We start from the raw sequence: 57,671 nt of genomic DNA on the forward strand, positions 1-57,671 counted from the left end.
AGGAGGAGTGCGAGATGTCTCCCCTCGCACTCGGCGATCTGCGACGCTTGGTGCGAGGGGAGCTCGGGAGTGATTAAAACTCCAGCAGACCCAGCCGCCGAGCCCAGTTACTGAGCTCGGCGGCATTGTGGGCATCAAGCTTGCGCATCAGGTTGAGGCGATGGGTCTCAACCGTCTTGAGACTGATGGAGAGTAGCTCGGCAATATCGCGGTTGCGTTTTCCTTCCGACACCAGCTTGAGGATCTGTCGCTCCCGCAGAGTCAGGGGCGTTTCTGCTCCGCTGCTCTCGGAGCTCTCCAGAGTTTCCAGCCTGAGTGCGGGATCGACGAAACGCTTGCCAATGGCGGCGTGTTGCAAGGCGGCGAGCAGGGTCTGTTGCGTGCTCTGCTTCAGCACGTACGCCAGAGCACCCGCGGCGAGCGCATCTCGTCCCCGACGCTCCTCGCTGGAGGCGGTGACAACCACAATCCGTAGCGCTTCCCAGCGGCGTCTGAGTTGATGGATCACGTCGATTCCGTCCATGCCGGGCAGGCCGAGATCCAGCAACACCATGTCAGGTGTCAGCTTTTGGCAGGCTTCATAGACCGCCAGCCCGTCGCTGACGGCACCGACGACATCGTAGCGGGGCTGGTTGGCCAACAGGTGACGGATGCCATCAATTAACAGTGCATGGTCTTCGACGATCAGGACTCTCAGGGGAGAGGTAGAAAGGCTCATGCTGACTCCCAATAATTCAACGGCTTTCAATTATATTCATCTGGCTTGTGCGAGGCTATCCGTCCCCTTCATATGGACATTACTCGCACTGGGTTGCACCGTGTGTCACCTGGCCATCGGTTGAGGTGGGGCAACGCTGATCGCCCGGAGGGCCACCCATGGGGACAGATCCCCTGGAGGATAGGCTGCCCATACACTAGGCACAGCTTACGGCTTGCTCCGGGAGTGGCGTCGTGAAGCGGCGCTGAATTCGGGTTGTGTTCAGTCAAGCCGGATGCGGCAGCAATGCATCGTCTTCCCAGCCGAGGGGCAGGGTCAGCAGCTCGTCGATAAGCTCGCGCCGCTCGGATTTCTCGAGGTAGGCGAGATAGAGAGGCCGACTGAGGGGTTGGCTCTCCTTGACGGAGTGGAGCTGACCGCGACTGATATAGTCGCTCACCATGCGCCTGGGCAGGTAGGCGGCACCGCCGTTGGCGAGCAAGAAATGGAGCGCCATGTTGGCAGAGCTGGAGTGCAGCACCGGTGTTTTTTGCAGGCTCTGTAGCCGGGTCGGCTGTGGCTCGAAGTTGCTCCCCCAGTCGAGGTGGATATGGGGGATCTGGGCCAGTCTGTCTTCCCCTACGTCAGGGTCACGGCTGACCAGCTCAAACACCAGCTCGCCGATGGGGTGCAGGGCAATCTCGTCGATCTTGGTCGGCTCGGAGAGCAGCGCTATGTCGAGGGAGCGCTCGAGCAGCTGGCGGCAGAGGTGCTCCCGCGAGGCGGTCTCGATTCGCACGGCCAGACCGGGTGCCATGCCATAGATATGGTGCAACCAGTCGTTGAAATCGAGCTCCCAGAAGACAGGAGGCGCACCGATGGCAAGCTGCTGGCTAAAGCCCGGGGAGAGGGCCACATCCTGCTTGGCCCGTCCCAGGGTGTGCAAGATGGCATCAGCATAGGGGAGCAGACGTTCGCCCGATGCGGTGAGGCGAATGTTATTGCGATGGCGGGCAAACAGGCTGACGCCCAGTTGCTGCTCCAGTTGGCGGATGCGAAAGCTGACCGCCGACTGGGTAAGATAGAGATTTTCAGCAGCCCGGCCGAAATGCCGGGTCTTGCTCACCTCGATAAAGGTCCGAAGCAGTTCGGTGTCCATTAGTCGAGGGACTCGTCGCCGCCGCCACCACCGCCGCCGCCACCGCTGCTCTCGAAGCCGCTGCTCTCTTCACTGCCACCGGCCACGGTGCAGAGTCGATGTACACGCTTGGGACCAATTACCTTGAGGTACTTGAACCAGACTTTGGCATGGGGATTGCCGCCGGCTTCACCGCTCTTGACCTGAGAGAGGAAGGCCGCCTCGACCTCATCACGGGGCTCCTGGGTACCCTGGTAGAGGGCCAGCATGGCGGTGCCATACTTCTCCAGTGCATCGGCCTCGGCAACGGTGAACTCACCGCTGCGGCGCAGGCCACGGGGAAAATGTTTGAAGTCGTTGAAACGCTTATCAGATTCGAAGCTCATAAGTGATCTTTTTCTGGTTATGGTTACCTTCGCGGGCAAGTATCATCAGGCTTGGAGAGAGTGCAAAATCAATTTACTGTCCATCTTAATGAAATTTTTTTATTGATGGGTGTCGCTACAGATTTATCGGCTCCCGTCCATGCAAAAAGGCCATAAATGACCCTTATTGCTGATTCTACAAGCATTTTCTAATCGGAAGCGGATTTAGGCGCTTCGCAAAATACCTTGCCGCTCTCTCTGTGCCAGGTCTGCCCCGCTCTTCTCTTGCAGCACAATCGCCTTCCTGTTCTTTGCTGAGAGGAAGCTTTGTCACTGGGCGCGAGCCTCAGGTGACCTGAGTCCTCCCTCATCAAGGTTAGGGTTTCTGACTGGGGGCAAGTGGGACGGCATGCGCGGCTACATATATAGCTGTGAGGATCGGGTCTAGTTTGCTGTCTGATACCAAGATCCAATTGGGCTTGCGTGGGGTAAACCTGTCAAACGCCTGACATATGAAAATTCCGAAACCAGGTTAACTGGTTTCGGAATGGTATGTCTTCGTGCATGGACTCTTAATACGCTGATCTGGATAGCGTTATATCAGTCAGCGCATTCAATGCCCAAGATCACTGAGTCGCGATGGTACTGCGGCTTACACGCAGACCCGAGGCGGTGCGTACAGCTACCTTGCCCGAGACGCTCGGCGCATTAGCCGCGTCGTAAGTCTGCCAACCGCCGCCATCGACGGAGTACTGGATGGTCAGACCCGGGAACGGGCTGTTGGCCTTGAGCACGCCGCCTTCGATGATCGCGCCCGGCACCGGCAGGTAGAAGTCAACACCGCGGGCCTCCAGCTTCGGCAATACACGCTGACCCAGCAGGTTGGCAAAGCGGTTGTAGTCGCTGCTGCGCGCCTGATTGTCAGCCGGCTTGCCAGCGTTGTCGTTGGCCTCCCAGCCTGCCTTATGCCAGGCCCGCTCGGCCAGGGCAAAGACCCGTGGGAAGAGCATCTCTTCGAACTGGTTGTCGGTGCGCACGGTTTCGGCCCAGAGCGAACCCTGCATCCCCAGCACGTTGGCCGGTTGCTCCAGGGTCTTGGCGGTGGCGCCATCGACCACCTCAGCCTTGGTGATCGGCTTGCCGGCACGAGTGTAATCGGCGTTGGCAAACAGATCGTCAGGCATGAAACCGAAGGTCTTGCGGGTATCGGTAAAGCGTGGGGCCCAATAGTAGCCACGCTCGGCCGGATCCGGCTCGTTGGGATGGTCGAAGTAGAGGTGAGTAGCCTGGTTGTAGATGACGCCATAACCGGCGTTAGCCAGCTTGTAGGCGCGATCGGCCACACCCCATTCCCAGATATTCTGCCAGGCATTGCCACTGACCAGTGCGTTGGCCAGGTTGCTGCGCGGATAGACCTTGTTGTCATGCATCAGGCCATCTTCCCAGCCTCCCATATTGAGGCCGTGGGCAGAGGTAATGCCGGAGACTCGCTCGACAAAATACTGGCTGAGCTGGGACGGATCCTTGATCCCTTGGCTGTTGTTGGCAAAGAACGCCTGACAGGCCGGTGACTGCTTCCAGGCGCCTGCGACTTCATCCCCACCGAAGTGGAAGGTCTTGAGCGGCTGGATACCCTGATGCAGGGCCACCAACTCACCCACGACGGTGTCGATGAAGCGGTAGGTAGACTCCATACAGACGTTCATGGCGTTGTCCTTGAACATCTGCACCGAGGTGTAGTCGGTACGATCATCCGGATCGGAAAGACGATACTCGGCGGCCTGCTGCGGCTGACCGGCTTCGTTCAGACGGGCACTGCGCGCATCCATCGCCTTGATGGCGGCGTGAGCGTGGCCAGGCATGTCGATCTCGGGGATAACCTCGATATTGAGCGCCTTGGCGTGACTCAGGATCTCGCGGTAATCGTCGGCACTGTAGAAACCGTCAGACTGTGCGGTACCGTTCGGACCGGCACCCAGGAAGGGCAGAATACAGGTGCGCTCGGCCGGATCGTGGCAACGACGAGCACCAACGTCGGTCAGTTCCGGCAAGGCACCGATGGCGATACGCCAACCCTCGTCATCGGCCAGACGCAGATGCAGCTTGTTAAGCTTGACGCTGGCCATCTGGTCGAGCAGGGCGAGCACGGCCTGTTTGCTGCGGAAGTTACGCGAAGCGTCGAGAGAGAGGCCGCGATAGGCAAAGCGCGGGGCGTCGGCGATGGTCACTGCAGGCACGACGTGCTGTTGCTCCAGTTGCAGCAGCGACTGGGCGGCATAGAGGGCGCCGGCGGCATCTGCGGCCGTGATCTGGATGGTTTGGCCCTTGCTGTCAACCTTGAGGCGATAGGCTTCTTCCCACTTGGCCTGCCCGTCTATCTGCACCTGCCCCCAACCCATGCGAATCACTTTGCTGGTGTTGGGTGACCAACTCTGTGCTGGCAGACCAAGGTTGGCCGCCAACCAACGAGCCTGCTCCTCATAGCCGTTATCAAACACGACAACCCAGTCTGCACCTAGGGTGACATTGCCGGTGGCCAGTTGCATCTCGGCGGGGGTGGGCACGACGCCGACCGGATGAGCCTGTACGGACAGATCGGCGTTACGGGCATAGCGCTCGGCGGCCGTGAATGGATTCCAGCGGTCGATATTGCTCGGGCCGTTATAGCGTTTCCACTGTTTGGGCGTGCTGAAATCACCCACAAACGGCAGCTCGGCCGAGGGCGCCGTCGGGACCACGCCGTGATGGGTATTACTGGTGCTGGCAAGCAGCGCAGTGATGGAGTTGCCCTTGGCATCTTGCGCGGCGAAGTACCAGTTGGGCATCACGTCACTCTTGGCAACCTGCCAGTTTCCACCATCAAAGGCGATCTCGATCGACTGACCGGCGGGCAGCCCCCGGAATTGAGCCGTTGGCTCCAGTTTGAAGATGTCGCCGTTGACATGGGTGACCTTGAATTGGTCAGTGTAGAGCTTGCTCACGTCACGAATATGGCTGAACCAGAGGCTCCAGCCCGTTGCTGGCAGAGGCTGGGCGGTGTTATTTCGCAGGGTGATACTCGCCCGGAAGCTGCTGCCATCCGTCAGGGTGTTATCGATGACTTGATACTTGAGGTCGACTCCCTGACCCATCCCGTCCAACTGGGATTGGGTCATGGCCATGGCGGCCGGAGCGGTCAGGGCCATGGCGAGCGCCATGCTGACCAGAGAACGTCTTACACGCATTGTTACCGTCCTTTTTGGTTGTTAATTTTCTTGGCGAATCAAGGGTAGCGCCGCGAGGGTGTTTTTTATACAGAAAAAGGGTGCCGCACGGAGCGTTTTGTATGTTTTGTGATGGCGATCCCTTTTGAGTCTCTTTTTTGGGTGGGGATGAAAGTGAGTCCGTATCTAGCTCGGTAAAGTTTAATTAATTGTTTTTGTTGTGTTTTTTTGGTGTCCCTCATCCCGCCCCAGAAATAAAAAGGCCCCAATCGGGGACGTTCTACTCCTCATGCCAATGTTGAACCCCAGTCACATTAGTAAAAATCATAATTTGCCTTGAGAATAAAGTGGGGGTATATGTATTGGCTGGATTCAATGAGGGCCTCATGATGATTGGGGAAAAAGTGCTTGATGCCGTGAGTGATGACATAAAGGAAAATATATCATTGACTCTTGTGGAGTCAGACATATTCACACATCAGTTTTTGAATAAAGGAAGCCCTATTTATAACTTGGGTTTTAGAAGTATATTGACAGGTAATGTTGACGTGGCGTTATTAGTCAAGGCCTATGTAAATACCGTCAGGTCATATAAAACACTATGCTTTGGATTTAACGTGGATGATAGTCATCCGTATAAGCATAGAGTCGAATTATTACAACCGATCTTTGATATAAGGCCCGGTTGGCCAGAGAAAGATGAATGGATAGAGTGGTTGAGAAAACCATTCGATTTGACAACACCGCCATTATTACGCTGTATCTTCTCCCCGGTGAACGACTCCGAATGTCATCTTTATTTTTCATTTCATCATTTGGCATTCGATGGCGCCGGATTTCAACGTTTTTACACGGATTTCATTTATCATTACTGTCATAGCTTGTCAAATGATGGCTATCATATTCCTAACCTTTATGAGCACTTCCTAGATGAAATATCCAATGACTTGGAATACATGGGAAGTCATCGTTGGGAGAAAGACAGGTTATATTGGCAGCAGCGTTTGACTGATGGCAGAAAGTCTATAACCCCGCTAGACGAAGCCAACGGGGATATGACCTATAGAATAGAGGAGTTGATGCCTGACAATGTCTGGCATGGTATAGAGAAATTTGCCAAAACCCTGTGCTGTTCGCCACACTATGTTGTGTTATTGGCTATTGAACTCTGTTGTCATGCATATGGGAACAAGTCAGTGACAATGGGATTGCCGACACATAGGAGATCTCATAGCGTCACCACATTTTGTGGGCTGACGACAGGGATTTCTCCCTTGGTGATAGATCTTGATGTAACTTTGTCGATGTCTGAGTCGATACAGAACCTATCGAGTTGTATTAAACGAGACTATAGACACTTACGATTTCCGATAAGTGAAATAAAGAAAAACATGGCTGGCCGGGATGCTCATCGCCCATTATATGACATCATGTTTTCTTATGAGCCCTTAGATTTCGATTTAAAAAATAGTGTCGTTGATAATCAGATATCAGCGCTGTGTCACCATGCGGAAATGACACCGATATGTATTTATCTTCGTCATTATCATCCTGCGGAATCACCGATATTAGATTGTCAGTTTAATCCTGGCTATTTTACGTTTAAGGATGGCGTCGTATGGGTTGATAGATTGATCAGCATTATAAGAAAAATGTTGCTCTCTCCAGACCTACCATTGAAAGAAGTTTGTCTTTTAACAGATGATGAAAAATTACTTTATCGTACGATCAATGATAACTATAAACCAAAATCCGCTTCCTTGATTAGCAATATTTATCATCACTCAATAACCAACCCATCCAAAATGGCTATCATTACTGAAGATGGTGATTCCCATACATATAATGAATTGTGGTGTTTGGTATTAGAGCGAGTGGGTGTGTTTAATCAGCTGGGCGTTAAAAACGGAGATAGCATCGTTCTGGCATTGCCAAGAGGTATCGAGTTCATAGTCAACCTGCTGGCGGCTAACTATCTTGGGGCAACATATGTGCCGATACAAGAAAACATTCCCCCGGTCAGGTTGTGTGCATTGCTGAAAAAAGTTAATGCAAATATGCTGGTGTCTGATCGTAAGTTAGACTTGGCTCCAGAGTTATCAATAAATGTATATACGCCTTCAGATCTGTGTTCAATCAATCCTGAATTGGTCAGTTTAAAAAAGATTGGAATAGAGAAAGGCAATTATATCGCTTATGTATTGTTTACATCCGGTTCGACTGGCGAACCCAAGGGTGTACTTATTAACTCAGCAGCGAGAGACAACTTCCTTGAAGGTTGTTGTAATACGGTTTCCCTAAGCAGGGAGTCTATTGTTATTGCAGCCACGGCACCTACGTTTGATATATCTGTACTTGAATTGCTTGGTCCACTTTATACCGGTGGTAGTTGTGTTATTGCTAATGAAATAACTAAGCGTCAAGGGCATCTTCTGGCAGCGCTGATAGCCAAGTATAACGTAACACATGTTCAAGGAACGCCTACAACTTGGAAGCTATTATTGCAAGCCGGATGGACACCGCCAAATAAAATCACGGCCTTGGTTGGAGGGGAGCCGTTGCCTCAAGATGTAGCCCTCTCACTTAGTAAGCGGTGTGGCTTGGTATTTAATATGTATGGTCCAACGGAAGCAACCGTGTGGGTGATGGCTAAGCCTGTGGCTGGTGAGGAGGCTGTTGAACCGATAGGCAATCTTCTTCAAAACTGTGAAGCATATGTTCTCGATAGTGAACTGCGTATCCTTCCACCGGGAGTCGAGGGTGAACTCGCTTTGGCTGGTTGCTGCTTGTCAGATGGTTATTGTGGTGCCACTGAATTAACCGCGTCCAGGTTTCCATACCATTCTATGGGGAAACGTATTTACCTGACCGGTGATCGAGTAAAACTTAATACAAACAGTCAATTTAAATTCATTGGGCGAACCGACAACCAAATAAAACGTCGTGGGTTTAGAATTGAGTTAGGAGATATTGAATCCAGTTGTACGATGCATCCCATGGTGCAACATGTCGCTGCAGCACTGGCAGTGGGTAATGAAGGTGAAGAGAAAAAGATAGTGTTGCTATATCAAGGTGATATATCAGAAGTGCAGTTTATGACTTGGATCAAAGAACAGCTCACTGACTATATGTATCCAGATTTCTTACAAATGTGTAATTCATGGCCAGTTAATGGAAGTGATAAAACCGATCGCACAAGGTTGACGAGGTTGATTGATCTGACTCTGGCGAAGCCTTGGGGTTGTATCGATCTCGAGAGCCATGTCCCTTCGTTGGAGAGTGTTGATCTAGAAGTAGTCGAGCGGCTACATACACTGTGGAAAAGCATACTAAAACGGGATGTGAACATAACGGCTAATTTTCTTGATTGTGGAGGTAACTCTCTGCAGGCTCAAATTCTATTGGATAAAATCCGCAGCAATTTTCCAAGTTCAATTCCAGATACATTTATTTTTATATGCCCTAGCATAACGGCGCAAGCTCAGTTCCTTACCAAGGATAAGCTGCCGGTTAAGGCCAGGACACAAGACGGAAGTAAAAATCACACTCGCAATAATTTGCTAGGCAAGCGTCGAGTGGTATTGGAGGTTAAATAAAATGAATGCTACTGGTCTTGAATGCGCTGTAATAGGGGTTTCTGGGGTTTTCCCTGGGGCTAAAAATGTGGAGCAATGGTGGTCCCAGTTATGTGAAGGCGTTATTGGTATCCGCTCACTGAGTCATGATGAATTGGAGGCTGAAGGGGGGGCGAATGGTGACATCATTAGAGGTGGTGTCGTTGAAAATCGCTATGACTTTGACCCGGAGTTTTTTGGTTATGATGCTCAGTCAGCAAATATAATGGATCCCCAGTTACGGCTTATGCACCGTGAGGTATGGCAGGCGCTAGAGCACGCAGGGTATCCACCTTATTCACCGCGACACTCAGAAGATACGGGGTTGTTTGTCAGTGCGGCATATAATCCATATTGGTATCAGAGAGTAATGCAAAGTACGCCGGACCATCTCACCGCAGTGTATCAAGCGAATACTCTACTTGAACCGGGATGTTTTGCTACACGAGTTGCATACACATTAAATTTGAAAGGTCCTGCAATCTATAGCAATACAGCATGCTCCAGTTCACTGGTTTGTGTTCATCAGGCCGTCAACGCTCTACTCTCCGGTGACTGTAATATGGCGGTAGCTGGTGCTGCTTATGTAGTGCCAGACAGAAGAGGCTATGTTCATCAACCTGGAATGATCTTATCACCCGATGGCTTTTGTCGGCCATTTGACCAATCGGCTCAGGGGACTGTGTGGGGTGAGGGTGCTGGTTTTGTTGTTCTAAAACGATTGGAAGATGCGTTGTCAGATCATGATCATATATATGCAGTAATTAATGGTAGTGCCATTAATAACGATGGGCGAGAAAAGGCAGGATACACAGCTCCGGGATTAGATGGACAAGTCATGGCGTTGAGTCGTGCATTGTTGTCATCCCAGTTAAGTGCGGATGAGATTGACTTTGTTGAAACACATGGCACCGGTACTCGTCTCGGTGACCCGATTGAAATGCAAGCTCTTCTCAGTGTATATGAGCGAGAGCGACCACTTCCTATTGGTGCGGTAAAAGCGAATATTGGTCATCTCGATGCTGCTGCTGGCATGGCGGGTTTGATCAAAGCTATTTTCTCACTACATAATAGATACCTTCCGCCACATCCGGCTTTTGATAAACTATCCGATTCACTACAGCAATACGCCAAAAAAATCATCATTCCTAGAAAGGGAATAGAGCTGCCAGAAAATAAAATATTAGCGGCTGGTGTTAGCTCTTTTGGTATAGGTGGAACAAATGCACATATCATTCTCACCAGCTATCACCAACCCCTGGATGCAGGGACTGACAATGCCAGAGTGGAAGTGTTTGCGAGTGAGGTATTGAGAGAAAGTACGCTATCGGAAACACAGGAATTGATTGAGGATGCTATAAGGGGCTCTATTCATCGTAACATGAGTTCGGTGCTTGCGAAAAACATGCATGCTCGGTTGTATAATCAGATAGCTAATCCTTTTTTATCTGAAAAAAACACGCGTACTGCTCTGGTGGCAGATACAACAAGTGGTGAGGTGATCGGTCGGTGTTATAAAAAGCCATTTGACGAAAAACCACGCATAGTATTTTTGTTTACAGGGCAAGGAAGTCAGTATAGAGGAATAACATCAGAGCTGTATGAATATAATTCAACGTTTCGACGTCATCTCGACCGTTGTTTTTATAAATTACGTGGGCTTGGTATTATTGAACCCCATAGATTGCTATGGGATACCAGTCTAGGTGTGCTGGATAACACCGCGGAAGTACAACCACTATTATTCAGTGTCGAGTACGCAATGGCCCATACCTTAGTCGAGTCTGGTATCCGTCCCGATGCGTTGTTAGGGCATTCACTTGGTGAGTGGGTCGCGCTATGCATCGCAGGAGTGCTGACCTTGGATGATGCTATCGCACTGGTTTTTCATCGGGGAAGACTGATGGCTGAATCCCCCGATGGAGCCATGTTAGCATTCAATGCCATGCCACCATTATTCCATTCTAATGATCAGGCCGAGGTCTGGACAGCCGCATATAACAGCGACCGTCACCATGTCCAGGCCGGTACTGCCTCGGCGATCGCGGTGTTATCAGAGTTGTGTAAAAAAGGTGGCATTTCTTTTCACAGGTTGAACAACCGACATCCTTTCCACACACCATTGTTGCGACCAGTGGCTGATGAGTTCAAAAATGAAATTCTTCATCAATCATGTGCTGTTTGTCATCCGGCGATTCCCGTAGTCAGTAGCGTGGATGGACATTGGCTTAGTGATGCTACAGTGACTCCTGATTATTTAAGCAATCAGATATGTCAGCCCGTCAACTTCGCCAAGGGACTGGAAAAACTACTTGCATTACCAGGGCCCACTATCTTTGTCGAAGTCGGGCCTGGTGCTGGCCTTCTTGGATTTTGTCATGCCATGAGTGGTTGGAATCCTCAACGACACGCAACCTGTAGAACCATAAAGGGCAGACAGGAATCGATCTCAGATGATGGTGTTTTTCAACTGGCGATGGCCGAGATGATGTGTCTCGGTGTCAGTTTTCCACAGCCGACCATCTCAGTTACTTATCCAACGCCCCGTAGGGCCTTTAACCAGGCAACTCATCTACCATTAAATCCCGTGCCCTCGGTGAAAAAGGAAAATGTACGACATGATCCAGTGGAGCGACTCGCTAATTGTTGGTCCAGCATATTGGGATCCTTGCCCACATCAGAAAGCGATTTTTGGCAAGCGGGTGGCACATCGCTTACGGCATTAACATTAATTTCAGAGATGTCAGCTATTAAAGGAAAAGAAATTTCATCAGACACTCTGTATGAATTTTCAAAATTTGATGAGCTTGTCAGTCACCTAAAAGAGAATCATCAAAAGGATATTGAACCTCTTGATGTTTTATCAATACTGCAAGACTGTTGGTTTAGAACGATTGGTCAAAGACCAGAGTCGAGTAGCAACTTCTGGATGTCAGGTGGGTCATCGTTAAGTGCTCTCTCTTTGTCGGCATTGCTGGCAGAAAAGCTTAACCTAAATGTCGGGCTGGAGCATATATATGACTACCCAGTTTTCAGCACACTGCTCGATTACTTAAAATCCGGTGTGGTCAATGCATCAAAGTATGAGAAAAGTGAAACGTTATGAATTCTATTGGATTAAAAAGAGCTTATAGTGATTCTTTTGCCAACGTTGATGTTCTGCCTACAGCGAGCCAAGCAAGAATCTTAGAGCAGCAAGCCCAGCAATTGAGCAACCGTAGCTATCATGAGTTACTGCTTCTAAAAGGAAATGGCATCCCCGATGTTGCTCGTCTTCAATCATCACTTGGTGAATTGGTCACTCGCCATCAGAGTTTGTCAACGAACTTTATATTTTTTGATGAGGAACTAGTTCCCTGGGATGCAAGCGGTACGGAACTAGAGTGGTTACAAGTTCAGCTGGAACAAACAGAAGATATATCATCAGTCTTGAATGAATGGATATCCAAGGATCTGGTTTTTTTGGAGAGACTGCCGCTGCGAGTAGGGCTCATATTGAAGCCTGATCATTATTATATTGCGATTGTTGTTCATCATGTCGCCATCGATGGTTGGTCATTCATGGTCTTACTGCGTGAATGGTCAGAACTAATGTCATCGGGTCGATTGATTGAGCCAGCACCGATATTTAGTCGCTATTATTCTGATGAATTAGTAAGACAACAGCATGGTAATGTGGCCAGAGAAGCATTCTGGCGAAAGCATCTCGAGCATGCTCCGGCATTTTCTTTACCTACACCCGATCTACACTGTTATGATCGAATGGATAGAAAGGGTGGGGTAATGGTTAGCCGCTTGGGGGAAGAGGAGTGGTCTTTATTATCTTCTTTGGCAAGAAAAAATAATTGTAGTGAGTTCGTCGCACTCCAGGTCTTATTTAGTTCATGTCTCTGTAGATTGTATAGACGAGCCAGTATTGTAATTAGTTCACCGTGCGCAAATAGAATCGCTACGGATAGCCACTCAGTGATTGGTTTTCTTGCAAACACACTACCGTTTCATATTGAATATTCGCCAGAAGAGACTTTTTTATCAGCAATAAAAAAGCAACGTTCAATATCGATGACGGCGCTCTCACATCAGCAGCTTGGTTACGACAAGATATTAGAATTGTCTGGCACAGAAACAAGGGCTGGAATATCTCCTCTGAGTCAAGTCTTTTTGGTGTTGCAAAATATTAGTACGGAGATGCCAAAACTAAATGGCGATGATATTAGTATTTGTGCTGATCTTTCACCAAGAGACATTAAAGCGGAACTGACTCTCGAGTGTCAACCTGAAGTTGATGGTGCCAAATTTATTTGGAGATATGCAACCAGCCTTTATAAAAAAGAGACCATAGCTGGCATTGATAAAGCATTAACTAATATAACTCGAGCCGCACTATTATCTCCCGATATGCCCTTGGGTGTTCTGCCACTTATTGATGATGAAGACCTCAAGGCCATGGCTGTATATAATAACAGGAAAATGGACATTCCGGATGGAACCGTTGTTGATTGGATTAGAAATAATGCACAGGCGATAGGTACAAGCCCTGCTATTTTTGCATCGGATGGGTGCTATGTTAGTTATCAAGAGCTGGAGCAGCACACAAACAGTGTAGCAAACAGTTTGAATACGCTAGGGATAAGAGATGGCGATATTATTGCGTTGTATATGCCACGCTCTATAAATCTGTTTATCAGTATGTTGGGTGTTTTGAAATCCGGTGCGGCATATTTGGCATTAGATCCAGACTATCCTTCATCGCGTACAGAGTTCATGATTGATGATAGTAATGTTTCATACATTATAGCTGACGCTATAAGGCCTCAGTCAAACCTAAAATGTCAGTGTTTGGAAATGGAAACATTGTTAAATGGAGTGACTGATGGTAGTTCATTGCCGGTACTCAATAATGATCATGTGGCTTATATAAACTACAGCTCAGGTTCAACAGGTAAACCCAAGGCCAGCATACTGTCACATCGAGGATTGAGAAATACGGCATTTAATTTTAACAAGTCACTTTCTATCTCTCATGGTGATAGACTTCTTCAGTTTTCATCTCCCGCATTCGACGCATGCACAGCTGAATGGTTGATGGCATTTGTAAACCAAGCCACGCTAGTCTTGCTAGATCCTGAACATTCTCGAGATATTAATCATGTAACAGAGGTCGTGCAACGACAACGGGTTACTCATCTTCATCTGCCCCCTAGTGTTATCTCTCTACTCTCGCCAAACAGTTTATCCAGCGTGAGGGTGGTGATCAGTATTGGTGAGGCAATGACACCGGCGGTGAAAAAAACATGGCAGAATGCTACCAAGTTATATAATGGGTATGGACCGAGTGAGTTCACTATCGCTACACATATGCATTTATGTAGTGAGTTAAACACGCCAAACAATATTGGTCAGGCATTTTATAACACTTCTTGCTATGTCGTCGATCAGCATATGTCACTACTTCCCATTGGTTTCGAAGGTGAGCTCGTATTGGGGGGGGATGGGATTGCCAATGGCTATTTAAATCGTGAAGAGTTAACGAGAAAGTTTTTTTTAAAAAAATTTGGAAGTTCTATTGTTGAGAATAGAGTCTATCGTACTGGAGATCTTGTTAAATGGAATGAGGCAGGGGAGCTTTTATATATAGGTAGAACTGATAGCCAAATAAAGATAAACGGTGTGAGAGTTGAGACGGATGAAATAGTTAATGTATTGTGTCAGTGTAGAGGGGTGCTGGATGCGGTATGTTGGATGTCGTCTAGTGGTAATGAGCCTCGTCTGCTAGCTACAATTGTTACAGAGAATAAAAATGAGGTGACACATGATGAAGTTTATAATCATATGTTATCTTGCTTGCCCAAGAGCATGCTCCCAAACTCAATCATTATTTTGACTTCGTTACCACGAACACCCAACAATAAGGTTGATTATAAGGCATTGACAGAAATTGCAAATAATGAATTAGAATCAACAAGTGCCAATAGCACAGAGCTTAACGAGCTACAGACGAAATTGCTCGGTTTCTTCAATGAAGTTTTAACAAAAACGGTAGGGCCTAATAGTAATTTTTTTGCATATGGTGGCCACTCATTATCCGCATCAAGATTAGTGGCTAGAATAAGAAGTGATTTGGGAAAAAGGGTTCCACTTTCTACTGTTTATGAATATCCAACGGTTATTCAACTGGCAACGCAGCTTACAGACGAAGATAGTCGTGATAGACGCTCGACAGAAAAGGTCATCGACCAACACTCTAGGATAATAGCCACGCCATCACAGCGAGAGTTTTGGCGATTTGATAAACATGTAAAGTCACCTGCATTTCATATTCAGGAGCAGCTGTTACTTGATGGTGTTCTGAACAAAGAGGCTTTGCTGTTTGCAATACAAAACATAGTAAAGCGTCACCAATCACTTCATAGTACGTTCTGTTCTGATGGGAATAAACTATGGATGAGATTAGACAGTACTAACAGCGTATTAATAAACCAAGTATCTTCCTTAGATGTGGAATGGTCTGATTTTCTAGAGAGTGCCATTAGGGATGATTTCGATATCAGTAATGGGCCATTAATAAAATTTACTCTCTTTCAACATTCAGCTTTGAAGCATACGCTTCTCATCAGGGCTCACCATATTATTATTGATGGTTGGAGCCTACAAAACCTGACTCGTGAGCTGGCATTGTTTTACTGTGGTTACTCTACTGAAGGCGTTAGTTTTAAGGCGCCCGTACTGCATACGAGCTTCTTCGATTATGCAAAGAACCAGTCTTGCAATGAAGACAGAAACCTTCTTTATTGGAATCGTCGAGTTGGACAGAGACATCGATGGCTATCTTTACCGGGTGAGAAGGTGAAGAATGATACATGTCGAGAAGTTAATAGTATAGAGTTAGTCATTCCCCCATCACTTGGTTTGCAACTCAGGGCCATCAGTTTTGAGCATAAGGTAACGCTCTTTGTCACATTGTATAGTGCAATGTGCATATTTCTGGCTCAGCAATGTAAGCTTGAAAAAGTAGTATTAGGGACAGTCGTTGCTCATCGGCCTATGCCTGATGACGAGAATATCATTGGTCTATGCTTAAGCTCAGCGCTTTTAGTCTGTGACTATGATCCAGATAAAACGCTTTCAGATTATCTCCATAAACATCAGCGAGAGTTTATCGAGTGCCTCGACCATCTCCCTTTGGATGTCACCGCATTAAATAATTATAATGTGAAGGATTTCGAGCATGGTCGATACCCAGTGTATCAGATGATGATGGTTATGCAGAATTTCGAAGGGCAGCCACTAATATTGCCTGGCATCAATGTTAGTCGTATTCCTATCCCATCAAAGGAGCAAGAGGTCGATCATTATATCTCGATAGAAACCACAGGTGATGGCGGCATGATGATCACATGGAGCTATCGAAAATCCATGTTTGATAAGCCTGACATGGAAAGGAATGGTAATCTATTTGTCTCTTATTTGAAGGCGATGCTGTACAGCACCGAAGCTGTCGATAAATATTCAATTGAATGTGAATCGGCATGTGCGGTTCCTGATGGCCAATTAAAGTACCTTGGCGTTGATCCATGCAGTGTTAATCCCGCACAGATGATAGCGATAAAAGGTCATGAGTATCATCATCGTTTAGCACCTCGCATCCATCTTCAATTAAAAATCAAATGTATGGGTAGGAATGTCTCATTACTAGAATGGTTATATGCATGCTATATGTTAACAGTTTCGCAAGTTAAAGCGGTTGATACCGTTTCTCTGAAGGTGGAACTACTGGCTGATGAGCTTGTTACGATCAAATCCGAGCATGCTATGCATCCGGGTATGGAGTTCAATGCTGTCATTGATGATGTAAAAAAAATTATTGGACGTGAAAATAATAGAATATGTATAGGTTCAATCGGCCATCGTTCTCAGGTTGTGTTTTCTGAGTCAAACGACAATGCTAGAGATATAAATAAGCGCTCCTCGCAGTCATTCATAATGACATTTAAATATATTGATGAGGATCCGTACATCTTCTGGTCTTTAGATGGGGCAGTGCATGATGATTCAGTCATTGAGAATGTGGCCGCACGCTACACCGCAATTTTACAACAATCACTGTATGACTTTAAATTTAAACCCATGGAGAGTGTGTTTGAGAAACATAATTTATTCGGTATGAAAAATCGAGTCTTAGAAAAGGTTTTGCTAAAAAGCGGTGATTCGAATTTAAATATAATTTGTATCCCTGGTGTTCTGGGTCAGAGCGAGTGCTTCAGTCATCTAATAGGACATCTTTCTTGTGATGCCATGGTGATAGGATTCAATGCCATCCTGGATAGTGATGCCTTCCCTATAGAGGCATATCTGTCCGCGTTAGATGAGTTCGATCTCTCTAAATCAGTCTTGCTATGCCACTCCATGGGAGGGGGAATTGCAGCCAGAGTTTCTGAGGCATTAAAAAACAAAGGTAAAATTCGACCTCCTGTTATCTTACTCGATAGTTGGCCTACTGAGAGAGTCATCCCGTCTTTTATGAGCATGAAGGACCATTTTATGATGACAGTCGCCAACAGCCTTGGCAATAACATCTCACTCGACATTTCGAAAGATATCAATGCGCTTATTGATTTTGATTCGGCGATCAATCTGCTATGTGATCAAAATAAAAAGCCGATATTTAATGCAGAACAACTAAAGACTATGTTTGCCCGATATAGCAATCAACGGAGTTATCAGATCCCCGTTTCGAGTGGAATGATGGATAAGGTTGCCTTGATCGAACCGCGCTTTGGGCCATCGCCAAAAATGTACTGGCAGCCCGTATGTGAGTCTCCCTTGCTTACATGTTCGATTGATGCTGGTCACGACACAATGTTGCTCGAGCCATATGTGAGCGAAACGGCAAAGGTAATAGATTATCTACTTCCATTTATGTTTTCGAATTATGACAAGAGGTAGATAGCATGAAATATCTGATTTTCAGTTTCTTTTTTTATCCCGAGGTTAATGGTATTAGTCAGTCAGTTTTTTATCGTTGTAAAGAATTGGCCATTCGTGGTAACACCGTCAGTCTGTTAGTACCTGGATATCCGACATTAAGCGAGCAGCCGGCAGTTATAAGCCTAAAGAATCTAGGTATAAGAATCATTGATATGCCTTTGGCGGTCCATTGTAACCCAATGACATCACCATTTCCCGATCATCGTTGTACGCGGATTCTTGCCGACGAGATCGCGTCATTCCAGCCAGATGTTCTGTTAGTCGATGAACCCATGCCATTATATATGGATGCGGGGTTCTGTTTGAGCGATATTATCGAGACTGTTCCTGAACAGTGTTTGACGATTGCTCTCTGTCATGTCGATCTAGCTGCACTCTGCGAAAACTATGGTATGAGCGAGGATGCAGCGGCAATAAATAATAAAGTTGACACTATTTATGGTCAATATGATGCGGTATTCTCACCGTCATTTTTCCTAAAAGACAATTACCTTCGCAATATAAATTCCACTGTCGTCTCATTCCTTGGTGTCGATACTGAGATGTTTAAACCACCGCGATGCCATGAGGTTAACAATGTAATGAAGGTTATTTATGTGGGTCGATTATCACGGGAGAAGAACCTGCATTTGTTTATTGAAGCCGCAGAAATTTTACGTGAGCAGGGATTGAATATTGAATGGACCTTCGTTGGAAGTGGTCCAATGCTGGAAACCTTAGAGACTCTATCGACGTCTGGATGCATTAGGTTCTTGGGTGAGAGACCTAGCGAGATAGTCGCTATGGAGCTGCAGAGAAATGATCTTTTCATCACAGGGTGCGACTTTGAAGCTTTTGGGATCACAGTGTCAGAGGCAATGGCATGTGGGCTTCCTGTGATGACGTCACATCGGGGGGGAAATGCCGAGCAGTATGAGCACCTCTCGAGTGGGATCAATTTTGATGTAGCAGATATGGACTCTCTATTGAATGGGATTAAATATTTTTATTATCACAAAGAAGAGCGTATCAAGATGGGGGAAGTTTCCCGTCGGTCGGTAACCAGCTGGTCCATGGCGGTTGATAACATTGAAATAGCTATTTCGTCGCTAAAAAATTAATAGGGTTATAGTGTCATGGATGATCACCCTGCTGGCGTATCAATATGCTAACGAAGGCTGTGGATATTGATAGAGGGGTTGACTATTAGAGGGGTAAATTATCGTTAGTGATCTTGTGTCATGGTGAGTTGGGTATGTTGTTTTTATATAAGGGGGATGTAAATGTTGGGACGCATAATACAGTTAATGTCAATAGCGTTACTCATCTTGTGGGCTCCGTTTAGTGCGGCTAAAGATGTGAACATAGAGGCAACGGACTATCGGTTATCTTTCAGTGGGCGAGTAGTTAAGGATTGGACAAACAGTGATGTGTATTTCAACTGGCCAGGTGTCGCCCTATCCTTTAGATTTAAAGGCATGGATGCTTCCATTATAATGAATGGTAGAGGGGGGCGATTTGATGTGCTCGTTAATGGACGTGTTGTCAGCATCATAAATACAGACTCTACACTCAAAAAATACTCATTGGTCAAATTTGATAGCCAGCAAGATGTGGTTGTTGAACTGGTTAAAAGAAATGAGACGTATGACGAGATGGTATTGTTTGATGGGCTAGAGGTTAATGGGGATGTGTTGGGACATCGCACACCTCAAAAACACATTATTTTTTTCGGTGATTCGCTCAGTGCAGGACTGGGCAGTGAATCACATCATCAGCAGTGCAGTAGCGATGAAACGTTTAAAACATCAAATGCCAGAGTCGCGTTCCCCACTATGACCGCTAAGCTGTTAAATGCTAGTCATAGTCAGGTTTCATACTCTGGATTAGGTGTGATAAGAAACTATGCTGGAGAGCAACGCTATCACAATTTACCTTATTACTTTAATAAGGCAGGGGCAGTGCTGAATGACTCATCCGCTTATGAGGACCGTCATCCTGCTCTGTTGGTTATTGAATTGGGACTCAATGATTTCAATACCGATTTAAAACCCGATGAGCCTTGGGCCAACGTTGAGGATTTCCGACACAGTTGGACTGATGCCTATGTACAGTTCATTATCCAGCTCCGACAGCGATACGGTGATGTTCCAATCGTTCTGGTCGGTTTGGAATTAGATAAAGACGATCCTTTTGAACGTGGTATCAATGCAGTAAATGAAGAGTTGTTGCGAATGGGGGAGCGCAGCATTTATATCAAAAAAATCGACATTAAATTTGATGGCTGCTTGTGGCATCCCACTGAAGTTGAGCACAAAAGGATTTCGACCATCCTGGCTTCATTTATTTCCGAGATGTCATTGCTAAACGATTGACCAGACGTTATTCATCTTAAATGACGTAGAACGGGCAAAAATGGAAGACACCGAGATAATCGGTGTTTTCTACGGTTTCTTGGTGTTGATAAGATATGTAATGACACCCTCATGATGCGTTATATATTCTAAATCAAAGATTGTTCCGGCCCTTAACTCATTGCTCCATGACTCTGTCAGTCGTAATCGTACTCTTGAGCTCTGATGATCGATGTTGACAGTCTCGGCCGCATGGAAATCTTTGTATTCGCCACATTCATCATAGAGAGCTTTAAACAGGCTCTCTTTTGCTGAAAAAATGATGGTAATATCTTTTCTTGGGGTCCGTGAATCATTCTCAATTTTTGTTTTTTCTCTGTCACACATGATGATATCAATCACGCTTTTTATGGTGCTGACGTCAATCCATGGCTCATAATCTATGCCAATCCTGTGAACGTATTGAGCGCGAGCCATGGCGACAATGGCATAGCTATTTGCATGTGTAATTGAGCCTAGGGTATGCGATGGCCACATCGGATTCCGGTGCCGGCCTGTACCAACAGGTTCTGGAGATAATCCCAGTAAGTACTGGGCCAGGCGAGAGGCGATGCGGCCGGCCAAATATTCGCTCTTTCTTTGCGCAACAGAATTCATGATGTCTTTTTTTAAAGGGATATTGTTATCAAGGAACAATGACTCATGAAATTGTTTGGCGTCGAACTTACAAAAAACCCACTGGACATGTTCTGTTGGCGAAGGCCTGTTTATATAGATACTTTTTATGAAGGCCTCCTCTTGTAGAAATAACTCGTGCCATTGAATCACTCTATACCTCAGTTGTGATATGTCTATATCTTGTCTAACTTAGTATATTCCATTGGGCTCATATAGGGCTATGATCCTTTGGTGTCGAACAACAGCGTTATTAACATGCCAGGGTATGGAAAAGAGATTAAATAACGACTCGCCTGAGGGGAGGGCAGGCAGGTGCTCTCTTCCTGATTTATCCATGGCATCTAGAGTAAATCAAACGCTTTTAATATAAAAAACGCCCCAGGTCGGGGCGCTTTATCGATATGGTCTGTCAATATGACTCATCCAAAAAGGAAGCGTCTATTTCTGCTCCATGATCACCTGAAGCAGATCCCCTTCCAGCAGAGCTCGTTTCACCAGTGCAACGCCGCCCATGGTGGGCTGATTCTGAAAACGCGCCTTTACGATGGGTAATCCCCGGTGAAAACTCGGCAGCGATTGATGCTCGACACAGCGGCGGATGGCGGGCATGAGCACCTCTTCGGCCGCGGTGATCTCACCGGCCAGCAGGACCTTCTGCGGGTTGAAGAGGTTGACCGTGATGGCGATGGCTCGTCCCAGGTGCTCACCCACGTGTTCAAGGACGCTGCGAGCCAGTTCATCACCAGCCAAGGCTGCCTTGCACACCTCGTCGATGGTGATGTGTTTCTCCTGCAGACGGCTGTGATGACCACGACTGATGAGCTCCTTGACCCGATCGAGGATGGCCTCGTTGGAAGCAATGGTCTCGAGGCAACCGAAGTTACCGCAATGGCAGCGCTTGCCCAGTGGCTCGACCTGGATATGGCCGATCTCGCCCACGTTGCGGTTCTGGCCGAGGAACACCTGACCCTTGGTGATGATCCCCGAACCCGTTCCCTGGTGTACGCTCACCAGAATGGAGTCCATGCAATCGCGTGATTCGCCGAAGAAATGTTCGGCCAGCGCCAGGCAGCGGGTGTCGTTACCCACATAGCTGGGCAGGTTGAAGTGGTTCTCCAGCAGCTTCGCCAGCGGCAGATTGCGGATCTGGTATTTGGGCGTGTAGATGACCATGCCGGTCTCAGGGTTGACCAGACCGGGCATGGTCAAGGCGATCGCAATCAACTGGCGATAGCGCTCTCGATTCTGATCGATGAAAGCTCCGATCTCGCGCAGCAGCAGCTCGACCACGGGTTGCTGATCGATCTCATTGACCTCGGTGATATGGTGATCCAGGGTCTTGCCGTCGAGATCATACAAGGAGAGATGCAGATAGCCTCGTCCCAGCTTGGCCGAGACGAAGTTGAAGCGGTTTTTGATGGTGGTCAGGGAGATGGCGCGGCGCCCCCCTGTCGATGCCTGGGGAGCGCTCTCCTTGATCAGCCCGTGCTCGATGAGCTGACGGGTGATCTTGGTGACACTGGCGGGGGCCAATTGGCTTAGCTCAGCAATCTTGACCCGGGAGATGGGGCCTTGCTGATCGATCAGCCGGTATACGGCCGCACTGTTGACCTGCTTGATGAGGTCTACGTTTGCTATTTGTCCACCAGTCATTGTGTCGTGCTTATTGGTTGTAGTGTCCGTTAACCACTGTCGCGAGGACCTTGAAATCCTCTGTGAAGACAGTGAGGTTGGCTATCTTTCCGACCTGGATACTACCGAGACGAGAGTCCCATCCAATGGCGCGGGCAGGATAGAGTGTGGCCATACGCAGGGCCTCATCCAGGGGCAATCCTACCTGCGTGACCAGATTTTCCACGCCCTCAATCATGGTGAGCGCAGAGCCGCCGAGTGTACCATTCTCGTCGATGCATTGACCATCGCGGTAATACACGGTTGCCCCACAAAAATCGAACTGATCAAAGCCTTGCGGCGCACCGGCTGCGGCAGTCGCGTCAGTCACCAGCACCAGGCGCTCACCCAGCATCTTGTGGGCCAGGCGCACGTTGGCGTAGTGCACATGGTAGCCATCGACGATGATGCCGGCGTAAACGTCGTCTCTGTCGTAGATGGCCCCTACTACGCCTGGCTCGCGGCCGTTGATGGTCGGGGTCATGGCATTGTAGAGGTGGGTGGCGAAGCGGATCCCGCTTTCGAATCCCTCCATTGCCTGGTCATAGCCAGCTGCGGTGTGCCCGGCAGAGACCAGGATGCCGGCATCGACCAGGCGGCGGATGTGGGCCGGGTCATTGCGCTCAGGCGCCAGCGTAATCTTGGCGATGACGTCGTGATTGGCGCAGAAGAAGTCGATCATCGTCTCGGCCGGCAAGCGAATCTGATCTGCTGGATGAATGCCTTTGCGCTTGACGTTGGTATAGGGGCCCTCAAGGTGGACACCCAGTACCTCGTTGGGACGAGAGGCCATGTATTCACGAGTAACCGCCACCGCTTGCTTCATGTCTTCGTCGGGGCTGGTAATCAGGGTCGGCAGAAAGCTGGTTGTGCCCGATTTCAGGTTGGCCGCTTGCATGATGGCCAGGGTTTCCACCGAGATGGCGCCATTGAACATGACGCCGCCACAGCCGTTGAGCTGCACATCGATGAAACCGGCGCTAAGGTTGGCCCCCTGCAAGTCATGCCGGGTGATACCGGCCGGGATCTCACGCTCGTCCACGATGGCGGCGATCTTGTCTCCATCGATGAGCAGCGCACGGCCGGTGAGGATTGCCTCACCGGTGTAGAGGGTGCAGTTGTGCAGTGCGTACATGGGTTCTCCTTAGAGGCGGGTGATATTGGCCGCTTCCAGCTCCTGGAAGTAGCGCACCGTCTTGACCTTGAGCTCCATGGTGGAGGGTTCGTCACACACGACGATGCCCTTCGGGTGAAGTTGCAGGGTGGAGATGGTCCACATGTGGTTGACGCTCCCCTCGACCGCGGCCTGTAGCGCCAGCGCCTTGCCGTGGCCGGTCACCAGGATCATGATCTCTTCGGCATCCATCAGGGTACCGACTCCGACGGTCAGAGCCAACTTGGGCACCTGATTCATATCACCGCCGAAGAAACGGGAGTTGGCGATACGGGTATCCTCGGTCAGGGTCTTGACCCGGGTGCGAGAGGAGAGGGAAGAGGCGGGCTCGTTGAAGGCGATATGGCCGTCATTGCCCACGCCGCCCATGAAGAGGTGGATCTTGCCGTAGGACTTGATCTTCGCCTCGTAGCGCTGGCACTCGGCAATCGGGTCGGCGGCATTGCCGTTGAGGATGTTGATGTTCTCGCGGCGGATGTCGATGTGGTTGAAGAAGTTGTTGTACATGAAGCTGTGATAGCTCTCCGGATGATCCTCCGGCAGACCTATGTATTCGTCCATGTTGAAGGTGACCACGTGCTCGAAGCTGACTTCGCCCGCCTTGTGCAGCTCGATCAGCCGCTTGTAGGTGGAAAGCGGAGTGCCGCCGGTGGGCAGGCCCAGTACGAAGGGGCGCTCGCTGGTTGGCTTGAACGCATTGATGCGATCCACTATGTAGCGGGCGGACCAGAGCCCTACTTGGCTGGCGGACTTCAACGGAATCAGGCGCATGACATACCTCTATATTGATGCTCTCTACCTGGAGAAGCAGGGTGTATCTTAAAGTTGTTTCATAGCGTAAATAAAGATTCCGATCCGTGCCACACAATTCGCAGTGCCGCATCTCATTTGGGTGATTTGGATCACGATTGCCGGTTTATTAATTTGCAGGGCGAAATAAAAGCCATAGACTGCAAATCAAGCCATACAGGCTTATGTCGCTGAGGCATCAAGCACTTATTTTGAAACTGAAATCACTAAGGAGAGGGAGCCGTGAACATTCTCGGTTATTTGCAAAAGATCGGCCGCGCGCTGATGGTACCGGTAGCGGTACTGCCTGCCGCCGCGATTCTGATGGGCGTAGGATACTGGATTGACCCGAACGGTTGGGGTGGTGGCAGCCCACTGGCCGCCTTCCTCATCAAGGCAGGGTCGGCACTGATCGACAACATGTCCACCTTGTTTGCCGTCGGCGTTGCCTATGGCATGTCCAAAGACAAAGACGGCTCTGCCGCCCTGGCGGGTCTGGTCGGCTTCCTGGTGCTGACTACTCTGTTGAGCCCTGCCGTTGTCTCCATGATTAAAGGCATTCCGCTTGACGCAGTCCCGGCGGCATTCAAGAAGATCAACAACCAGTTCGTCGGCATCCTGTGTGGTGTGATCGCGGCTGAGCTGTACAATCGTTTCAGCACGGTAGAGCTACACAAGGCACTGGCGTTCTTCTCTGGTCGTCGTTTGGTCCCGATTGTGACCTCTGTGGTGATGATCGTGGTCTCTTTCGTCATGATGATCATTTGGCCGCTGGTGTACGGTGGTCTGGTGAACTTCGGTGAGTCCATTGTGAGCCTCGGCTCCACCGGCGCCGGCATCTACGCCTTCTTCAACCGTCTGCTGATCCCGATCGGCCTGCACCATGCCCTGAACTCCGTGTTCTGGTTTGACGTAGCCGGTATCAACGACATCCCGAACTTCCTGGGTGGCCAATCCTCCCTGGATGCCGGTAAGGCCGTGCTCGGTGTGACCGGTATGTACCAGGCTGGTTTCTTCCCCATCATGATGTTCGGTCTGCCGGGTGCCGCTCTGGCCATCTATCACTCCGCCAAGAAAGAGAACAAGGACAAGGTTGCCTCCATCATGATCGCAGCCGCCTTTGCCTCCTTCTTCACCGGTGTGACCGAGCCGCTCGAGTTCTCCTTCATGTTCGTGGCGCCGGTACTCTATGGCATCCATGCGCTGCTGAGTGGTGTGTCCGTGTTCATCGCCTCTTCCATGCACTGGATGGCGGGCTTCGGTTTCAGTGCGGGTCTGGTTGACCTGGTGCTCTCCAGCCGTAACCCGCTGGCGACCAACTGGTACATGCTGATCCCGCAGGGTCTGGTGTTCTTCGGCCTCTACTACGTGGTGTTCCGCGCCGTCATCGTCAAGTTCAACCTGAAGACTCCGGGTCGTGAGGATGAGGAAGCAGTTCCGGCTCAGGCCCAGGCTACCGACCGTACCGAGCTGGCCAAGCAGTACCTGGAAGTGTTGGGTGGTCATGACAACCTGGTCACCGTCGACGCCTGCATCACCCGCCTGCGTCTGACCCTGAAGGATCGCAGCATCGTTGACGAGCGTAAGCTCAAGGCCCTCGGTGCCGCCGGTGTGGTCAAGCTGGGTGAGCAAAACCTGCAGGTGATTCTGGGCCCTCTGGCCGAGATCATCGCCGGTGAGATGAAAGCCCTTCGTTAAGTCTAAGTCCATTGTTGACATCAATAAGCGCCCCGCCTTCGGGCGGGGCCGCACAAAACAAAAAACGCCAAGAACAACCTTTACTTCCAAACCAAGAGCAGCAGCTATGAACCTGAAACTACCCCTCCTGGCAGTGGCTATGTCCGCCGCCCTGGCCGGTTGTGCCGGTCAAACCTCCTCCGCCTCCAATCAAGCCGTCGTCGACACCCTGGCCGGAAATCTGGTGGTGAAATACGAAGTGGTGACCAACGATGGTCCCGGCGCCGGCATCGATTGCCAAGCGCTCGGCTCAGAGTGGGCCAGCTGCGGCATCGCCAAGCTGCACCTGACCAACCAGGGCGCCGCCGTCGACAGCAAAAACTGGGAGCTCTATATCCATTCCATCCGCCGTCTGCAGCGGGTCGACAGCGACCAGTTCAAGCTGACCTTCGTGACCGGTGACCTCTACAAGCTGGAGCCGACCGAGAAGTTCCAGGGCTTCGCCCAGGGGCAGACGGTCGAGGTGCCCATGGTGGTCGAATACTGGATGCTGTTTGAATCGGACGTGATGCCTAACTGGTATGTCTCTGCCGAAGGTGCCCAGCCCAAGGTGCTTGCCAGCATGAGTAACATCGACGATGCCAGCACCTACCAAAAACCGATGCCGGCCGACGGTTGGAAGCGCACCAAGGATGACAAGAACATCCTGATGAACGCCCAGACGCGGTATGAGGCGAACGTGACCAGCAGCCTGCTGCCGGCAGGCAAGATCGATAACCAGATCCTGCCGACCCCGATGAAGCAGGTTGTGAAAGCCGGACCGCAGGTCGATCTCTCCAGCATCAAGCTCAACGTCCTGGATCTGCCGACCGATCGTGCCGAAGCCCTCAAGGCTGAACTGACTCGCCTGGGTGTCACCCTCTCCGACACCGGCTACCCGGTCACCGTCAAGGTGGGCGGCAGCAAGGTCAAGCAGGCCGAAGGCTATGACATGAACATCGGTCGTCAGGGTACCCTGATCCGTGGCAGCGACGTGAACGGTGCCTTCTGGGGGGCCCAGTCTCTACTCTCCCTGCTGGGGGTGGACGACAAGCTGGTCTCCCCGATGAGCGTCGAGGATGCGCCGCGCTTTGAGTACCGTGGCATGCAGACCGACGTGGCTCGCTACTTCCGCAGCCTGGAAACCATGAAGAAGCTGGTTGATCAGATGTCAGCCATGAAGCTCAACAAGCTGCACCTGGGCCTCACCAACGATGAAGGCTGGCGTCTCGAGATCCCCGGGTTGCCCGAGTTGACCGACGTGGGCAGCAAGCGTTGCCACGATGTCACCGAGACCCAGTGCCTGTTGCCGCAGCTCGGCTCCGGCCCGACCAGCGATAACATGGGTTCCGGTTTCTATAGCAAGGCCGATTACATCGAGCTGGTGCGTTATGCCCAGGCGCGCGGTGTGACCGTGATCCCCGAGATCAACATGCCGGCCCACGCCCGCGCCGCCGTCGTCTCGATGGAGGCTCGTTACAAGCGCCTGATGAGCGAGGGCAAAGAGGCTGAGGCCAACCAGTTCCGCCTGACTGACCCGCAAGACACCTCCAATGTCACCTCGGTGCAGTTCTACGACAAGATGTCCTTCATCAATCCGTGTCAGCCTGGCGCCGCCACCTTCGTGGCCAAGGTGATGGATGAGGTTGCCCAGATGCACCAGGCCGCCGGTCAGCCCCTGACCGCCTGGCACTACGGTGGTGACGAGGCGAAGAACATCATGCTGGGTGGAGGTTATCAAGACCCGGCCGTCACCAAGGCGGAAGAACAGGTGGGCTGGCGCGGCAATACCGACTGGAGCAAGCAGGACAAGCCCTTTGGCAAGTCTCCCCAGTGCCAGAAGATGATCGACGAGGGCAAGATCAAGGAAGTGGGTGAGCTGCCTGTCTATTTCGCTAAGGAAGTGAGCGAGATGGTCAAGGGGCACGGCTTCTCCACGCTGCAAGCCTGGGAAGATGGCCTGAAATACGCCAAGAACGCCGGCGAGTTCGCCACCGACAAGACCCGTGTCAACTTCTGGGAGACCCTCTACTGGGGTGGCTTCAACGAGGCGATGAGATGGGCTCATAACGGTTACGAAGTGGTGCTCTCCAACCCGGACTACCTCTACTTCGACTTCCCGAACGAGGTTCATCCGGCCGAGCGCGGCTACTACTGGGCCACCCGCTTCAACGACACCCGCAAGGTGTTTTCCTTCGCCCCGGAAAACCTGCCGCAGAACGCCGAAACCTCGGTGGACCGCGATGGCAACGCCTTCGTGGCCAAGGGGGAGCATGATCCGGTCAAGTTCAAGGGGATCTCCGGCCAGCAGTGGAGTGAGACTGTCCGTACCGACGCTCAGTATGAGTACATGGTCTATCCGCGCATCTTCTCCATGGCCGAGCGCGCCTGGCACAAGGGCGGTTTCGAGCTCGATTACGTGAAGGGCCGTGAGTTCTCCGGCGAGACCAAGCACGTCAACAAGGCCACCCTCAACAAGGAATGGAACCAGTTTGCCAACGTGCTGGGTCAGCGTGTTCTGCCCAAGCTGGATAAGGCCGGTGTCGAGTACCGTCTCTCGGTACCCGGTGGCAAGGTGGTCAATGGCGCTCTGGAAGCCAACGTCGACCTGCCGGGTCTGACCATCGAGTTCAGCACCGATGGCCAGAGCTGGAGCCGCTATGACGCCGGCAACAAGCCGATGGTCTCCGGCACCGTCTACCTGCGTACCGTCAGCTTCGATGGCAAGCGCGTAAGCCGTGTTACCGAGGTGAACGGCTAACCGTTCCCGGGAGGGCCTCTGGCCCTCCCTCCTTGACCAAGGGTTCACCCGAGCCCTTGGCAAAGGGGGATAGGGAGTTATCCGCCGACCGTGTGTGTTGTGCTTGTATTTTCTCCATTGGGTTGCCCCGCCACGTGCGGGGCTTTTTTTGGGCCACATCGGCTCACTCTGATGCCAAATAGCGGTTGAGCGCGAGCCGTGAATGGTGGATCATTATCGGCTTGATGTCGGGTATGCAGCTGGCCGTCGGCCACCATCCCGCGATGTACGACTTTTGAGGTGAGCCCCATGACTTCGGCTAGCAGCCCAACCAACTTTATCCGCCAAATCATCGACGAGGATCTGGCCAGCGGTAAGCACGACCGCGTGCATACCCGTTTCCCGCCGGAGCCGAACGGTTATCTCCATATCGGTCATGCCAAGTCCATCTGCCTGAACTTCGGCATTGCCCGTGACTATCAGGGCAAGTGCAACCTGCGCTTCGACGACACCAACCCGGTGAAAGAAGACATCGAGTATGTCGAGTCCATCAAGCGCGACGTGCAGTGGCTGGGGTTCCAGTGGGATGGCGAGGTGTGCTACTCCTCCGACTATTTCGACAAGCTGCATGGCTACGCCGTTGAGCTGATCGAGAAGGGGCTGGCCTATGTGGATGAGCTCACCCCCGAGCAGATGCGTGAGTACCGTGGCACCCTGACCGAGCCGGGCAAGAACAGCCCGTTCCGTGACCGCTCCGTAGCAGAGAACCTGGCCCTGTTTGCCAAGATGAAGGAGGGTGGTTTCGCCGAAGGCGCCGCCTGTCTGCGTGCCAAGATCGACATGGCGTCTCCCTTCATGGTGATGCGTGATCCTGTGATCTATCGCATCAAGTTTGCCCATCATCACCAGACCGGTGACAAGTGGTGCATCTACCCGATGTACGACTTCACCCACTGCATCTCGGATGCCCTGGAGGGGATCACCCACTCCATCTGTACTCTGGAGTTCCAGGACAACCGTCGCCTGTATGACTGGGTGCTGGACAACATCACCATCGAGTGCCACCCGCGTCAGTACGAGTTCTCTCGTCTGAACCTCGAGTACACCGTCATGTCCAAGCGCAAGCTGAACCTGTTGGTGACCGAGCAGCACGTGGACGGTTGGGATGATCCGCGCATGCTGACCGTGTCCGGTCTGCGTCGTCGTGGCTACACCCCGGCCTCCATCCGCGAGTTCTGCAAGCGCATCGGGGTGACCAAGCAGGACAACATCGTCGAGATGGGTATGCTGGAAGCCTGTATTCGCGATGATCTCAACGAGAACGCCCCGCGTGCGATGGCGGTACTCAACCCGGTCAAGGTGGTGATCGAGAACCTGAATCACGACGAGACCCTGAGCGCCCCCAACCATCCGAACAAGCCGGAGATGGGTACCCGTGAGCTGCACTTTGGCCGCGAGATCTACATCGACGAAGCGGACTTCCGTGAAGAGGCCAACAAGCAGTTCAAGCGTCTGGTGCTGGGTAAAGAAGTGCGTCTGCGCAACGCCTATGTCATCAAGGCAGAGCGGGTCGAGAAGGATGCCGATGGCAAGATCACCTGCATCTATTGTACCTACGATGCCGACACCCTGGGTAAGGATCCGGCCGATGGCCGCAAGGTGAAGGGGGTGATCCACTGGGTCAGCGCCACCACTTCCCTGCCGGCCGAGGTGCGTCTCTACGACCGTCTGTTCAAGGTGCCGAACCCGGGCGCGGAGGATGACTTCGAGGCGACCCTCAACCCGGATTCGCTGGTCATCATCTCTGGTGCCCGCGTCGAGGCTTCCCTCAAGGATGCCCAAGCCGAGCAAGCCTTCCAGTTCGAGCGCGAAGGCTACTTCTGCGCCGACAACAAGCTCTCCGGCCCGGCACTCCTGGTGTTCAACCGCACCGTTGCCCTGCGCGACTCCTGGGGTAAGGTCGAGGGCTAATCGCCTTCACCCAGGCATGAAAAAGGCGGGGTGACCCGCCTTTTTGTTACCCGGCTTTTGCCCATGAAAAAGCCAGCACGTCAGGCTGGCTCTTCTCACGCTCGCGACAATTACTCTTCGTCGCCGTGACCGCAGGTGCCATCGGCGCAGTGGCCGTACAGATAGAGGCTGTGGTTGGTCAGGCGGATGTTGTGCTTCTTGGCGATCTCGGTCTGGCGCAGCTCGATGACGTCGTCGGAGAACTCGATGACTTTGCCGCAGTCGAGGCAGACCAGGTGGTCGTGGTGCTCCTGGCTCGCCAGCTCGAACACCGACTTGCCGCCCTCGAAGTGGTGGCGAGTGACGATACCGGCATCATCAAACTGGTTGAGGACGCGATACACGGTGGCAAGACCGATCTCTTCGCCCTGATCGATCAGGCGCTTGTAGAGATCTTCGGCACTGGTATGGTGGCACTCCGGCTGTTGCAGGATTTCCAGGATCTTGACGCGGGGCAAGGTGATCTTGAGCCCGGCCTTCTTCAACGCTTGGTTATTGTCAGCCATAGTACTAGTTGTTCGCATTCTCTGTGGTGAGAGTATTCTGATGGAGTACCACCGGAATGGCAACCTCGAACTGCCCTGTCAGGTCACGATAAGTGGTGGATCCAAGGGAAAATAAACCCGATATTTCAATGGTTTTTACCAGTCATCGACGGCATCGAGAGGGGGGATTGGCCCTTGTGGCGCCAAAAGATGTTGATATGATGTAAAACCCGTTCTGGTCGGATGAGATCCCATGAAGTGGCTGTTTAAACGTGCCTGGTGTGTGCGCTGGGCGCTCAACCTCTGGCCCCCTTTTCGGGGCGCCGGCATCAAAATTGAGACCCTGAGTGAGGATTACCGCTATTGTCGGGTCACGCTCAAGTCACGCTGGTCTACCCTCAATGCCAACCGCACCCAGTTTGGGGGCAGCATGTTTGCGATGACCGATCCCATCTATCCGCTGATGCTGATGGGCTATTTCAGGAACCACTACTTCGTGTGGGACAAGTCAGGGGATATCGACTACATCAAGCCGGGTAAGGGGCCTCTGGTGGCGGAGTTTCACTTGAGTGACGGCACGCTCGACGAGATAGCCAGGAGGACAGCGGGAGGAGAGAAGTATTTCCCCGAGTTCACCGTCTCTATCCAGGATGGCAAGGGAGAGGTGGTCGCCAAGGTGCGGCGTACCCTCTATGTTCGCAAGCGCCCCGAGCACAGGTGAAGCCCGAATAACCCGAAAAGAAGAGCCCCGCAGTGCGGGGCTCTTGCATGAGTCGTGTGGTGGGATCAGGCCAGGCTGCCCCACAGATCGTACTCGTCGGCGTGCTCTATCTTGACCCGGACAATGTCGCCCGGTTTGAGAGCCGTCTCGCCGTTGAGGTAGACCATGCCATCGATCTCGGGGGCGTCGGCAAAGGAGCGCCCGGTGGCGCCCTCTTCATCCACCTCGTCGATGATCACGCTCATCTCCTGGCCGACCTTGTTGGCCAGCTTACGGATGGACACCTGCTGCTGCAGCTCCATGAAGCGCTGGAAGCGCTCCTCTTTGACCTCTTCCGGGACGGGGTCGGCCAGTTCGTTGGCCTTGGCCCCTTCCACCGGGCTGTACTTGAAGCAGCCAACCCGATCCAGCTCTGCGGCGGCGATAAAGTCGAGCAGCATCTGGAAATCTTCTTCCGTCTCGCCCGGAAAACCGACGATGAAGGTGGAACGCAGGGTGATCTCGGGACAGATCTCGCGCCACTTCTGGATCCGCTCCAGAGTCCGTTCGACGCTGCCCGGGCGCTTCATCAGCTTGAGGATACGCGGGCTGGCGTGCTGAAGCGGGATGTCGAGATAAGGCAGCACCTTGCCATCGCGCATCAGGGGGATGACGTCATCCACGTGCGGGTAGGGGTAGACATAGTGCAGGCGTACCCACATGCCGAGTTTGGCCAGCTCTTCGCACAGGGCGACCATGCTGGTCTTGACCGGCATGCCGTCATAGAAACCGGTGCGATGCTTGACATCGACCCCGTAGGCGGAGGTGTCTTGAGAGATGACCAGGATCTCCTTCACGCCGGCCTCTTTGAGGCGCTTGGCCTCGGCGAGGACCTCCCCGATCGGGCGGCTGACCAGATCCCCGCGCATGGAGGGGATGATGCAGAAGGTGCAGCGATGGTTGCAGCCTTCGGAGATCTTCAGGTAGGCGTAGTGGCGCGGGGTGAGTTTAACCCCGTGGGCCGGTACCAGGCTGGTGAAGGGGTTGTGCTCGGGCTTGGGTACATAGGTGTGAACGTGGCCCAGCACCTCTTCGTAAGCGTGGGGACCGGTGATCTCCAGTACCTTGGGGTGGACCTCGCGGATCTGGTTCTCTTTGGCGCCCAGACAGCCGGTCACGATCACCTTGCCATTTTCGGAGAGGGCCTCGCCGATGGCCTCGAGGGATTCCTGTACGGCGCTGTCGATAAAGCCGCAGGTGTTGACCACCACCAGCTCGGCATCGTCATAGCTGGGGACCACATCGTACCCTTCGGTACGCAACTGGGTCAGGATACGCTCAGAATCGACCAGGTTCTTCGGGCAGCCGAGGCTGACGAAACCGATCCGCGGGTTGGACATGCTCACTCCAAAACTTGAATATTGTTTGTACAGGTCGCCGGAAAAAGGCGCGTAAGTTTATATCAAAAGCGAGACGTGATCGAGCGTCCCATGACCCCGCTGGGCGCAGGGACAAATCGCGGGTATCAGGCGTTCGGGTGACATGAGGGTGGATGGTAGTGTAACTTGGCACTCTGATTGCATCTGGGTATGCAGCGTCAATCATTTGTCTGGGGATCATCATGGATATCAATGCCACCAACCTGCTGCAGGAGATGCAGTCGCTGAGGGTCGAGGCCGGCAACGGTTTGATGACTCAACCCCGTCAGAATGTCTCTTCCGATTTTGGCCTGCTACTGCGCCAGGCTCTCGAGAACGTTAACGAGTTGCAGAGCCAGTCTAACGATCTGAGAACCCGTTTCGACAGCGGCGATCGCTCCATCGATCTCTCTGATGTGATGATCGCCGGTCAGAAATCCTCTATCGCCTTCGACGCGACCGTGCAGGTTCGCAACAAGGTGGTTGAGGCTTACAAGACCATCATGAATATGCCGGTGTAAGGATCTAAAACGTGGCTACCGAACAAAACGGCGATCTGTTGCTGCAAGGGGATGCGGGCACGCTGGATGAGAACGAGCAGAAGAGCTCTCCCATCGGCAGCATCCTCTCCAACAGCGATATCCTGCGTCAGATCACTCTGATCCTGGCGCTGGCCATTTGTCTGGCCATCGCCGTCTTCATCCTGTTGTGGGGCAAAGAGCCGGATATGCGTCCGCTCGGCACCTTCACCACAGAGCAGCTGGTCAAGACCCTGGATTACCTCGACCAACAGAAGATCCCCTATCAGGTCGAGGGGAAGTCAGTCCTGATCAATGCCGAGAAGTATCAGGAAATTCGTCTTCAGCTGACTCGCGCGGGACTCACTGCTGCTGAGGAGGGGGTCGGACGGGGTGAAGATATTCTGCTCAACGATAACACCTTCGGGATCAGCCAACGGATGGAAGGTGAGCGTCTCAAGCTCAGCCGCGAACGTCAGCTGGCCAGCGCCATCGAGCAGTTTCAGAGCGTGGCCAAGGCCCAGGTGCTGCTCGCCATCCCCAAAGACAACGTGTTTGCCCGCAACGAGCGCAAACCCAGTGCCACCGTGGTATTAAGCCTCAAGAGTGCGGCCCTAGATCAGGGGACGGTGGACTCTATCGTCGACATGGTGGCCTCTGCCGTACACGGGCTCGAGCCGACCCGGGTCACGGTGACCGATCAGAATGGCCGTTTGTTAAACTCTGGCTCCCAGGATCCTATTGCTGCCCAGACGCGCCGCGAGTTTGCCATGCAGCAGAAGCAGGAGCTCGAATACAAGCAGAAGATCGACGCCATCCTCATCCCTGTGCTCGGTGCCGATAATTACACCGCCGAGGTGGATCTCGCCCTTGACTTCACCCAGCAGGAGCAAACCCGCAAGACCTTCAACCCGGATCTGCCGGCGGTGCGCTCCGAGATGACCATGGAGGAGAACAGCGCCAATGGCCAGAGCCAGGGTATCCCGGGGGCGCTGACCAATCAGCCGCCGGCCAACGCCAACATCCCCGAGCAGGCAACCGGCGCCAATGCCGCCAATAGCAGTTCGGGTCGCTCGCGCAAAGAGGCGACCCGCAACTACGAGCTCGACACCACGGTGAGTCATACCCGTCGCCAGATGGGCGGGATCCGCCGCATGACGGTGTCGGTAGCGGTCGACTACAAGACCCTGCCCGGAACCGAAGGCCAGGTGACCCGCGAGCCGCGTACCCAGGCCGAGATCGACACCCTGCGTCGGGTGTTGGGCGCGGGCCTTGGTTTTGATGTGACCCGTGGCGATACGCTGGAGGTGGTCACCATTCCCTTTAACCGCCCCGAGCTCGAGAGTGTTGCCGAGCCTCCGGTGTACGAACAGCCCTGGTTCTGGCGCGCTGTACGCATCGCAGCCTCTGTGCTTATCATCATCGTCCTCATCGTGACCATAGTGAGGCCCATGCTCAAGCGTCTGCTCTACCCGGATGCGAAGCCAGAGCATGAACTGGACTTCGATAACCATGCGGTGTTGGGCGGTGATGACGAGTTGAGCCTGCTGGCGGCCCAGGCCGAGAGCGAGCCTGTGTTTGGTTTGCGCGATGGCCAGCTCAAGCTGCCGGATCTGCATCGTGACGAAGACTTGCTCAAGGCCGTGCGTGCCTTGGTGGCTAATGAACCCGACCTGGCCGCCCAGGTCATTAAGGAGTGGGTAACCAAAGATGCCTGATAACAATACCCAGGTGACGGGCAACGACATCACGGAGGCCCAGCGTCAGATCCTTGACAGTATGAGCGGCATGGAGATGGCCGCCGTGCTGATGCTGAGCCTCAATGAGGAGGATGCCGCCCAGATCTTCCGTCACCTCGAGCCCAAGCAGGTACAGCGGCTCGGTATGTCGATGGCCTCCATGTCCGACTTCAGTCACGATCGGGTGGCGGCGGTGCACCGCCAGTTTATCGATGACATTCAGAAGTACACCAACATAGGTATCGGCAGCGAAGACTTCGTGCGCAAGGCCCTGGTGGCGGCGCTGGGTGAGGACAAGGCAAGCAACCTGGTTGACCAGATCATCCTCGGCTCCGGCGCTCGCGGCCTCGATTCGCTCAAGTGGATGGATGCCCGTCAGGTGGCCAGCATCATCCAAAACGAGCACCCGCAGATCCAGACCATAGTGCTCTCCTACCTCGAGCCCGAGCAGTCGGCCGAGATCTTGAGTCAGTTCCCCGAGCAGGTGCGTCTCGATCTGGTGATGCGTATCGCCAACCTCGAAGAGGTACAGCCGGCGGCACTGCAAGAGCTTAACGACATCATGGAGAAACAGTTCGCCGGTGCGGCCGGTGCCCAGGCGGCCAAGATGGGTGGCCTGAAGGCGGCGGCGAACATCATGAACTACCTCGACACCAACGTAGAGGGACAGCTGATGGACTCCATCCGCGATGCGGACGAGGAGATGAGCCAGCAGATCCAGGATCTGATGTTTGTGTTCGAAAACCTGATCGATGTGGACGATCGCGGCATTCAGACCCTGCTGCGAGAAGTGCCCGGCGACTTGCTGCAGCGTGCCCTCAAGGGCTCTGATGATCAGCTGCGTGACAAGATTTTCAAGAACATGTCCAAGCGGGCCGCAGAGATGCTGGCCGACGATCTGGAGGCGATGGGGCCGATCCGCGTCTCCGAAGTCGAGACGGCGCAAAAGGAGATCCTCTCCATTGCGCGGCGTCTGGCCGATGCCGGCGAGCTCATGCTGGGCTCGGGTGGCGGCGACGAGTTCCTCTAATCCATGAGCGATCGCAAGCTAAGAGGCTACCTGCGCCCGGAGCAGGATTCCGTCGAGGTACAAGACTGGGGTTGGCCCGAGATGGAGGTTGAGCAGTCCATCGAACGCAACGCGCTTGGGCTGGCGCCAGATTGGTATCAGCAGGCGGTCCCACAGCCAGAAGTGGAGCCCGAGCCCGAGCCTGCGCCCACCCTCACTGCCGAGGAGCTCGAGGCGATCCGCCAGGCTGCCTGGGAAGAGGGGATGAGCGAGGGGCGCGAGGCCGGTTTTGCCCAGGGTCTTGAAGAGGGCAAGCTGGAAGGGCTGCAAAAGGGCCACGAGGCGGGTTTCTCCCAGGGGCGTGAAGAGGGGTTGGCCATGGGGCGTGAGGTGGTCGAGCAGGCGATCGCCCACTGGCAGCAGCTCGCCACGCGCCTGGCCACCCCCCTCGGCGAGATGGACGAACAGGTTGAAGAGCAGTTGGTGAGCCTCGCCATGCAGCTGGCCAGGGCACTGATCAAGCACGAGGTCGAGACCTCGCCGCGGCTGTTGCTCGCGGCCCTCAAGGAGGGGCTGGCTCAGCTCCCCGTCGCCGAGGAGGGCGTCACCATGATGCTGCACCCGGACGATGTGGAGCGGATCCAGAGTGCGTTTGGTGCCGAGGAGTGTGCCAAGCGTGGCTGGCGTCTCGAGGCTGATCCCACCCTGGAGCCGGGCGACCTGCAATTGGCGACTCGCTTGTCGAGTATCGACATGCAGCTTGAGGCCCGCATCAACCAGCTACTTCGCAATTTCCTGCGCGACAATCAGGAGTCGTGAGTCATGAGCGAGCTATTCAACCGCCTGCAGCGCTATCGGGTGCGTGACATAGCGCCGCGAACTCCGGTTGCCGGAAAATTGACGCGAGTCGTCGGACTCACGCTGGAGGCGGTAGGGTGCCGCGCGGCCATCGGCTCGCTCTGCCGTATCGATACCCTGGAGGGGGCGCTGGAGGCAGAAGTGGTGGGGTTCTCCGGTGACCACCTCTATCTGATGCCCAGTGAGCAGCTCAAGGGGGTGATCCCCGGGGCGCGCGTCGTGCCGCTCACCGAGGAGCAGGGCATTCCGGTCGGAATGGGGCTGCTCGGACGGGTCATCGACGGGATCGGCCAGCCGCTCGATGGACAGGGACCCATTCTCAGCGCTCATATTGCCCGCTTTGCCGCCCGAGGCATTAATCCGTTGGCCCGTCGCCCCATCCATCAGCCGATGGACGTGGGGGTGCGCGCCATCAACGCCATGCTGACGGTCGGCCAGGGCCAGCGGATGGGGCTGTTTGCCGGCTCCGGGGTCGGTAAGTCGGTGCTGCTTGGCATGATGACTCGTGGCTCGGTGGCCGACGTGGTGGTGGTGGGGCTCATCGGTGAGCGGGGCCGTGAGGTCAAAGAGTTTATCGAAGAGATCCTGGGCGTCGAGGGACGAGAACGGGCCGTGGTCGTCGCGGCGCCGGCCGATGCCTCCCCCCTGATGCGCCTCAAGGGGTGCGAGACGGCCATCACCATCGCCGAATATTTCCGCGATCAGGGCATGAACGTGCTCTTGTTGATGGACTCGCTCACCCGTTACGCCCAGGCGCAGCGTGAGATCGCCCTGGCGGTCGGCGAACCCCCGGCGACCAAGGGGTATCCACCTTCTGTGTTTGCCAAGTTACCGGCACTGGTTGAGCGTGCCGGCAACGGCGGTGAGGGGCAGGGCTCCATTACGGCATTTTTTACCGTGTTGACCGAAGGGGACGATCTGCAGGACCCCATCGCCGACGCGGCGCGGGCTATCCTCGATGGGCACATAGTGCTGTCGCGCGAGCTGGCCGATGCTGGCCACTATCCGGCGATCGACATCGAAAAGTCCATCAGCCGGGTCATGCCCCAGGTGACGTCACCGGAACACATGCAGATTGCACGGCTCTTCAAGCAGTTTTACTCCCTCTACCAGCAGAATCGGGATCTCATCAGCATCGGCGCCTACAGTCAGGGCGCCGATCCCCGCATCGATCGGGCGATCAGTCAAAAACCCTACATGGACCATTTCTTGCAGCAGGGGATGCGAGAAGTGGTGGGGTATGATCAGGGGCTGACCGATCTGAACATGGTGAGCGGTCCCCTGAGGTCGGTCTAGGAGGGTGAATGAGCAAGGGACTCGAGTTGTTGTCCGAGCAGTTGGCAGAGGCGGAGCACCGCTGTGCCATGGCGCTGGCCAAGGCCCGCCAAGATCTTCAGCTATTCATGGAGCAATACGACGCCCTTGGCAATTACCGCCAGATCTACCAGCAACAATGGACGGAGCGTGGTCAGCAGGGGATAGCGGCCCAGCAGAACGTCCAGTATCAGGCTTTTATCAACAAGCTGCAGATCGCGGCCGAGCAGCAGTATGAAGGCGTGCTGCAGGTGAGGCAGGTGATGGAACAACGCAAGCAGGAGTGGCTGGCCATGCAACAAAGACGCAAGGCGGTTGAGCTGCTACTGGAGAAGAAGGCGCTGCGTGAGCGGCAGAAGGCGGATCGCCAGGAGCAGAAGATGCTCGACGAGTTTGCCACGCGCAGTTTTCTGAGAAATTCTGGCCTGTAATTTGCTGACCTAAGGTTAATGCTCTCCTTGTAGGCAGCCTAAGCCCCCTATGGAGCCTCATTCCGAGCCCGGTTCGAATGCAGGCACAGGTAACTGGAGTAATCGCCGATGATCTCTCAACCCACACTCAATGCCGTGACAGTCAAGGCCGCACCCGGCGAGAGCGCGAGTGCCGCGGCCAAGGGGGGCGATTTTGCTGCCCTGCTGACAGGAGAGGGCGGCGATCCGTCGCAAGTCGAGCGTCGACCGGCTGGATTGGACGACGATTCGACGGCCGTAGAGACTCAGCCCGAGAGCAAGAAGAAGGGGCAAGAGAGCGGCGAAGAGTTGCCGCAGGATCTGCTGGCCCGCTTGATGGCCTCTCAGCAAACCAGCACTCAGCTGACCGCGGCAGCGCCGCAGGGCGAATGGGTTGATGCGCCGTGCGAGGGGCCGGATGATGCTCTGGACGAGATGGGGGCATCGGCCTCTATCGACGCAAAGGGAGAGGCCAAGGCCGCCGGCGTGCAGACTGCTCAGAGCTGTGCGGCTCAGCTTGCTGCACAGAGCGATGGTGGCGACAGTGCGATGAGCGAAGAGGAGGCGACCCCGTTAGAGGGGAAAGGTGCACGCTCTCGCGCCGGTCGCGATGAGACGGCCCCCACTCCAGGCCTGAGCGGTCAACTGGCGCAGGTTGGGCGTGAGGTGCAGGCCGATGAACCGCCCGAGCCGGTAGGGGAGGGGCATGGCAACGCGGCAGGCAATGGCAAGGCTCCTGTGGCGGGCCAGCCGGAGCCGGGTAATGGTAAGGTTCCGCTGACCACTCTGCTTGAGGCTGGCATGGCTGCCACTAAGGTGACAGAAGAAGAGGTGGCCGAAGAGAGCCCTCTCCTGGCAGAGACAACACCTGAGGCGAGCAAGGCAGAACTGGCCCCCAAAGAGAAAGCGGCATTGCAGCGCCCACTACGCCCGTCGGAGACCAAGCCAGCCGAGGTCCTGCCTGACACGTCTTCCCCGAGCAAGGTGGCGGCTCCCTCGGCCGAGGGCAAGGTTGCCTCGGCTCGCACCGAACCGACCGAACACTCCCCGTCTAACGGCGCCAATCCGGTGACGGCACAGTCTAACCAGGCTCGTGCCGATGCCGGTGCTGCCAACCCGTTACCTGGGGTGACCAAGGACGTGGCGATGAGTGCTGCGCCGAGCGCTGAAGTGAGCGCCAATGAGGCGAAGGCACCGGCAGGCAGCGCCGTACCAGCCAACCCGTCTCAGGTCCAGGTCACGGCGGATATTGGGCGTCAATCCTCCGTTGCGGTCGCAGAAACCCTGGCCGAGCGTGTTGTCGCAGAGCCTCAACAGGCGACCCTCGTCAGGGAAACCGTCGCGGCCGCTCGGGCAGGGCGTAGTGAGGAGCGCCGTGATGGCAAAAGCCAGCCGCTGAACACCGAAGGGAGCGGCGCGACGGTGACCCCTCATGCCACACCGAGCAGCCCGGTGCCCGAGAGCCGGCCGCTGACGGCCCAGCAGGACGTGGCGCGGCGGGAGAGTGTGCCTACTTTCCCGGGGGCTCAGCGCCTGACGCCGGAGAGCGCACCTGGCGAGTTACAACACAAGGTCAACGTGATGCTGACTGACAAGCTGCAGCAGGCGGAGCTGCAGCTCGATCCTATCGGGCTGGGTAAGATGAAGATCCACCTGCAGATTGGGCAGGATCAGCAGGTTAGCGTCCACTTCGTGGTTCAGCATGGCCAGACCAGGGAGATGCTGGAGCAGAGCATGCCACGGCTACGAGAGATGCTGGCCGGGCAAGGCATCCAGCTGGGACAGACCCAAGTGCAACATTTCCAGCAGGGTCAACAGCAGGGACAGCAGATGGGTCAACAGATGAGCCAGCAGATGAACCAAGAAGGGCGTGGTCGTGGTGCTGAAGGCTATCTCGGCGGGGGAGAGGATGACGGCAGTGTGGTGCCAACCGGTGACCGGTTGGCCAGGGAATCGGCAACCGACCGCGGAATTGATTTCTATGCTTGAAGCGCCCCGTAGCAACTATATGATAATGAAACAGTTAAGTGACAGGGTGGCGTGGCGATGGCAGATGACAATGAATTGACGCTCAAGGACAAGGGGAGCAGTAAGAAAAAGCTCATTATCATCGGCGTTATCGCGCTGGTGCTGCTGGCCGGCGGTGGCGGTGCGGCCTGGTTATTACTGGGCGGCTCGGGCGGCGATAGTGCGCCGGCAGAGACGACCGACAGCGCAGAGACGCCGGCCAAGGCGGATACCAAGAATCAACCGCCCCTCTATGTGGGCATGCCGCGTCCCTTCGTCTTCAATGTCAGTGGCCAGAGCCGCGATCGTCTGGTGCAGATCAAGGTGCAGTTGATGGTGCGTGGTGCCGCCAACGATGGCCTGGCAAAACAGCATATTCCCCTGATCGAGGGTACTCTGCTGCGCGTCTTCAGCGCCGCCACGGCCGAGCAGTTGTCGACCTTTGAGGGCAAGGAAAAAATGAGAACCGATGCGTTGGAAGAGTGCCAGCGCGTGCTCAAAGAGCTGACCAAGGAGAGTGTGGTGGAACAGGTACTCTTTACCGGCTTTGTGATGCAGTAGGTGAACCGTGAGTGATCTCTTAAGCCAGGATGAAATCGATGCCCTGCTCCATGGGGTGGATGAGGTCGAAGAAGAGGAGATAGGCCCCTCGGGTGGCCCCGGCGTCGCCTCGTTCGATTTCTCTTCCCAGGATCGCATCGTCCGGGGTCGCATGCCGACGCTGGAGTTGGTGAACGAGCGTTTTGCTCGTCACATGCGGATCAGCCTCTTCAACATGATGCGTCGAACCGCAGAAGTGTCCATCAACGGGGTGCAGATGCTGAAGTTTGGCGAGTATGTGCATACCCTGTTTGTGCCGACCAGTCTCAACATGGTGCGCTTTCGTCCCTTGAAGGGAACTGCGCTCATCACCATGGAGGCCCGTCTGGTCTTTATCCTGGTGGAAAACTTCTTCGGCGGCGATGGTCGCTATCACGCCAAGATCGAGGGGCGTGAGTTCACCCCCACCGAGCGACGCATCATTCAGATGCTGCTCAAGCTGGTGTTCGAAGATTATAAGGATGCCTGGGCTCCGGTGATGGACGTGGGTTTTGAATACCTCGACTCCGAGGTGAACCCGGCCATGGCCAACATAGTGAGCCCGACCGAGGTGATAGTGGTCAGCTCTTTTCATATCGAGCTCGATGGCGGGGGGGGCGATTTTCATGTGGCCATGCCCTACTCCATGCTCGAGCCTATCCGCGAATTGCTCGATGCCGGTGTTCAGAGTGACAAGGGGGACACCGATGTGCGCTGGAGCAAAGCGCTGCGCGATGAGATCATGGATGTAAAGGTCGGTCTGCGGGCCAAGCTGCTCGAGACCGATATCAGCCTGCGCGAGCTGATGGAGCTGCAACCGGGTGACGTCATTCCGGTGGAAATGCCGGAAAACCTGCTCGTGTTTGTAGAAGATTTGCCCACGTTTCACGCCAAGATGGGACGAACCCGGGAGAAGGTGGCACTCAAGATCACCGACAAGCTCAAGCGGCCCGATTCGGTGAAGACAGAGATGCACCTGGTAACCCGGGGTGGGGTGAGGATCGATGGGGATGTGGAGCTCGAGGAGCTCGAGCGTAGCATTCAGGAACAGCAGTAAGCCCGATTAAGAACAAGGATTCGATAAACATGAGTGGAAACGACGAAGAGCAGGACCTGATGGCGGATGCCTGGGCAGCGGCGCTGGAAGAGCAGGTGGCGTCCGAGGCGGCCGAGGTAAAACCGGCCCCTCTCGAGGAGCTTCAGGAAGATCCTCCCATCTCGGCCGAAGAGCGCCGTAAGCTCGATACCATTCTCGACATTCCCGTGACCATTTCGATGGAGGTCGGGCGCAGTCAGATCAGTATCCGCAACTTGCTGCAGCTTAACCAAGGCTCTGTGGTCGAACTGGACCGGGTGGCGGGTGAGCCGCTCGATGTGTTGGTTAACGGTACCCTGATCGCCCACGGCGAGGTAGTGGTGGTCAACGACAAGTTCGGTATCCGACTGACCGATGTCATCAGCCAGATCGAGCGGATCAAGAAACTGAAATGATGCGTTATCTATGGCTGTTATTGCCGCTTCCCCTCTGGGCCGAGCCCACTGGCGCCAGTGCGCCGACGCTGACATCTTGGCTGCTCTCGAGCCTGCTGGTGATCGGCCTCATCGTGGCGCTGGGGGCGCTGCTGAAGAAGACCCGCCTATCCCAAAGCCTGAGCGGTGGCCAGATGAAGGTGGTGGCTACCCTGCCTCTGGGCGTCAAAGAGAAGCTGATCGTGGTGAAGGTGGGGCAACAGCAGTATCTGCTGGGGGTCACCCCGGCGCAGGTGAGTTTGCTCTCGCGTCTCGACACCCCGCTCGATGAAGTCCAGCCCTTTGCCCAGCAGCTGGGCAAGTTGATGAAAAAGGATGACCATGCGTAGCCTGCTTTGGCTTGGATTGCTGCTGGCAGCACCGCTCTGTTTCGGTCAGGACGGCATGTCGGCGGTGACGGTCACCACCAATGCCGATGGCAGTCAGGAGTACAGCCTGACCCTGCAGGTGCTGGCACTGATGACGGCGCTCTCTTTCCTGCCCGCCATCGTCATCATGATGACCTCCTTTACCCGTATTGTGGTGGTGCTGGGGATACTGCGTCAGGCTATCGGCCTGCAACAGAGTCCCTCCAACCAGGTGCTGATCGGGATTGCGCTCTTCATGACCTTCTTCATCATGTCGCCAGTGCTCGATCGTATCAATGAGGAGGCGCTGCAACCCTATCTGGCCGAGACCATCACGTCCAAGGAGGCGTTGGAAAAGGCGCAGGTTCCGTTGCAGCAGTTCATGCTGTCACAGACTCGCATCAAGGATCTCAATACCTTCATGGAGATCGCCAATGTGAAGGTGGATAAGCCTCAGGATGCCCCTATGCGGGTGCTGATCCCGGCCTTTGTGACCAGTGAGCTCAAGACGGCGTTTCAGATCGGCTTCATGCTGTTCCTGCCGTTTCTGGTCATCGATCTGGTGGTGGCCAGTATACTGATGGCAATGGGGATGATGATGCTCTCTCCCATGATAGTGTCACTCCCCTTCAAACTGATGCTGTTCGTGATGGTCGACGGATGGAACCTCATCATGGGCAGCCTAGCCACCAGTTTTGGCCTGGGCAGCGGTTAAGGAGCGTCCATGTCACCGGAAACCTTCGTCGATGTGTTTCGTGAGGCGCTCTGGATTGTGAGCGTCATGGTGTGTGCCGTCATCCTGCCCAGCCTGCTGGTGGGGCTGGTGGTTTCCATCTTCCAGGCGGCGACCTCGATCAACGAGCAGACGTTAAGTTTTTTGCCTCGCCTTATCGTCACCCTCCTTGCCCTGGCGCTGGGGGCTCATTGGGGGATGCAGAGTCTGATGGATTTCTTCATCCTGATGGTGCAGCAGATCCCCGAGGTCGTGGGGTGACCGTCTCCACTGGCCTCATCATGGCGTGGTTGGCCTCTTTCATCTGGCCCTTGTGCCGGATTGGTGGCATGTTGATGGTCATGGTGGTCTTCGGTAGCCGACTGGTGCCTATGCAGGTGCGCATGCTGCTGAGCCTCTCTATCACCCTGGTGGTTGTTCCCGTTTTACCACCCATGCCGGCCGATCCCCTCTTCTCGGGGAGTGGCTTTCTCATTACGGTACAGCAGCTCTTGATTGGAATCGCGATGGGGCAGTTGACCCTGTTCCTGACCGAGAGCTTCGTCATGGCCGGTCAGGTACTGGCGATGCAGACGAGCCTGGGCTTTGCCTCTCTGGTCGATCCCATGAACGGGCAGTCGGCTCCTGTGGTGGGGCAGTTTTACCTGATGCTGGCGACCCTGGTTTTCTTGGCGGTGGACGGGCATCTGTTATTGTTGCGGCTGGTTATCCTCAGCTTCGAGACGCTGCCGGTTTCGCAAGCAGGTATACCGGCGGTCGTGTACCGCGACTTGGCGGCATTTCTCGGTATCATGTTTCAGGCCGCACTGGTGATGTCACTCTCTGCCATCATCGCCTTACTGCTCATCAACTTCTCGTTTGGTGTGATGACTCGCGCCGCCCCCCAATTAAACATCTTCAGCATGGGGTTTGCGGTCAGCATGATCGCCGGCCTCTTCATCATCTGGCTCACCATCGGTAGCCTGACAGAGCATTTCGACAATATCTGGTCTAGGGTTCAGGAGCTGCTCTGCTTGGCCATCGGCACCCAGTGTGCGGGAGGCATAGGTGGCTGATTCGGATCAGGAACGCTCGGAGTTACCCACCGGGAAACGACTTGAGGAAGCGAGAGAGAAAGGGCAGATCCCCCGCTCTCGCGAACTGGGGACGGCCAGCGTCTTGTTGGCGGCCTGCTTCGCCCTGATGATGGTCAAGGGGAGTCTCGCCGCGTCGCTTGTGTCCATATTTCAGCAGGGATTCTCACTACAGCGAGAGCAGATGTTCGACCCCTACGCCATGCCGGCCTTGTTGGGGGAGATGATCAAGGAATTGATCGAGCCTCTGGGCATCCTCTTTTTCCTGGTCGCAGTTGCCTCGTTTGTCGGTAACATTCTGATGGGGGGCTATAACTTCTCGACCGAGGCGATGCAGCCCAAGTTTAGCAAGCTTAACCCCCTGAGCGGGCTCAAGCGGATCTTCGGTGTTCAGTCTTTGGTGGAGCTGCTGAAGTCGATCGCCAAGGTGCTCTTTATCGCCCTCTTTGCCTGGTGGTTGCTAGCCAGCCAGTTCGATCACCTGATGCATCTCTCCGTAGAAGGGTTTCCCGGTGGGCTACTCGATGCCATCGAACTCTTCTTGTGGATGATCCTGGTGCTCTGCTGTTCTCTCTTGCCCATCGTGGCCATCGATGTTCCGTTTCAGCAGTGGAACCATACACGCCAGCTCAAGATGACCAAGCAGGAGGTGAAAGAGGAGTACGAGAACTCGGAAGGTAAGCCCGAAATCAAGGGGAAAAGACGGCAACTCCAGATGGAGATGGCAATGCGGCGCATGATGGGGGATGTCCCCAAGGCCGATGTGATCATCACCAACCCGAGCCACTACTCGGTGGCCCTCCAGTATGATGCCAACAAACCGGGTGCCGCGCCCAAGGTATTGGCCAAGGGGGTGGACGAAGTGGCGATGAAGATCCGGGAGATCGCCCGTGAGTACGAGATCCCCATTTTACCCTCTCCGGCGCTGACTCGGGCCATCTACCATAGCACCGAGCTGGGCCAAGAGATCCCCGAGGGGCTCTTTGCTGCCGTGGCCCAGGTATTGGCCTATGTCTATCAACTCAAGCAGTTCCGTCGTGGCCGCAGTCATCGCCCGAAACCTTTGGCCCAGGATCTGCCCATTCCTGACGAGTATCGCAAGTGACGGTCTTCTGACGACACAAATCTAACCAATTGAAAATAACATAAATAAATTATTGGAACGTTTTTTGCTTTTCGCATGTCAGGTGTAGTCAGATGCGATACGAGCGATGGAAATGACCCAGATGCTGACCCGGCTAAAAGGGTACCGAGGCGTGCTAAGCAAAGGGATCGGGACTCCTTTGCTGGTGATGGCCTCCCTTGGCATGGTTGTGCTGCCCATGCCAGCCTTCCTGCTGGATATTCTTTTCTCGTTCAACATCGCCCTGGCCATGGTGGTATTGCTGGTCGCCGTCTATACCCGGCGCCCTCTCGATTTTGCCGCATTTCCTACCGTATTGCTGATTGCCACCCTGCTGCGACTGGCCCTGAACGTGGCCTCGACCCGGGTAGTGCTGCTCGAAGGCCATAACGGTCCGGATGCTGCCGGTCATGTGATCGAAGCATTTGGCTCTGTGGTTATCGGTGGTAACTACGCGGTCGGTCTTATCGTCTTCTTGATCCTGATGATCATCAACTTCGTCGTGGTTACCAAGGGTGCCGGACGCATCTCAGAAGTGAGTGCCCGTTTCACCCTCGATGCGATGCCCGGTAAACAGATGGCCATTGATGCTGACCTCAATGCCGGCCTCATCAACCAGGAGGAGGCAAAGAAACGCCGCCAAGATGTCACCGCCGAGGCGGATTTCTATGGCTCTATGGATGGTGCCTCCAAATTCGTTAAAGGTGATGCAGTGGCCGGCATCATGGTGCTCTTTATCAACATCATCGGTGGTTTCATCATCGGCATGGTGCAGCACGGGCTGAGCTTTTCCGACGCGACACGCATCTACACCCTGCTCACCATAGGTGACGGTCTGGTAGCCCAGATCCCCTCACTGATGCTCTCTATCGCGGCAGCCATCATAGTTACCCGTCAAAATACTGACCAAGACATGGGACAGGCGGTGCTGGGGCAGCTGTTTAGCAACCCGCGCTCGCTTATCATCACCGCCGCCATCCTGCTGATCATGGGGGTGGTACCCGGGATGCCTCATGTGGCGTTTCTGTCACTCGGCATCCTCTGTGCCGGGATCGCCTGGTGGCTGTTGCAGCGAGAGAAGCGCCTGGCGGCCCAACCCAAGGAGGATGGTGCGCTGGAGGGGGAATTGGAGACGCCCCATGAGCAGCGGGACTTGAGCTGGGATGATGTCATGCCCGTCGATGTGATCGGGTTGGAGGTGGGTTATCAGCTGATCCCGCTGGTGGACCGTAACCAGGGTGGGGAGTTGCTCACCCGGATCAAGGGGGTTCGTAAGAAGCTGTCTCAGGAGCTGGGTTTCCTGGTTCCGGCGGTGCATATCCGTGACAACCTGGATCTGGCGCCCAATCAGTATCGCATCACTCTGATGGGTGTCAGCACAGGTGAAGCGCAGATCTACCACGACAAAGAGATGGCCATCAACCCGGGCCAGGTCTTTGGCTCCATTAACGGTGTCCCGACACGGGATCCTGCGTTTGGTCTCGAGGCGCTCTGGATTGGCAAGGATCAGGTCTCCCATGCCCAGACCTTGGGTTATACGGTGGTGGATGCGGCGACCGTGGTGGCCACTCATCTCAGCCAGCTGCTGTCGAACCAGGCGGCGTTGCTGCTCGGTCATGATGAGGTACAGCAACTGCTCGACATGGTTGCCAAGCATCAAGCCAAGCTGGTTGATGGGTTGGTACCTGAAGTGATTGCGATGGGCAATCTGGTCAAGGTGCTGCAGAACTTGTTGGGTGAAGGGGTTCCGATCCGCGACATGCGCACCATACTGCAGACGTTGGTGGAATATGCTCCCCGTAGCCAGGATCCCGAGGTATTAACCGCCGCGTGCCGTATTGCCCTGCGCCGCCTCATCGTGCAGGAGATCGCCGGTACCGAGGCCGAGCTGCCCGTGATAACACTGGCGCCGGAATTGGAACGTATATTGCATCAATCCTTGCAGGCTGGTGGCAGTGAAGGCGCCGGTATCGAGCCGGGTCTGGCCGAGAGGATGCAGAGGTCACTGGCCGAGGCAACCCAGCAGCAGGAATTGGAGGGTCAGCCTGCTGTATTGCTGACATCGGGAATTTTGCGCAACACCCTTGCCAAGTTTGTTAAGAATGCAATTCCGGGGTTGCGCGTCCTGTCCTACCAAGAAGTGCCTGACGACAAGCAGATCCGTATTGTCAGTGCGGTGGGGCAGAACTAGCGAGCGGAGATGACAGGTGAAGATTAAGCGGTTTTTTGCCAAGGACATGCGGACTGCGCTGGCAGAGGTCAAGGAGACTCTGGGCCCGGACGCTGTGATCATGTCCAATAAAAAGGTCACCGGAGGAGTCGAGATTGTTGCCGCAGTGGATTATCAGGCTCAAACGGTGTCAAGCAAGGAGCCAGCTCGTGCCGCCTTGGTAGACGAACGCGTCAATATTTCGACGGCTGGTCGTCAAATGACGACTTCTTCTGCGTCAAAAGAAGAGCATTACGCCGATAGTTTGGCGGCCCTGCTTGCCAGGCAACAACAGGCGAAGGGTGCCGTTCAACGTTCAGCACCCTCCACCGTCGCGGCCTCGGCTCCGGAGGGGGCTCCCCGGACACTTGCCGAGCAAGCACAATGGGAGGCTCAGCCGCAGGCCAAGCCGCGTGCCCGGAGCAACGGCGCAAGCCGTACCGCGACCCCGGCCCGTGAGAGTGCCCCTCGCGATCGTGAGTTGGAAGGCGTGCGCCAAGAGATGGCAAGCATCCGCAAGCTGTTGGAGCATCAGATCTCGGGCCTGATGTGGCAGGAGGTCGAGCGTCGCGAGCCGATGCGGGCCCTGCTCATCAAGGAGCTGAAGAAGATCGGGTTTGACGACGCTTACGCCGATCAACTGGCGGGAATGGTGCCGGAGGACATGTCGGTCCACGAGGGCATGGCTCAGATAGCCGAGATCCTGACGTCCCAGCTCCGGGTTGGGGAGGACGAGATTCTGCGTCAAGGGGGGGCTGTGGCCCTGCTCGGTCCAACCGGGGTGGGCAAGACAACCACGATAGCCAAGCTGGCAGCCCGCTTCGCCATGAAATATGGCGCAGATCAAGTGGCTCTCATCACCACCGACAACTACCGGATCGGTGCCCATGAGCAGCTGCAGACTTATGGGCGGATCATGGGCTGTCCGGTGCGCCAGGTGCGCGATGCCGAAGAGTTGGCATCGGTGCTTTACCAGTTTCGTCATCGCCGCCTCGTCCTTATCGACACGGCGGGCATGGGCCAGCGCGATGTTCGCCTGACAGAGCAGCTCGATACGCTGGTTAAGAATTCCAAGGTCCGTATTCGCAGCTATCTGGTGATGTCGGCCACTTCCCAGCGCCGGGTCATGCAGGAGGCGGTCGACCATTTCAAGCGCATTCCGCTGAGCGGATGCATCCTGACTAAGCTCGACGAGAGCTTGAACCTCGGGGAAGTCATCAACGTTTGTATCCAGAATTCTCTTCCCATCTCGTATGTCACCGATGGGCAGCGGGTTCCGGAGGATATTCAGGTCGCTCACTCGGCACAGCTGATAGGTTCGGCGCTCGGGTCGTTGGAACGGCAGGTGGAAGAGCCCTATTTCTGGGGCGCCGGGTTTGGCGAGGCTGAAGATTCGGAGTTTTATGAGTAACGTATATATGGATCAGGCAAGTGGGCTACGCAAAATGCGTCAAAACAACCGAGTTAAGGTCATTGCGGTTTCCGGCGGCAAGGGCGGGGTTGGTAAGACCAACGTCACTCTTAATGTCGCCGGGGCCATGGCGGCTCAGGGCAAGCGGGTCATGGTACTCGATGCTGACCTGGGGCTGGCAAATGTGGACGTGATGCTGGGTCTTCGAGTCCATCGTAACCTCTCCCATGTTCTCTCGGGGGAGTGCACTCTGGATGACATCATCATCGAGGGGCCCAACGGCATGATGATAGTGCCGGCAACGTCGGGTACCCAATCCATGGTCGAGCTGTCACCGGCTCAGCATGCGGGTCTTATCAGGGCCTTCAGTGAGATGAAGACTCAGATCGATGTATTGATGGTGGATACCGCGGCGGGGATTTCCGACATGGTCCTCAGTTTTGCCCGTGCTGCCCAAGACATCATGGTGGTGGTCTGTGACGAGCCAACTTCCATCACGGATGCCTACGCCCTGATGAAAATCCTCTCCAAGGAGCATGGTGTCTATCGCTTCAAGGTCGTAGCCAATATGGTGCGCAGTCTGCGCGAAGGGCAGGAGCTGTTCGCAAAATTGACCCGTGTCACCGATCGCTTTCTTGAGACTTCGCTGGAATTGGTCGCTTGTATACCCTATGACACGAATCTGAGGCAGGCGGTACGTAAGCAGAAGCTGATCGTTGATGCCTTTCCAAAGTCACCGGCATCACTGGCATTCAGAGCGTTGGCGAACAAGGCGGCAAGTTGGCCTGTACCGAGCCAGCCCGGGGGACATCTCGAGTTCTTTATCGAGAGCCTGCTGCAGAATCCTGCCACGATAAAGGAAGGTTCGCGTGAATAAAGCCCAGGCATACTTACGCCATCAGGATTCCTATGCATTGGTCGAGCGCCATTCACCTCTGGTCAAGCGCATCGCCCAGCATCTGCTGGCCCGCTTGCCCAGCAGTGTGCTGCTCGATGACCTGATCCAGGCGGGTATGATTGGGCTTATCGAGGCCTCTCGTAATTTTGACGGGAGCAAGGGAGCCAGCTTCGAGACCTATGCGGGTATCCGCATCCGTGGTGCCATGCTTGACGAGATTCGACGTGGTGACTGGGTTCCTCGTTCGGTCCATCGTAACAGTCGCATGATTTCCGAGGCGATCGATCAGGTCGAGAAGCAGCATGGCCGCGATGCGCGTGATACTGAAGTCGCGCAGCAGCTCGGTGTCGGCATGGATGAGTATCACTCCATGCTGCAAGATGTCTCGTGTGGCAAGATCATTGGCATTGAAGATCTCGGTGTCAGTGAAGATGTGCTGGGCGGGGAAGGGGCCAGTGTGACCCATGGCTATGAAGATGTTGCAGCCGAGCGCTTCCAGTCGGCCCTGGCCGACAACATTGCCAAGCTTCCCGAGCGAGAGGCACTGGTGCTCTCTCTTTATTACGACGAAGAGCTGAATTTGAGAGAAATCGGTGAAATTCTCAACGTCAGCGAGTCCCGAGTTAGCCAGATCCACAGCCAGGCGATGCACCGATTGCGCGCCAGGCTGCGTGATTGGCAAGCATAACTCTTTGTACTGTCTACACTAAAAAAACGGTGTAGGGCATAATAGTCACCACAAGTATCTGCATTCTGCATCATGAACGCCGGCCGTCTGCAGACGGCCGTTTAGGAGGGAATTTTGGACAAGAACATGAAAATCCTCATTGTTGATGATTTTTCGACAATGCGTCGGATTATCAAGAACTTGCTAAGAGATCTTGGCTTCAACAACACCCATGAAGCCGACGATGGCAACACTGCCCTGCCCATGCTTAAAAACGGTGATTTCCAGTTCGTTGTGACCGACTGGAACATGCCTGGCATGCAAGGGATCGATCTACTCAAGGCCATTCGTGCCGATGACAAGCTCAAGCATCTTCCTGTCCTGATGGTGACTGCCGAAGCCAAGCGTGAACAGATCATTGAAGCGGCTCAAGCCGGTGTTAACGGCTATATCGTCAAGCCCTTCACTGCTGCGACCCTGAAAGAGAAGCTCGACAAGATCTTCGAACGCATCGGCTGAAGGAGCCCCAAGGATGATGGTCAAGACGAGCGCAATCATTACGCTTGAGCAGGCAAGGATGCTCGTCTCCCTACTCGAGCAGGAGGAGTTTGGCAGGGCGGATGAATTGTTGGCAGAGGTATGTGTGCCTAATGCCAACGCCCTGTTCGAGAAGGTGGGTCAGTTGACCCGCCAGCTCCATAACTCCCTCAATGAGTTTCGGCTGGATCCGCGCATTCCCGCTCTTGCGACTCACGAAATACCCGATGCTCGCGAGCACCTCAGCTATGTCATCGACATGACCGACAAGGCGGCCAACAGAACAATGGACGCCGTTGAAGCCAGTCTTCCCATCGCGGATCGTCTCAACGATGGCATTCAGTCTGTGCTGCCTAACTGGCAGGCACTGATGGGACGCAGCCTAGATGTGGGCCAGTTCAAGGTTTTGTGTCATCAACTCGATGATTTTCTTAAGTCTTCTGAGGCGGACGCCGATACGTTAAGGCAACTGTTGACTGAAATTCTGATGGCTCAGGATTTTCAGGACCTCACCGGCCAGATGATTCGCAAAGTCATCAAGCTGGTCCAGGAGGTCGAGACTAAATTAGTAGAGATGTTGACGATGTTTGGTGATATCGGAGCTGAGCCCCCGAAACCCGTGCTTCGCAACGCGATCGAAGCAGAAGGCCCGATCATCAATGCCGAACATCGTGATGATGTGGTCAATGGCCAGGATGACGTGGATGACCTTCTCTCCAGTCTTGGATTCTAATGGAGTGACGAATGGGCTTTGAAGTTGATGAGGACATACTGCAGGACTTTCTGGTCGAGGCATCCGAAATCTTGGAGCAACTGTCAGAGCAGCTCGTAGATCTCGAGAAACGGCCGGACGATAGTAACCTGCTAAATGCCATCTTCCGCGGATTTCACACCGTGAAGGGTGGTGCCGGTTTTCTCTCTCTGGCCGAGCTGGTTGATGCTTGTCATGGCGCGGAAAACGTGTTCGATATTCTGCGCAATGGCAAGCGACGAGTCACGCCCGAGCTGATGGATGTCATCCTGCAGGCGTTGGATGCCATCAACGAGATGTTTACCCAGGTCCAAAACCGGGAGCAACCTAGCCCCGCTTCGGATGATCTGCTTCATGACCTGCACGAGCTGTGTAAGCCTGAAGGGGAAGAGCAGCTTCGCACCGCTTCTTCCGGAGGAAGTTCCGCACCCAATGCGCCGGCTCCTGAGCCGGCGGTCGTGCAGGAGGCGGTTGCCGCAGTCCCTGAGCCGATGCCCATGGAGCCGGGGACTCAAGGAGGGATTGACGAAATCTCTTCCGACGAGTTTGAGCGTCTGCTCGATGAGTTGCACGGTGCAGGTAAGAGCCCGACGACGACCAATGTGACGGCTCGCCCGGCAGTCCAATCCGAGAGTGGCGACATTACCGATGACGAGTTTGAGGCGCTGCTTGATCAGCTCCATGGTAAGGGAGCGCACGGCGGAGCTCCTGCTCCTAACCCCCTGAAGGATGTGCAGCGTGAGGTCGATCAACTCATCGGTGATGACGAGTTCGAACGTCTTCTCGATCAGTTGCATGGCTCGGGACAGGGCCCCACCGCCAAGGATGCACCGGAACCTCCCAAGACCGCAGCAGCTGCGGCGCCCAAGCCGGCTCCGGCTCAGCCCGAGGTAAAACCGGCGCCGCAGCCGGTGGCCGCGAAGAGCGAGAGCAAGCCTGCACCAGCCAAGGCCGCCGCGCCAGCCGAAAGCGCTAAAGAGAGCGCCGCCGCTCAAGGCGACACCACGGTGCGTGTCGACACCAAGACGCTGGATGTGATCATGAACATGGTCGGCGAGCTGGTGCTGGTACGCAATCGTCTGGTGAGCCTGGGGATTGCCAGCAACGATGAAGACATGTCCAAAGCCGTCGCGAATCTGGATGTGGTCACTGCCGACTTGCAAGGGGCGGTGATGAAGACGCGGATGCAACCGATCAAGAAAGTGTTCGGTCGTTTTCCCCGTGTGGTTCGTGACCTGGCTCGTTCGCTCAAAAAAGAGATCGAGCTGGTGCTCATCGGTGAAGAGACCGATTTGGACAAGAACTTGGTCGAGGCGCTCGCCGATCCCTTGGTTCACCTGGTGCGTAACTCTTGCGACCATGGTGTCGAGATGCCTGATGTCCGCGCGGCTGCCGGGAAACCCCGTCAGGGAACCATCACCCTGAGTGCCTCGCAGGAGGGGGATCATATTCTGCTCTGCATCGAAGATGACGGCGCCGGTATGGACCCTGAGAAGCTCAAGGCCATTGCGATTGATCGTGGGGTACTGGATGCCGATGCGGCGGCTCGCATGACGGACAATGAGGCCTATAACCTTATTTTCGCCGCTGGCTTCTCGACCAAGAAAGAGATCTCCGAGATCTCGGGCCGAGGCGTCGGTATGGATGTGGTCAAGACCAGCATTATCAGCCTCAATGGTTCGATTCATATCGACTCACAGAAAGGGAAAGGGACTCGTCTCGAGATTAAGGTGCCGCTCACGCTGGCTATCTTGCCGACCCTGATGGTCGAGGTCGGTGAACAGACCTTTGCTCTGCCCTTGAGCTGTGTGAACGAGATTTTCCATCTGGACCTCAAGAAGGCGAACATGGTGGATGGCCAGCTCACCATCATAGTGCGCGAGAAGGCGATCCCTCTGTTTTATCTACAACAGTGGCTGATCCGCGGTAATCGCCACTACAAGACGCGTCAGGATGCCGGGCATGTGGTGATCGTTCAGATCGGAACCCAGCAAATCGGGTTCGTAGTGGACAACCTCATCGGTCAGGAAGAGGTCGTGATAAAACCTCTGGACAAGCTGTTGCAAGGTACGCCCGGTATGGCGGGTGCGACCATCACCAGTGATGGCGGTATAGCCCTGATCCTTGATGTTCCTAGCCTGCTTAAGGCCTACGCTCGCCGGCACTGAGGTGCCGGCGACCCAAGGGAGTTATAAGAACAAGAATGGCCGTAAAAGTACTGGTTGTAGATGACTCGAGCTTCTTTAGGCGCCGCGTTACCGAGATCATCAACCAAGACCCTTTGATGACGGTGATAGACACGGCCCAGAATGGTCGTGAAGCCGTCGACAAGGCTCTTGCCCTGCGTCCCGATGTCATCACCATGGATATTGAGATGCCGGTATTGGATGGTATCAGTGCCGTGCGCGAGATCATGGCGAAATGTCCGACGCCTATCCTGATGTTCTCTTCGCTCACCCACGAAGGTGCCAAAGCGACGCTCGATGCCCTCGACGCAGGAGCACTCGACTTCTTGCCCAAGAAGTTTGAGGACATCGCCCGCGACAAGGAAGAAGCCGTCAACCTGTTGCAGCAGCGGGTTAAAGAGATTTCGCGCAAGCGATTCATGATGGGGGCTGCTCGCTCTCGTCCAGTGTCTGAGCCGGCCTCGGCTGGGGCGCGCACCGCGTTGACGCCTGCGGCACCGGCTCGTGCAGTGCCTGAGCGCGCAATGCCAGCCGCTCCGGTGAGCTTCAAGCGCTCTGGGAAAACCTATCAGTTGGTTGCTATTGGCACATCGACGGGTGGACCCGTTGCGTTGCAGGCTGTCCTGACCAAGCTACCGGCGGATTTCCCACACCCTATCCTGCTCATTCAGCACATGCCTGCCACCTTTACTGCGGCCTTTGCCGCCCGTCTCGATGGGCTGTGCAAGATCGGGGTCAAAGAGGCTGCCGATGGGGATGTGCTAAGACCAGGTCAGGCCTATCTGGCGCCTGGTGGTAAACAGATGCTCATTGACGGTCGCGGTAATTCAGCCCGTTTGCGGATCATCGATGGAAATGACAAGGTGAACTACAAGCCTTGCGTCGACATAACCTTTGCCTCTGCGGCCAAGTCTCACGGCGACAAGGTGTTGGCGATCGTGTTGACCGGTATGGGGGCTGACGGACGCGATGGTGCTCGCCTGCTCAAGGAGCAGGGATCAACCATATGGGCACAGGATGAGGCCAGCTGCGTGGTGTATGGGATGCCCCAAGCCGTGGCGAAGGCCGGCATCGCCAGTGAGTCCCTCCCTCTCGATAAAGTCGCTCAGCGTATTCTGGTTGAGTTGGGACGCCAATGACAGGCTGGCTTGGATTGCTGCTTGCACTGGGCTGCATTGCGTTGGCTCAGCAGTGGCATGGTGGCTCGCTCTGGAATTTGGTCGATGGCCCCGCATTTCTTATCGTTGTCGGTGGCACTCTGGGTGCCGTCATACTGCAGACGCCTGCCCTTTATCTAAAGCGGGCGCTGCAGCAGTTTGGCTGGTTATTCATTCCCCCTGCGCTGGATCTTGAATCTCAGGCGAGTCGACTGGAGGCGTGGGCTCAGCGGGGCCGACAGCATGGTCTGCTCGCACTTGAAGAGCAATCGGATCAAGAGCGTGAACCCTTTACCAAGGCGGGTCTGGGGATGCTGGTTGACGGGGTTGAGCTGGAGCGGATGAGGGATCTCCTTGAGGCTGAGATCATGGTCGAACAGGAGCGTAACGAGCACAGTGCCCGCGTCTTCGAATCCATGGGGGGATATAGTCCGACCATCGGCATCATAGGTGCTGTGCTAGGGCTTATCCAGGCGATGGTCAAGTTAGAGCAGCCCGCCGAGCTGGGCGCCGGTATTGCCGTTGCTTTCGTTGCCACCATCTATGGGGTGGGCTTGGCGAACCTCTTCTACCTGCCTGTGGCTAATCGTCTGCGGGCCTTCCATTACCATCAGCAGCTCTTTCAGGAGATGACCCTGGAGGGCCTGCTTGGTATCGCCCACGGAGAGAGTGCCCCTCAGCTCAGAAGGCGTTTGCAGATTTACTTGAAGGGAGAGTAACTATGCCGCGTCGCCGTCGCCCGACTCTCCATCTGCGTGGCCGCGAGCATTTGGACCGCTGGTTGGTTTCATATGCGGACTACATGACGCTCATTTTTGCTCTCTTTGTCGTGCTCTATTCAGTGGCAATGGTCAACA

General features: G+C 54.4%; 45 protein-coding genes (2 of these 45 cut by a window edge). 35 read left to right on the forward strand and 10 right to left on the reverse strand.

All coding sequences use genetic code 11. The annotated features are described in order from the left end of the window. Window positions 1-77, forward strand: partial view of a two component system sensor kinase gene (locus tag BN1121_RS11605; protein WP_005356837.1) — the 3' end only. Its footprint begins 2,638 nt before the window's first position; 77 of the gene's 2,715 nt are visible here — the last part of the coding sequence; the start codon falls outside the window, past its left edge; it ends in the stop codon at window positions 75-77. Here BN1121_RS11605 and BN1121_RS11610 read toward each other — a convergent pair. The 4 genes from BN1121_RS11610 to BN1121_RS11625 form a co-directional block, all read right to left on the reverse strand. Next, window positions 74-718 (reverse strand): two component system response regulator, encoded by a 645-nt coding sequence (locus BN1121_RS11610; RefSeq protein WP_005356839.1) that lies wholly within the window; start codon window positions 716-718, stop codon window positions 74-76. The two genes, BN1121_RS11605 and BN1121_RS11610, sit on opposite strands and share 4 nt — an antisense overlap. A 265-nt stretch (window positions 719-983) precedes the next feature. Further along, complete coding sequence (gene hdfR / locus BN1121_RS11615) at window positions 984-1,856, reverse strand: HTH-type transcriptional regulator HdfR (RefSeq protein ID WP_005356842.1); 873 nt, start codon at window positions 1,854-1,856, stop codon at window positions 984-986. Further along, window positions 1,856-2,221 carry a MaoP family protein gene (locus BN1121_RS11620; protein ID WP_005356844.1) on the reverse strand — a complete coding sequence of 122 codons (366 nt, stop codon included), beginning with the start codon at window positions 2,219-2,221 and terminating at the stop codon, window positions 1,856-1,858. The genes hdfR and BN1121_RS11620 overlap by 1 nt, the downstream gene beginning before the upstream one ends. Before the next feature lie 605 nt (window positions 2,222-2,826). After that, the gene (locus BN1121_RS11625; RefSeq protein WP_005356848.1) at window positions 2,827-5,424 is read right to left on the reverse strand and encodes a beta-N-acetylhexosaminidase; all 2,598 of its coding nucleotides are present in this window, start codon (window positions 5,422-5,424) and stop codon (window positions 2,827-2,829) included. A gap of 365 nt (window positions 5,425-5,789) precedes the next feature. On the opposite strand from BN1121_RS11625, the gene BN1121_RS19460 reads away from it, so the two are divergent. The 5 genes from BN1121_RS19460 (at window position 5,790) to BN1121_RS11640 (ending at window position 20,359) form a co-directional block, all read left to right on the forward strand. Continuing rightward, the gene (locus tag BN1121_RS19460; RefSeq protein ID WP_082038239.1) at window positions 5,790-8,999 is read left to right on the forward strand and encodes an AMP-binding protein; all 3,210 of its coding nucleotides are present in this window, start codon (window positions 5,790-5,792) and stop codon (window positions 8,997-8,999) included. Between the two features lies 1 nt (window position 9,000). Then, window positions 9,001-12,123 (forward strand): type I polyketide synthase, encoded by a 3,123-nt coding sequence (locus BN1121_RS19465; protein ID WP_005356634.1) that lies wholly within the window; start codon window positions 9,001-9,003, stop codon window positions 12,121-12,123. Beyond that, complete coding sequence (locus tag BN1121_RS19470) at window positions 12,120-17,963, forward strand: non-ribosomal peptide synthetase (protein ID WP_082038240.1); 5,844 nt, start codon at window positions 12,120-12,122, stop codon at window positions 17,961-17,963. The genes BN1121_RS19465 and BN1121_RS19470 overlap by 4 nt, the downstream gene beginning before the upstream one ends. A gap of 5 nt (window positions 17,964-17,968) precedes the next feature. Next, entirely contained in the window at window positions 17,969-19,105 is a 1,137-nt protein-coding gene (locus BN1121_RS11635; protein ID WP_043597817.1) for a glycosyltransferase family 4 protein, read from the forward strand. Between the two features lie 162 nt (window positions 19,106-19,267). Beyond that, window positions 19,268-20,359, forward strand: a complete 1,092-nt coding sequence (locus BN1121_RS11640) for an SGNH/GDSL hydrolase family protein (protein ID WP_005356627.1) — start codon at window positions 19,268-19,270, stop codon at window positions 20,357-20,359. A 69-nt stretch (window positions 20,360-20,428) separates the two neighbouring features. On the opposite strand, the gene BN1121_RS19475 is transcribed toward BN1121_RS11640, so the two are convergent. The 4 genes from BN1121_RS19475 to nagB all read right to left on the reverse strand — a co-directional run bounded on the left by BN1121_RS19475 (window position 20,429) and on the right by nagB (window position 24,632). Next, window positions 20,429-21,166 carry a 4'-phosphopantetheinyl transferase family protein gene (locus BN1121_RS19475; RefSeq protein WP_005356625.1) on the reverse strand — a complete coding sequence of 246 codons (738 nt, stop codon included), beginning with the start codon at window positions 21,164-21,166 and terminating at the stop codon, window positions 20,429-20,431. A 288-nt stretch (window positions 21,167-21,454) separates the two neighbouring features. Continuing rightward, window positions 21,455-22,669, reverse strand: coding sequence for a DNA-binding transcriptional regulator NagC (gene nagC / locus BN1121_RS11645; RefSeq protein ID WP_005356623.1), 1,215 nt, complete (start codon window positions 22,667-22,669; stop codon window positions 21,455-21,457). Window positions 22,670-22,679: 10 nt separating this feature from the next. Then, window positions 22,680-23,822, reverse strand: a complete 1,143-nt coding sequence (gene nagA, locus BN1121_RS11650) for an N-acetylglucosamine-6-phosphate deacetylase (RefSeq protein WP_005356617.1) — start codon at window positions 23,820-23,822, stop codon at window positions 22,680-22,682. 9 nt (window positions 23,823-23,831) lie between these two features. Continuing rightward, a complete protein-coding gene (gene nagB / locus BN1121_RS11655; protein ID WP_005356611.1) occupies window positions 23,832-24,632 on the reverse strand; it encodes a glucosamine-6-phosphate deaminase in 801 nt (266 codons plus the stop codon). A 261-nt stretch (window positions 24,633-24,893) separates the two neighbouring features. Here nagB and nagE point away from each other — a divergent pair, with 261 nt between their 5' ends. The 3 genes from nagE to glnS all read left to right on the forward strand — a co-directional run bounded on the left by nagE (window position 24,894) and on the right by glnS (window position 31,077). After that, window positions 24,894-26,348 carry an N-acetylglucosamine-specific PTS transporter subunit IIBC gene (nagE, locus tag BN1121_RS11660; protein ID WP_005356608.1) on the forward strand — a complete coding sequence of 485 codons (1,455 nt, stop codon included), beginning with the start codon at window positions 24,894-24,896 and terminating at the stop codon, window positions 26,346-26,348. A 106-nt stretch (window positions 26,349-26,454) separates the two neighbouring features. Then, window positions 26,455-29,127: a beta-N-acetylhexosaminidase gene (locus BN1121_RS11665; RefSeq protein WP_005356605.1), complete on the forward strand. Its 2,673-nt coding sequence runs from the start codon at window positions 26,455-26,457 to the stop codon at window positions 29,125-29,127. A 288-nt stretch (window positions 29,128-29,415) separates the two neighbouring features. Then, complete coding sequence (glnS, locus tag BN1121_RS11670) at window positions 29,416-31,077, forward strand: glutamine--tRNA ligase (RefSeq protein WP_043597821.1); 1,662 nt, start codon at window positions 29,416-29,418, stop codon at window positions 31,075-31,077. 110 nt (window positions 31,078-31,187) lie between these two features. On the opposite strand, the gene fur is transcribed toward glnS, so the two are convergent. Next, window positions 31,188-31,622, reverse strand: coding sequence for a ferric iron uptake transcriptional regulator (gene fur / locus BN1121_RS11675; RefSeq protein ID WP_005356590.1), 435 nt, complete (start codon window positions 31,620-31,622; stop codon window positions 31,188-31,190). Between the two features lie 232 nt (window positions 31,623-31,854). Between fur and BN1121_RS11680 the strand changes: the two genes are divergently transcribed. Then, entirely contained in the window at window positions 31,855-32,322 is a 468-nt protein-coding gene (locus BN1121_RS11680; protein WP_005356582.1) for a DUF4442 domain-containing protein, read from the forward strand. 65 nt (window positions 32,323-32,387) lie between these two features. Here the strand turns inward: BN1121_RS11680 and rimO are convergent, their stop codons facing one another. Next, window positions 32,388-33,701, reverse strand: coding sequence for a 30S ribosomal protein S12 methylthiotransferase RimO (rimO, locus tag BN1121_RS11685; RefSeq protein ID WP_005356579.1), 1,314 nt, complete (start codon window positions 33,699-33,701; stop codon window positions 32,388-32,390). A 221-nt stretch (window positions 33,702-33,922) separates the two neighbouring features. Here rimO and fliE point away from each other — a divergent pair, with 221 nt between their 5' ends. The 25 genes from fliE to BN1121_RS11810 all read left to right on the forward strand — a co-directional run. Next, window positions 33,923-34,240 carry a flagellar hook-basal body complex protein FliE gene (gene fliE / locus BN1121_RS11690; protein ID WP_005356576.1) on the forward strand — a complete coding sequence of 106 codons (318 nt, stop codon included), beginning with the start codon at window positions 33,923-33,925 and terminating at the stop codon, window positions 34,238-34,240. A gap of 11 nt (window positions 34,241-34,251) precedes the next feature. Beyond that, window positions 34,252-35,955 (forward strand): flagellar basal-body MS-ring/collar protein FliF, encoded by a 1,704-nt coding sequence (gene fliF / locus BN1121_RS11695; RefSeq protein WP_005356574.1) that lies wholly within the window; start codon window positions 34,252-34,254, stop codon window positions 35,953-35,955. Next, window positions 35,948-37,006, forward strand: a complete 1,059-nt coding sequence (gene fliG, locus BN1121_RS11700; protein ID WP_005356571.1) for a flagellar motor switch protein FliG — start codon at window positions 35,948-35,950, stop codon at window positions 37,004-37,006. Before fliF ends, fliG begins: the two co-directional genes overlap by 8 nt. A gap of 3 nt (window positions 37,007-37,009) precedes the next feature. Next, complete coding sequence (fliH, locus tag BN1121_RS11705; protein WP_005356568.1) at window positions 37,010-37,804, forward strand: flagellar assembly protein FliH; 795 nt, start codon at window positions 37,010-37,012, stop codon at window positions 37,802-37,804. A 3-nt stretch (window positions 37,805-37,807) separates the two neighbouring features. Continuing rightward, the gene (gene fliI, locus BN1121_RS11710) at window positions 37,808-39,139 is read left to right on the forward strand and encodes a flagellar protein export ATPase FliI (protein ID WP_005356565.1); all 1,332 of its coding nucleotides are present in this window, start codon (window positions 37,808-37,810) and stop codon (window positions 39,137-39,139) included. Between the two features lie 8 nt (window positions 39,140-39,147). Continuing rightward, entirely contained in the window at window positions 39,148-39,588 is a 441-nt protein-coding gene (fliJ, locus tag BN1121_RS11715; protein ID WP_005356562.1) for a flagellar export protein FliJ, read from the forward strand. A gap of 108 nt (window positions 39,589-39,696) precedes the next feature. Then, window positions 39,697-41,595 (forward strand): flagellar hook-length control protein FliK, encoded by a 1,899-nt coding sequence (locus BN1121_RS19045; RefSeq protein WP_005356559.1) that lies wholly within the window; start codon window positions 39,697-39,699, stop codon window positions 41,593-41,595. A gap of 57 nt (window positions 41,596-41,652) precedes the next feature. Further along, window positions 41,653-42,174 (forward strand): flagellar basal body-associated protein FliL, encoded by a 522-nt coding sequence (fliL, locus tag BN1121_RS11725; protein ID WP_005356557.1) that lies wholly within the window; start codon window positions 41,653-41,655, stop codon window positions 42,172-42,174. A 7-nt stretch (window positions 42,175-42,181) separates the two neighbouring features. Continuing rightward, window positions 42,182-43,249, forward strand: a complete 1,068-nt coding sequence (gene fliM / locus BN1121_RS11730) for a flagellar motor switch protein FliM (protein WP_005356554.1) — start codon at window positions 42,182-42,184, stop codon at window positions 43,247-43,249. A gap of 29 nt (window positions 43,250-43,278) precedes the next feature. After that, entirely contained in the window at window positions 43,279-43,683 is a 405-nt protein-coding gene (fliN, locus tag BN1121_RS11735) for a flagellar motor switch protein FliN (protein ID WP_005356551.1), read from the forward strand. Then, window positions 43,680-44,051 carry a flagellar biosynthetic protein FliO gene (gene fliO, locus BN1121_RS11740; RefSeq protein WP_005356547.1) on the forward strand — a complete coding sequence of 124 codons (372 nt, stop codon included), beginning with the start codon at window positions 43,680-43,682 and terminating at the stop codon, window positions 44,049-44,051. Before fliN ends, fliO begins: the two co-directional genes overlap by 4 nt. After that, window positions 44,044-44,784 (forward strand): flagellar type III secretion system pore protein FliP, encoded by a 741-nt coding sequence (fliP, locus tag BN1121_RS11745; protein WP_005356545.1) that lies wholly within the window; start codon window positions 44,044-44,046, stop codon window positions 44,782-44,784. Before fliO ends, fliP begins: the two co-directional genes overlap by 8 nt. 9 nt (window positions 44,785-44,793) lie before the next feature. Next, window positions 44,794-45,063: a flagellar biosynthesis protein FliQ gene (gene fliQ / locus BN1121_RS11750; protein WP_005356543.1), complete on the forward strand. Its 270-nt coding sequence runs from the start codon at window positions 44,794-44,796 to the stop codon at window positions 45,061-45,063. Next, window positions 45,060-45,857 (forward strand): flagellar biosynthetic protein FliR, encoded by a 798-nt coding sequence (gene fliR / locus BN1121_RS11755; RefSeq protein ID WP_082038241.1) that lies wholly within the window; start codon window positions 45,060-45,062, stop codon window positions 45,855-45,857. Before fliQ ends, fliR begins: the two co-directional genes overlap by 4 nt. Next, window positions 45,850-46,980 (forward strand): flagellar biosynthesis protein FlhB, encoded by a 1,131-nt coding sequence (gene flhB / locus BN1121_RS11760; protein ID WP_043157941.1) that lies wholly within the window; start codon window positions 45,850-45,852, stop codon window positions 46,978-46,980. The genes fliR and flhB overlap by 8 nt, the downstream gene beginning before the upstream one ends. A 106-nt stretch (window positions 46,981-47,086) precedes the next feature. Continuing rightward, on the forward strand, window positions 47,087-49,189 hold the full coding sequence (gene flhA, locus BN1121_RS11765) for a flagellar biosynthesis protein FlhA (protein WP_005357643.1): 2,103 nt from the start codon (window positions 47,087-47,089) through the stop codon (window positions 49,187-49,189). A 16-nt stretch (window positions 49,190-49,205) separates the two neighbouring features. Continuing rightward, the gene (flhF, locus tag BN1121_RS11770) at window positions 49,206-50,618 is read left to right on the forward strand and encodes a flagellar biosynthesis GTPase FlhF (RefSeq protein ID WP_005357647.1); all 1,413 of its coding nucleotides are present in this window, start codon (window positions 49,206-49,208) and stop codon (window positions 50,616-50,618) included. Continuing rightward, complete coding sequence (locus BN1121_RS11775) at window positions 50,611-51,495, forward strand: MinD/ParA family protein (RefSeq protein WP_005357649.1); 885 nt, start codon at window positions 50,611-50,613, stop codon at window positions 51,493-51,495. Before flhF ends, BN1121_RS11775 begins: the two co-directional genes overlap by 8 nt. Next, window positions 51,488-52,204 (forward strand): RNA polymerase sigma factor FliA, encoded by a 717-nt coding sequence (locus tag BN1121_RS11780; RefSeq protein WP_005357651.1) that lies wholly within the window; start codon window positions 51,488-51,490, stop codon window positions 52,202-52,204. The genes BN1121_RS11775 and BN1121_RS11780 overlap by 8 nt, the downstream gene beginning before the upstream one ends. Before the next feature lie 126 nt (window positions 52,205-52,330). Continuing rightward, window positions 52,331-52,702: a chemotaxis response regulator CheY gene (cheY, locus tag BN1121_RS11785; protein ID WP_437125682.1), complete on the forward strand. Its 372-nt coding sequence runs from the start codon at window positions 52,331-52,333 to the stop codon at window positions 52,700-52,702. 13 nt (window positions 52,703-52,715) lie between these two features. Next, a complete protein-coding gene (locus BN1121_RS11790) occupies window positions 52,716-53,453 on the forward strand; it encodes a protein phosphatase CheZ (RefSeq protein ID WP_005357656.1) in 738 nt (245 codons plus the stop codon). An 11-nt stretch (window positions 53,454-53,464) separates the two neighbouring features. After that, entirely contained in the window at window positions 53,465-55,639 is a 2,175-nt protein-coding gene (locus tag BN1121_RS11795) for a chemotaxis protein CheA (RefSeq protein ID WP_005357657.1), read from the forward strand. A gap of 35 nt (window positions 55,640-55,674) precedes the next feature. After that, entirely contained in the window at window positions 55,675-56,796 is a 1,122-nt protein-coding gene (locus BN1121_RS11800) for a protein-glutamate methylesterase/protein-glutamine glutaminase (RefSeq protein WP_005357658.1), read from the forward strand. Next, window positions 56,793-57,533 carry a flagellar motor protein gene (locus tag BN1121_RS11805; RefSeq protein WP_005357659.1) on the forward strand — a complete coding sequence of 247 codons (741 nt, stop codon included), beginning with the start codon at window positions 56,793-56,795 and terminating at the stop codon, window positions 57,531-57,533. The genes BN1121_RS11800 and BN1121_RS11805 overlap by 4 nt, the downstream gene beginning before the upstream one ends. A 2-nt stretch (window positions 57,534-57,535) precedes the next feature. Further along, a protein-coding gene (locus BN1121_RS11810; protein ID WP_005357660.1) for a flagellar motor protein MotB crosses the window boundary here: on the forward strand, window positions 57,536-57,671 show its start. 779 nt of this gene lie beyond the right edge of the window; the window shows 136 of its 915 coding nt (coding positions 1-136); it begins with the start codon at window positions 57,536-57,538; its stop codon lies beyond the right edge, outside the window.

Source organism: Aeromonas diversa CDC 2478-85 (assembly GCF_000819805.1).
Lineage (GTDB): Bacteria > Pseudomonadota > Gammaproteobacteria > Enterobacterales > Aeromonadaceae > Aeromonas > Aeromonas diversa.

Excerpts from the sequence above, each read along its gene's own strand:
- BN1121_RS11640 (WP_005356627.1), top strand. The coding sequence starts at position 19,268 with ATGTTGGGACGCATAATACAGTTAATGTCAATAGCGTTACTCATCTTG.
- cheY (WP_437125682.1), top strand. The coding sequence starts at position 52,331 with ATGAAAATCCTCATTGTTGATGATTTTTCGACAATGCGTCGGATTATC.
- BN1121_RS11610 (WP_005356839.1), bottom strand. The coding sequence starts at position 718 with ATGAGCCTTTCTACCTCTCCCCTGAGAGTCCTGATCGTCGAAGACCAT.
- BN1121_RS11805 (WP_005357659.1), top strand. The coding sequence starts at position 56,793 with ATGACAGGCTGGCTTGGATTGCTGCTTGCACTGGGCTGCATTGCGTTG.
- BN1121_RS19460 (WP_082038239.1), top strand. The coding sequence starts at position 5,790 with ATGATGATTGGGGAAAAAGTGCTTGATGCCGTGAGTGATGACATAAAG.
- BN1121_RS11635 (WP_043597817.1), top strand. The coding sequence starts at position 17,969 with ATGAAATATCTGATTTTCAGTTTCTTTTTTTATCCCGAGGTTAATGGT.
- flhA (WP_005357643.1), top strand. The coding sequence starts at position 47,087 with ATGGAAATGACCCAGATGCTGACCCGGCTAAAAGGGTACCGAGGCGTG.
- BN1121_RS11620 (WP_005356844.1), bottom strand. The coding sequence starts at position 2,221 with ATGAGCTTCGAATCTGATAAGCGTTTCAACGACTTCAAACATTTTCCC.
- BN1121_RS19470 (WP_082038240.1), top strand. The coding sequence starts at position 12,120 with ATGAATTCTATTGGATTAAAAAGAGCTTATAGTGATTCTTTTGCCAAC.
- fliO (WP_005356547.1), top strand. The coding sequence starts at position 43,680 with ATGATGCGTTATCTATGGCTGTTATTGCCGCTTCCCCTCTGGGCCGAG.
- fur (WP_005356590.1), bottom strand. The coding sequence starts at position 31,622 with ATGGCTGACAATAACCAAGCGTTGAAGAAGGCCGGGCTCAAGATCACC.
- BN1121_RS19045 (WP_005356559.1), top strand. The coding sequence starts at position 39,697 with ATGATCTCTCAACCCACACTCAATGCCGTGACAGTCAAGGCCGCACCC.
- fliJ (WP_005356562.1), top strand. The coding sequence starts at position 39,148 with ATGAGCAAGGGACTCGAGTTGTTGTCCGAGCAGTTGGCAGAGGCGGAG.
- fliE (WP_005356576.1), top strand. The coding sequence starts at position 33,923 with ATGGATATCAATGCCACCAACCTGCTGCAGGAGATGCAGTCGCTGAGG.
- hdfR (WP_005356842.1), bottom strand. The coding sequence starts at position 1,856 with ATGGACACCGAACTGCTTCGGACCTTTATCGAGGTGAGCAAGACCCGG.
- BN1121_RS11800 (WP_005357658.1), top strand. The coding sequence starts at position 55,675 with ATGGCCGTAAAAGTACTGGTTGTAGATGACTCGAGCTTCTTTAGGCGC.
- BN1121_RS11665 (WP_005356605.1), top strand. The coding sequence starts at position 26,455 with ATGAACCTGAAACTACCCCTCCTGGCAGTGGCTATGTCCGCCGCCCTG.
- BN1121_RS11680 (WP_005356582.1), top strand. The coding sequence starts at position 31,855 with ATGAAGTGGCTGTTTAAACGTGCCTGGTGTGTGCGCTGGGCGCTCAAC.
- fliN (WP_005356551.1), top strand. The coding sequence starts at position 43,279 with ATGAGTGGAAACGACGAAGAGCAGGACCTGATGGCGGATGCCTGGGCA.
- BN1121_RS11790 (WP_005357656.1), top strand. The coding sequence starts at position 52,716 with ATGATGGTCAAGACGAGCGCAATCATTACGCTTGAGCAGGCAAGGATG.
- BN1121_RS11625 (WP_005356848.1), bottom strand. The coding sequence starts at position 5,424 with ATGCGTGTAAGACGTTCTCTGGTCAGCATGGCGCTCGCCATGGCCCTG.
- fliI (WP_005356565.1), top strand. The coding sequence starts at position 37,808 with ATGAGCGAGCTATTCAACCGCCTGCAGCGCTATCGGGTGCGTGACATA.
- rimO (WP_005356579.1), bottom strand. The coding sequence starts at position 33,701 with ATGTCCAACCCGCGGATCGGTTTCGTCAGCCTCGGCTGCCCGAAGAAC.
- glnS (WP_043597821.1), top strand. The coding sequence starts at position 29,416 with ATGACTTCGGCTAGCAGCCCAACCAACTTTATCCGCCAAATCATCGAC.
- BN1121_RS19465 (WP_005356634.1), top strand. The coding sequence starts at position 9,001 with ATGAATGCTACTGGTCTTGAATGCGCTGTAATAGGGGTTTCTGGGGTT.
- fliG (WP_005356571.1), top strand. The coding sequence starts at position 35,948 with ATGCCTGATAACAATACCCAGGTGACGGGCAACGACATCACGGAGGCC.
- fliP (WP_005356545.1), top strand. The coding sequence starts at position 44,044 with ATGCGTAGCCTGCTTTGGCTTGGATTGCTGCTGGCAGCACCGCTCTGT.
- nagA (WP_005356617.1), bottom strand. The coding sequence starts at position 23,822 with ATGTACGCACTGCACAACTGCACCCTCTACACCGGTGAGGCAATCCTC.
- BN1121_RS11775 (WP_005357649.1), top strand. The coding sequence starts at position 50,611 with ATGAGTAACGTATATATGGATCAGGCAAGTGGGCTACGCAAAATGCGT.
- nagB (WP_005356611.1), bottom strand. The coding sequence starts at position 24,632 with ATGCGCCTGATTCCGTTGAAGTCCGCCAGCCAAGTAGGGCTCTGGTCC.
- nagC (WP_005356623.1), bottom strand. The coding sequence starts at position 22,669 with ATGACTGGTGGACAAATAGCAAACGTAGACCTCATCAAGCAGGTCAAC.
- fliH (WP_005356568.1), top strand. The coding sequence starts at position 37,010 with ATGAGCGATCGCAAGCTAAGAGGCTACCTGCGCCCGGAGCAGGATTCC.
- fliL (WP_005356557.1), top strand. The coding sequence starts at position 41,653 with ATGGCAGATGACAATGAATTGACGCTCAAGGACAAGGGGAGCAGTAAG.
- fliQ (WP_005356543.1), top strand. The coding sequence starts at position 44,794 with ATGTCACCGGAAACCTTCGTCGATGTGTTTCGTGAGGCGCTCTGGATT.
- BN1121_RS11795 (WP_005357657.1), top strand. The coding sequence starts at position 53,465 with ATGGGCTTTGAAGTTGATGAGGACATACTGCAGGACTTTCTGGTCGAG.